This is a genomic window from Enterobacter sp. KBR-315C3_2022 (genome assembly GCF_041399425.1).
GTDB lineage: Bacteria > Pseudomonadota > Gammaproteobacteria > Enterobacterales > Enterobacteriaceae > Enterobacter.
On sequence record NZ_JBGKEB010000001.1, the window covers coordinates 453454 to 509386 of the forward strand.

55 protein-coding genes (2 of these 55 running past the window's edge) are annotated in these 55933 nt (G+C 57.4%); 30 read left to right on the forward strand and 25 right to left on the reverse strand.

All coding sequences use genetic code 11. From position 1 onward, the window contains the following. From AB8804_RS02295 to tyrR, 3 genes are all read left to right on the forward strand, one after another. Positions 1–42 carry the 3' portion of a YcjX family protein gene (locus AB8804_RS02295; protein WP_371182585.1) on the forward strand. 1356 nt of this gene lie to the left of the window's left edge, so 42 of the gene's 1398 nt are visible here — the last part of the coding sequence; the start codon falls outside the window, past its left edge; it ends in the stop codon at positions 40–42. Continuing rightward, positions 39–1091: a TIGR01620 family protein gene (locus AB8804_RS02300; protein WP_371182586.1), complete on the forward strand. Its 1053-nt coding sequence runs from the start codon at positions 39–41 to the stop codon at positions 1089–1091. Before AB8804_RS02295 ends, AB8804_RS02300 begins: the two co-directional genes overlap by 4 nt. Positions 1092–1204: 113 nt before the next feature. Continuing rightward, on the forward strand, positions 1205–2746 hold the full coding sequence (gene tyrR / locus AB8804_RS02305) for a transcriptional regulator TyrR (protein WP_371182588.1): 1542 nt from the start codon (positions 1205–1207) through the stop codon (positions 2744–2746). A 41-nt stretch (positions 2747–2787) separates the two neighbouring features. On the opposite strand, the gene tpx is transcribed toward tyrR, so the two are convergent. Continuing rightward, positions 2788–3294, reverse strand: coding sequence for a thiol peroxidase (gene tpx / locus AB8804_RS02310; protein WP_371182590.1), 507 nt, complete (start codon positions 3292–3294; stop codon positions 2788–2790). Positions 3295–3401: 107 nt separating this feature from the next. Here tpx and ycjG point away from each other — a divergent pair, with 107 nt between their 5' ends. Beyond that, positions 3402–4367, forward strand: a complete 966-nt coding sequence (ycjG, locus tag AB8804_RS02315; RefSeq protein ID WP_371182592.1) for an L-Ala-D/L-Glu epimerase — start codon at positions 3402–3404, stop codon at positions 4365–4367. Here the strand turns inward: ycjG and mpaA are convergent. Further along, positions 4358–5071, reverse strand: a complete 714-nt coding sequence (mpaA, locus tag AB8804_RS02320) for a murein tripeptide amidase MpaA (protein ID WP_371182595.1) — start codon at positions 5069–5071, stop codon at positions 4358–4360. The genes ycjG and mpaA overlap by 10 nt on opposite strands. Before the next feature lie 183 nt (positions 5072–5254). On the opposite strand from mpaA, the gene AB8804_RS02325 reads away from it, so the two are divergent. Beyond that, complete coding sequence (locus AB8804_RS02325; protein ID WP_371182597.1) at positions 5255–6880, forward strand: ABC transporter substrate-binding protein; 1626 nt, start codon at positions 5255–5257, stop codon at positions 6878–6880. Positions 6881–6945: 65 nt separating this feature from the next. Here AB8804_RS02325 and AB8804_RS02330 read toward each other — a convergent pair whose 3' ends face one another. The 3 genes from AB8804_RS02330 to AB8804_RS02340 are packed head-to-tail and all read right to left on the reverse strand — an operon-like array spanning position 6946 to position 10514. Then, positions 6946–7236 carry an Ecr family regulatory small membrane protein gene (locus AB8804_RS02330; protein WP_371182599.1) on the reverse strand — a complete coding sequence of 97 codons (291 nt, stop codon included), beginning with the start codon at positions 7234–7236 and terminating at the stop codon, positions 6946–6948. After that, entirely contained in the window at positions 7160–8380 is a 1221-nt protein-coding gene (locus AB8804_RS02335) for a diguanylate cyclase domain-containing protein (protein WP_371182601.1), read from the reverse strand. The genes AB8804_RS02330 and AB8804_RS02335 overlap by 77 nt, the downstream gene beginning before the upstream one ends. 16 nt (positions 8381–8396) lie before the next feature. After that, complete coding sequence (locus tag AB8804_RS02340; RefSeq protein ID WP_371182603.1) at positions 8397–10514, reverse strand: putative bifunctional diguanylate cyclase/phosphodiesterase; 2118 nt, start codon at positions 10512–10514, stop codon at positions 8397–8399. A gap of 232 nt (positions 10515–10746) precedes the next feature. On the opposite strand from AB8804_RS02340, the gene AB8804_RS02345 reads away from it, so the two are divergent. From AB8804_RS02345 to dbpA, 6 genes are all read left to right on the forward strand, one after another. Beyond that, positions 10747–10950 (forward strand): hypothetical protein, encoded by a 204-nt coding sequence (locus AB8804_RS02345; protein WP_371182605.1) that lies wholly within the window; start codon positions 10747–10749, stop codon positions 10948–10950. 149 nt (positions 10951–11099) lie between these two features. Continuing rightward, positions 11100–12119 (forward strand): methyl-accepting chemotaxis protein, encoded by a 1020-nt coding sequence (locus tag AB8804_RS02350; protein WP_371182607.1) that lies wholly within the window; start codon positions 11100–11102, stop codon positions 12117–12119. 143 nt (positions 12120–12262) lie between these two features. After that, positions 12263–13246: a zinc transporter ZntB gene (gene zntB, locus AB8804_RS02355; RefSeq protein ID WP_371182610.1), complete on the forward strand. Its 984-nt coding sequence runs from the start codon at positions 12263–12265 to the stop codon at positions 13244–13246. 665 nt (positions 13247–13911) lie between these two features. Continuing rightward, positions 13912–14748, forward strand: coding sequence for an alpha/beta fold hydrolase (locus tag AB8804_RS02360; RefSeq protein ID WP_371182612.1), 837 nt, complete (start codon positions 13912–13914; stop codon positions 14746–14748). Positions 14749–14977: 229 nt separating this feature from the next. Further along, a complete protein-coding gene (locus tag AB8804_RS02365) occupies positions 14978–15112 on the forward strand; it encodes a hypothetical protein (RefSeq protein WP_371182614.1) in 135 nt (44 codons plus the stop codon). A gap of 57 nt (positions 15113–15169) precedes the next feature. Beyond that, the gene (dbpA, locus tag AB8804_RS02370; RefSeq protein WP_371182616.1) at positions 15170–16543 is read left to right on the forward strand and encodes an ATP-dependent RNA helicase DbpA; all 1374 of its coding nucleotides are present in this window, start codon (positions 15170–15172) and stop codon (positions 16541–16543) included. 44 nt (positions 16544–16587) lie between these two features. On the opposite strand, the gene ttcA is transcribed toward dbpA, so the two are convergent. Further along, positions 16588–17523: a tRNA 2-thiocytidine(32) synthetase TtcA gene (ttcA, locus tag AB8804_RS02375; RefSeq protein WP_371182619.1), complete on the reverse strand. Its 936-nt coding sequence runs from the start codon at positions 17521–17523 to the stop codon at positions 16588–16590. 275 nt (positions 17524–17798) lie between these two features. Between ttcA and AB8804_RS02380 the strand changes: the two genes are divergently transcribed. From AB8804_RS02380 to AB8804_RS02390, 3 genes are all read left to right on the forward strand, one after another. Beyond that, entirely contained in the window at positions 17799–19049 is a 1251-nt protein-coding gene (locus AB8804_RS02380; protein ID WP_371182621.1) for a mechanosensitive ion channel family protein, read from the forward strand. Between the two features lie 116 nt (positions 19050–19165). Then, a complete protein-coding gene (locus AB8804_RS02385; protein ID WP_371182623.1) occupies positions 19166–19363 on the forward strand; it encodes a hypothetical protein in 198 nt (65 codons plus the stop codon). A gap of 2 nt (positions 19364–19365) precedes the next feature. Continuing rightward, positions 19366–19785: a GFA family protein gene (locus tag AB8804_RS02390; RefSeq protein WP_371182625.1), complete on the forward strand. Its 420-nt coding sequence runs from the start codon at positions 19366–19368 to the stop codon at positions 19783–19785. 153 nt (positions 19786–19938) lie between these two features. Here the strand turns inward: AB8804_RS02390 and AB8804_RS02395 are convergent, their stop codons facing one another. The 3 genes from AB8804_RS02395 to nifJ form a co-directional block, all read right to left on the reverse strand. Next, positions 19939–20151, reverse strand: coding sequence for a KTSC domain-containing protein (locus AB8804_RS02395; RefSeq protein WP_371182627.1), 213 nt, complete (start codon positions 20149–20151; stop codon positions 19939–19941). 136 nt (positions 20152–20287) lie between these two features. Next, positions 20288–21433, reverse strand: a complete 1146-nt coding sequence (ompC, locus tag AB8804_RS02400; RefSeq protein WP_371182629.1) for a porin OmpC — start codon at positions 21431–21433, stop codon at positions 20288–20290. Between the two features lie 387 nt (positions 21434–21820). After that, positions 21821–25345: a pyruvate:ferredoxin (flavodoxin) oxidoreductase gene (gene nifJ, locus AB8804_RS02405; RefSeq protein WP_371182631.1), complete on the reverse strand. Its 3525-nt coding sequence runs from the start codon at positions 25343–25345 to the stop codon at positions 21821–21823. Positions 25346–25615: 270 nt separating this feature from the next. Between nifJ and AB8804_RS02410 the strand changes: the two genes are divergently transcribed. Next, on the forward strand, positions 25616–25882 hold the full coding sequence (locus tag AB8804_RS02410; protein WP_371182633.1) for a DUF333 domain-containing protein: 267 nt from the start codon (positions 25616–25618) through the stop codon (positions 25880–25882). Here AB8804_RS02410 and hslJ read toward each other — a convergent pair whose 3' ends face one another. The 7 genes from hslJ to AB8804_RS02445 all read right to left on the reverse strand — a co-directional run bounded on the left by hslJ (position 25883) and on the right by AB8804_RS02445 (position 30473). Then, positions 25883–26320, reverse strand: a complete 438-nt coding sequence (gene hslJ, locus AB8804_RS02415; protein ID WP_371182635.1) for a heat shock protein HslJ — start codon at positions 26318–26320, stop codon at positions 25883–25885. Between the two features lie 126 nt (positions 26321–26446). Further along, positions 26447–26575 (reverse strand): DUF2474 domain-containing protein, encoded by a 129-nt coding sequence (locus AB8804_RS02420; protein WP_371182637.1) that lies wholly within the window; start codon positions 26573–26575, stop codon positions 26447–26449. Next, positions 26575–27585: a cytochrome d ubiquinol oxidase subunit II gene (gene cydB / locus AB8804_RS02425; RefSeq protein WP_371182639.1), complete on the reverse strand. Its 1011-nt coding sequence runs from the start codon at positions 27583–27585 to the stop codon at positions 26575–26577. Before cydB ends, AB8804_RS02420 begins: the two co-directional genes overlap by 1 nt. Next, on the reverse strand, positions 27585–28985 hold the full coding sequence (locus AB8804_RS02430; protein WP_371182641.1) for a cytochrome ubiquinol oxidase subunit I: 1401 nt from the start codon (positions 28983–28985) through the stop codon (positions 27585–27587). Before AB8804_RS02430 ends, cydB begins: the two co-directional genes overlap by 1 nt. 204 nt (positions 28986–29189) lie before the next feature. Then, positions 29190–29591 (reverse strand): hypothetical protein, encoded by a 402-nt coding sequence (locus AB8804_RS02435; RefSeq protein ID WP_371182643.1) that lies wholly within the window; start codon positions 29589–29591, stop codon positions 29190–29192. Continuing rightward, complete coding sequence (locus tag AB8804_RS02440) at positions 29569–29985, reverse strand: polymorphic toxin type 44 domain-containing protein (protein WP_371182645.1); 417 nt, start codon at positions 29983–29985, stop codon at positions 29569–29571. The genes AB8804_RS02435 and AB8804_RS02440 overlap by 23 nt, the downstream gene beginning before the upstream one ends. Continuing rightward, entirely contained in the window at positions 29982–30473 is a 492-nt protein-coding gene (locus tag AB8804_RS02445) for an Hcp family type VI secretion system effector (protein ID WP_371182647.1), read from the reverse strand. Before AB8804_RS02445 ends, AB8804_RS02440 begins: the two co-directional genes overlap by 4 nt. Positions 30474–30899: 426 nt before the next feature. On the opposite strand from AB8804_RS02445, the gene AB8804_RS02450 reads away from it, so the two are divergent. The 7 genes from AB8804_RS02450 (at position 30900) to patD (ending at position 38205) form a co-directional block, all read left to right on the forward strand. Further along, positions 30900–31088: a cold-shock protein gene (locus AB8804_RS02450; RefSeq protein WP_371182650.1), complete on the forward strand. Its 189-nt coding sequence runs from the start codon at positions 30900–30902 to the stop codon at positions 31086–31088. Positions 31089–31170: 82 nt separating this feature from the next. Then, the gene (locus AB8804_RS02455; protein ID WP_371182652.1) at positions 31171–32583 is read left to right on the forward strand and encodes a PLP-dependent aminotransferase family protein; all 1413 of its coding nucleotides are present in this window, start codon (positions 31171–31173) and stop codon (positions 32581–32583) included. 255 nt (positions 32584–32838) lie between these two features. Continuing rightward, complete coding sequence (gene ydcS / locus AB8804_RS02460) at positions 32839–33984, forward strand: putative ABC transporter substrate-binding protein YdcS (RefSeq protein ID WP_371182654.1); 1146 nt, start codon at positions 32839–32841, stop codon at positions 33982–33984. 16 nt (positions 33985–34000) lie between these two features. After that, positions 34001–35014: an ABC transporter ATP-binding protein gene (locus AB8804_RS02465; RefSeq protein ID WP_371182656.1), complete on the forward strand. Its 1014-nt coding sequence runs from the start codon at positions 34001–34003 to the stop codon at positions 35012–35014. Between the two features lie 7 nt (positions 35015–35021). After that, on the forward strand, positions 35022–35960 hold the full coding sequence (locus AB8804_RS02470) for an ABC transporter permease (RefSeq protein WP_371182813.1): 939 nt from the start codon (positions 35022–35024) through the stop codon (positions 35958–35960). Further along, positions 35950–36756, forward strand: a complete 807-nt coding sequence (locus AB8804_RS02475) for an ABC transporter permease (protein ID WP_371182658.1) — start codon at positions 35950–35952, stop codon at positions 36754–36756. The genes AB8804_RS02470 and AB8804_RS02475 overlap by 11 nt, the downstream gene beginning before the upstream one ends. Positions 36757–36780: 24 nt before the next feature. Beyond that, entirely contained in the window at positions 36781–38205 is a 1425-nt protein-coding gene (gene patD / locus AB8804_RS02480; RefSeq protein WP_371182660.1) for an aminobutyraldehyde dehydrogenase, read from the forward strand. 37 nt (positions 38206–38242) lie between these two features. On the opposite strand, the gene AB8804_RS02485 is transcribed toward patD, so the two are convergent. Genes AB8804_RS02485 through AB8804_RS02495 form a run of 3 tightly spaced genes read right to left on the reverse strand, consistent with a single transcriptional unit; the run spans position 38243 to position 39134 of the window. After that, positions 38243–38425 carry a DUF1869 domain-containing protein gene (locus AB8804_RS02485; protein WP_063449914.1) on the reverse strand — a complete coding sequence of 61 codons (183 nt, stop codon included), beginning with the start codon at positions 38423–38425 and terminating at the stop codon, positions 38243–38245. 3 nt (positions 38426–38428) lie between these two features. Then, entirely contained in the window at positions 38429–38782 is a 354-nt protein-coding gene (locus AB8804_RS02490; protein WP_371182662.1) for a DUF1971 domain-containing protein, read from the reverse strand. Between the two features lie 19 nt (positions 38783–38801). Then, on the reverse strand, positions 38802–39134 hold the full coding sequence (locus AB8804_RS02495) for a DUF1971 domain-containing protein (RefSeq protein WP_112010115.1): 333 nt from the start codon (positions 39132–39134) through the stop codon (positions 38802–38804). A gap of 245 nt (positions 39135–39379) precedes the next feature. On the opposite strand from AB8804_RS02495, the gene AB8804_RS02500 reads away from it, so the two are divergent. Beyond that, on the forward strand, positions 39380–39553 hold the full coding sequence (locus AB8804_RS02500) for a GhoT/OrtT family toxin (RefSeq protein ID WP_112010169.1): 174 nt from the start codon (positions 39380–39382) through the stop codon (positions 39551–39553). Positions 39554–39639: 86 nt separating this feature from the next. Further along, positions 39640–40404 carry an alpha/beta fold hydrolase gene (locus tag AB8804_RS02505; protein WP_371182665.1) on the forward strand — a complete coding sequence of 255 codons (765 nt, stop codon included), beginning with the start codon at positions 39640–39642 and terminating at the stop codon, positions 40402–40404. A gap of 105 nt (positions 40405–40509) precedes the next feature. Here the strand turns inward: AB8804_RS02505 and AB8804_RS02510 are convergent, their stop codons facing one another. Genes AB8804_RS02510 through AB8804_RS02520 form a run of 3 tightly spaced genes read right to left on the reverse strand, consistent with a single transcriptional unit; the run spans position 40510 to position 47022 of the window. Beyond that, positions 40510–42678, reverse strand: a complete 2169-nt coding sequence (locus AB8804_RS02510) for a virulence factor SrfC family protein (RefSeq protein WP_371182667.1) — start codon at positions 42676–42678, stop codon at positions 40510–40512. After that, a complete protein-coding gene (locus tag AB8804_RS02515) occupies positions 42675–45656 on the reverse strand; it encodes a virulence factor SrfB (protein WP_371182670.1) in 2982 nt (993 codons plus the stop codon). Before AB8804_RS02515 ends, AB8804_RS02510 begins: the two co-directional genes overlap by 4 nt. Before the next feature lie 4 nt (positions 45657–45660). Continuing rightward, positions 45661–47022, reverse strand: coding sequence for an SrfA family protein (locus AB8804_RS02520; protein WP_371182672.1), 1362 nt, complete (start codon positions 47020–47022; stop codon positions 45661–45663). A 282-nt stretch (positions 47023–47304) separates the two neighbouring features. On the opposite strand from AB8804_RS02520, the gene AB8804_RS02525 reads away from it, so the two are divergent. Together AB8804_RS02525 and AB8804_RS02530 are read left to right on the forward strand one after the other, a co-directional pair. After that, a complete protein-coding gene (locus tag AB8804_RS02525) occupies positions 47305–48903 on the forward strand; it encodes an ABC transporter substrate-binding protein (protein ID WP_371182674.1) in 1599 nt (532 codons plus the stop codon). Between the two features lie 101 nt (positions 48904–49004). After that, the gene (locus tag AB8804_RS02530; RefSeq protein ID WP_371182677.1) at positions 49005–49238 is read left to right on the forward strand and encodes a DUF2526 family protein; all 234 of its coding nucleotides are present in this window, start codon (positions 49005–49007) and stop codon (positions 49236–49238) included. Here the strand turns inward: AB8804_RS02530 and AB8804_RS02535 are convergent. Both AB8804_RS02535 and AB8804_RS02540 read right to left on the reverse strand, forming a co-directional pair. Then, a complete protein-coding gene (locus AB8804_RS02535) occupies positions 49235–49684 on the reverse strand; it encodes a DMT family transporter (RefSeq protein WP_371182679.1) in 450 nt (149 codons plus the stop codon). The two genes, AB8804_RS02530 and AB8804_RS02535, sit on opposite strands and share 4 nt — an antisense overlap. Next, complete coding sequence (locus AB8804_RS02540) at positions 49681–50199, reverse strand: N-acetyltransferase family protein (protein WP_371182681.1); 519 nt, start codon at positions 50197–50199, stop codon at positions 49681–49683. The genes AB8804_RS02535 and AB8804_RS02540 overlap by 4 nt, the downstream gene beginning before the upstream one ends. A 72-nt stretch (positions 50200–50271) precedes the next feature. Between AB8804_RS02540 and AB8804_RS02545 the strand changes: the two genes are divergently transcribed. The 3 genes from AB8804_RS02545 (at position 50272) to AB8804_RS02555 (ending at position 52876) form a co-directional block, all read left to right on the forward strand. Further along, positions 50272–50847 carry a helix-turn-helix domain-containing protein gene (locus tag AB8804_RS02545; RefSeq protein WP_371182684.1) on the forward strand — a complete coding sequence of 192 codons (576 nt, stop codon included), beginning with the start codon at positions 50272–50274 and terminating at the stop codon, positions 50845–50847. A gap of 65 nt (positions 50848–50912) precedes the next feature. Continuing rightward, positions 50913–51941 (forward strand): NADP-dependent oxidoreductase, encoded by a 1029-nt coding sequence (locus AB8804_RS02550; protein WP_371182686.1) that lies wholly within the window; start codon positions 50913–50915, stop codon positions 51939–51941. A gap of 266 nt (positions 51942–52207) precedes the next feature. After that, the gene (locus tag AB8804_RS02555) at positions 52208–52876 is read left to right on the forward strand and encodes a GntR family transcriptional regulator (protein WP_371182688.1); all 669 of its coding nucleotides are present in this window, start codon (positions 52208–52210) and stop codon (positions 52874–52876) included. Positions 52877–52978: 102 nt separating this feature from the next. Here the strand turns inward: AB8804_RS02555 and pqqU are convergent, their stop codons facing one another. Continuing rightward, complete coding sequence (pqqU, locus tag AB8804_RS02560) at positions 52979–55093, reverse strand: TonB-dependent receptor PqqU (protein WP_371182690.1); 2115 nt, start codon at positions 55091–55093, stop codon at positions 52979–52981. A 246-nt stretch (positions 55094–55339) separates the two neighbouring features. On the opposite strand from pqqU, the gene AB8804_RS02565 reads away from it, so the two are divergent. Further along, positions 55340–55933: the 5' portion of a YncE family protein gene (locus tag AB8804_RS02565; protein WP_371182692.1), read on the forward strand. Its footprint extends 468 nt past the window's final position; the window shows 594 of its 1062 coding nt (coding positions 1–594); the start codon lies at positions 55340–55342; its stop codon lies beyond the right edge, outside the window.

Consider the following 55933-nt stretch of genomic DNA (forward strand, 5'->3'; position numbering starts at 1 on the left):
GACGCGGCGCTGGAGTTTTTGATTGGAGATAAACTGCGATGACGGAACCGTTAAAACCGCGCATTGATTTCACCGGGCCGCTCGAGCAGGAGCAGCAGACGGTATTTAAAACGTCCCAGACGTTCAGTGGCACGCAGGCGGAGAATTTTTCTCCCGCGCTGGCGGAAGATCCGCTGGTTGAAGAGGGGCAGGCCGAAGCGGTGGTTGAAGCCGCGCTGCGGCCAAAGCGCAGCCTGTGGCGCAAAATGGTAACGGCCGGGCTGGTGCTGTTCGGCGCGAGCGTGGTTGGGCAGGGCGTGCAGTGGGCCATCAACGCGTGGCAAACGCAGGACTGGGTTGCGCTGGGCGGCTGCGCGGCAGGGGCGCTTATCGTCGGAGCCGGTGTCGGGTCGGTTGCCACCGAGTGGCGCAGGCTGTGGCGGCTGCGCCAGCGCGCGCACGAGCGTGATGAAGCGCGCGATTTGCTGCACAGCCACGGCACCGGAAAAGGGCGCGCGTTCTGCGAAGCGCTGGCGAGGCAGGCCGGAATCGATCAGTCCCATCCGGCGCTCCAGCGCTGGTATGCGGCGATCCACGAAACGCAAAACGATCGGGAAGTGGTCACGCTCTACGCGCATATGGTCCAGCCGGTGCTGGACGCGCAGGCGCGTCGCGAGATAAGCCGCTCTGCTGCAGAGTCAACGCTGATGATCGCCGTCAGCCCGCTGGCGCTGGTCGACATGGCGTTTATTGCCTGGCGCAACCTGCGCCTGATTAACCGCATTGCTAACCTCTACGGCATCGAGCTTGGCTACTATAGCCGCCTGCGCCTGTTCAAGCTGGTGCTGCTGAACATTGCGTTTGCCGGTGCCAGCGAGCTGGTGCGGGAAGTCGGAATGGACTGGGTGTCGCAGGATCTGGCCGCCCGGCTGTCGGCCCGCGCGGCGCAGGGGATTGGTGCCGGTCTGCTGACCGCCCGTCTCGGCATCAAAGCGATGGAGGTCTGCCGCCCGCTGCCGTGGATCGACGGCGACAAACCGCGGCTGGGGGATTTTCGCCGCGAGCTGATCGGCCAGCTTAAGGAAACCCTGAATAAAAAGCCGACGTCGTAAGCCCGTTTGTTCACTAATCGTGCTGGCTGTCAATAATTCTTGACAGCCACCTTCCCGATCGCCGCGTTCTGACATATCATTTTAGTGTTAATGGCTTAAACGGTGAATTTCCCATGCGTCTGGAAGTCTTTTGTGAAGACCGTCTCGGTCTGACCCGCGAGTTACTCGATCTGCTTGTTTTACGTAGCATTGATTTACGTGGCATTGAGATCGACCCCGTCGGGAGAATTTACCTCAATTTTGCCGAAATTGAATTTAACACCTTCAGCAGCCTGATGGCGGAAATCCGCCGTATCGCTGGCGTTACGGACGTGCGCACCATTCCCTGGATGCCGTCAGAGCGCGAGCATCTGGCGCTGAGCGCGCTGCTGGAAGCGATGCCGGAGCCTTTCCTGTCGCTGGATCTGAAAAGCAAAGTTGAGCGCGTTAACCTCGCCAGCTGCCAGCTCTTCGCGCAAAATCAGGACAAGCTCAGCCATCACCACGCCACCCAGCTGATTCCCGGCTTTAACTTCCAGCGCTGGCTGGACAGCAACCCGCAGAATACGCACAGCGAGCACGTGGTGATTAACGGGCAGAACTTCCTGATGGAAATTACCCCGGTCTACCTGAAGGGCGAGAATGACGACCGCGTGCTGACGGGTGCCGTGATCATGCTGCGATCCACGGTGCGCATGGGCCGCCAGCTGCAAAACCTTTCCAGCCAGGACGTGGGCGCATTTAGCCAGATTATTGCGGTCAGCCCTAAAATGCGGCACGTGGTCGATCAGGCGCGGAAGCTGGCGAACCTGACGGCACCGCTGCTGATTACCGGGGACACCGGCACCGGCAAAGACCTGCTGGCCCACGCGGTGCATCTTGCCAGCCCGCGGGCGGCAAAGCCTTACCTGGCGCTGAACTGCGCGTCGATTCCGGAAGATGCCGTTGAAAGCGAGCTGTTCGGCCACGCGCCGGAGGGGAAAAAAGGCTTCTTCGAGCAGGCGAGCGGCGGCTCGGTGCTGCTGGACGAAATCGGTGAAATGTCCCCGCGCATGCAGGCTAAGCTGCTGCGCTTCCTGAACGACGGCACCTTCCGCCGCGTGGGTGAAGATCATGAAGTGCACGTTGACGTGCGCGTGATTTGCGCCACCCAGAAAAATCTGGTCGAGCTGGTGCAAAAAGGGGCCTTCCGCGAGGACCTCTATTATCGCCTTAACGTGCTGACGCTGAATATTCCGCCGCTGCGCGACTGCCCGCAGGACATCATGCCTTTGACCGAACTTTTCGTGGCGCGCTTTGCCGACGAACAGGGCGTGCCGCGGCCTAAGCTCTCCGCCGACCTGGGCACGGTGCTCACGCGCTACGGCTGGCCGGGCAACATTCGCCAGCTCAAAAACGCGGTCTATCGGGCGCTCACCCAGCTCGAAGGCTACGAGCTGCGGCCGCAGGATATTTTGCTGCCGGATTACGATGCGGGAACGGTGTCGGTAGGCGAGGAGGCGATGGAAGGGTCTTTAGACGACATTACCAGCCGCTTCGAGCGTTCGGTGCTGACGCAGCTTTACCGCAGCTATCCGAGCACGCGCAAACTGGCCAAGCGTCTTGGCGTGTCGCACACCGCGATTGCGAACAAGCTGCGCGAGTATGGCCTGAACCAGAAAAAAAGTGACGAATAAAAAAAAAGCCTCTGTGAAAGAGGCTTTTTTTACGCGCGATATTACGCTTTCAGCACGGCCAGGGCGGCAGCGTAATCCGGCTCGGTGGTGATTTCATTCACCAGCTCGCTGAAGAGAACGGTGTCGTTTTCGTCCAGCACCAGAACCGCACGGGCAGCCAGGCCTTTCAGCGCGCCTTCAGAAATGCCAACGCCGTAGTTCTCCAGGAAATCCGGGCTGCGCAGGGTGGACAGGGTAACAACGTTGCTCAGACCTTCCGCACCGCAGAAGCGAGACTGGGCGAACGGCAGATCGGCGGAAATGCACAGCACAACGGTGTTGTCCATTTCGGTCGCCAGCTGGTTGAATTTACGCACGGATGCGGCGCACACGCCGGTATCAATGCTTGGGAAAATGTTCAGAACTTTGCGTTTGCCAGCAAACTGAGACAGCGTGACGTCAGACAGATCTTTAGCCACCAGAGTAAATGCCTGCGCTTTGCTGCCGGCCTGCGGAATGGAACCTGCAACAGCAACCGGGTTGCCCTGGAAATGAACGAGTTGTGACATAGATATCTTCCTGTTTACATATAGTTAACGTCGTGGCTAGTGTATGCCAACAGCGGATAACACGGCAAACCAATTTTTTCGCCTTACCGGGCCGCAAGGAGTCAGTGATGAGAAGCGTTAAGGTCTATGAAGAAGCCTGGCCGTTACATTCCCCGTTTGTGATCTCCCGCGGCAGCCGCAGCGAGGCCTGCGTCGTGGTGGTCGAGATAGAAGAAGACGGCGTAAAGGGCGTAGGGGAGTGTACGCCGTACCCGCGCTACGGTGAGAGCCTTGCCTCAGTCATGGCTCAGATTATGACGCTGGTGCCCGCGCTGCAAACGGGGCTGTCGCGAGAGGCGCTGCAGTCTGAACTGCCGGGGGGCGCTGCGCGAAACGCCATCGACTGTGCGCTGTGGAGCCTCGAGGCGGCAAAGCAGCAAAAGTCCCTGGCTACGCTGCTGAACGCGACGCTGCCGGAATCCATCGTGACTGCGCAAACGGTGGTGATTGGCGAGCCCGAGCAGATGGCGGCAAGCGCGCGGGCGCTGGTTGAGACCGGGGCAACGTTACTGAAGGTTAAGCTCGACGACCGCCTGATCAGCGAGCGCATGGTCGCGATTCGCTCGGCGGTGCCATCGGCCACGCTGATTGTGGATGCCAACGAGTCGTGGCATGCCGAAGGGCTGGCCGCGCGCTGCCAGCTGCTGGCCGATCTCGGCGTCGCGATGCTGGAGCAGCCGCTGCCCGCCGGGGACGACGCGGCGCTGGAGAATTTTATTCACCCGCTGCCGATATGCGCCGACGAAAGCTGCCACACCCGCGACAGCCTTGCAAAGCTCAAGGGCCGCTATGAGATGGTGAACATTAAGCTTGATAAAACCGGCGGCCTGACGGAAGCGCTTGCTCTGGCCGCGGCGGCGCAGGCGCAGGGCTTTGCCCTGATGCTGGGCTGTATGCTGTGTACATCACGCGCGATCGGCGCGGCGCTGCCGCTGGTGAATAAGGTGCGATTTGCCGATCTCGATGGGCCAACCTGGCTGGCGGTGGACGTCTCGCCAGCCCTCAATTTCACCACCGGCGAGCTTCATCCCTGAGGCTGCCAGCGCAGCAGCTCGACCATCGCCTTAAGGTACTTTTCGCTCGCCTCGTCGGACGAAATGGGCGGGAACTCGGCGGTGATGCAGTGCAGGCTCAAATCGGCGCACCAGCTGCCAAACGACCCCGGCGTTTCATACCCTACGCTGGTGACGAGCGGCAGGGCGAAGGCGTCGGCAAGCCACTGGCCGAGAGCGGTGTGGCGAGGATCTTCAATGCAGGCCAGCGGATCGTGAAAAGAGACCACCCAGGCCGGGTGGATCTTATGGATAAGCTGACACAGCGCCTGCGTTTCGGGCTCCGAGCCGGGCGTATCCCCCGTCAGCAGCACGACGTCCCGCGCTTCAGCCGAGCTGTTCCAGCGGTAGACGGTCTCCCCGGCGCGCCAGTTGGCCGCGGGGAAATTGCGGTTCAGGTCAACGCCGCGCGCGTTCGCACGCAGGCCAAGCTGACAGCCGTCCGGATTGACGGTCAGAATGACGTGGTGGCGACGCAGGTTCGGGGCCAGCGTGCGGAGCGCACAGGAGAGGGTGACGATGGAGGAGTTTTCATCGCCGTGCGTGCCCGCAATGATTAAGCCGCTGCTGCGATCGGCATCCGGAGCGGGGAACCAGATCAGCGGAGCGCCCAGATATGAACGGCCATAATGTTCAGTGCCCGGCGGGAACGCGCCGCGTTCCGTTCGTGGTCGGGTGAGTGTCATAGCAAATCCTAATAGAGAGTCACTTCTGGCAGTGTTGTGCAAAACTGGCGGTTAATCAAATGGTTTCAGCGCCCGCAGAAGCTGTCAGATATCAACTTTCCGGCTCAAGTCATTTGCATTTCTTCGTGTCGAAACAAATAATTACGCATCCGTTCGTTTGCTGACTTTTTAAAAGGGGATCTCATGAAGCATCCTGTTTCGCTACTCTGTTCTGCGCTGTGGCTGTGCGGACTCTCTTCACTCTCTTACGCTGCCGATGTGCCAAAGGGAACGGTGCTGGCGCAAAAGCAGGAGCTGGTTCGCCATATTAAAGATGAACCGGCTTCGCTGGACCCGGCGAAAGCCGTTGGCCTGCCGGAAATTCAGGTGATCCGCGATCTCTATGAAGGACTGGTCAACCAGAACGAAAAAGGGGAAATCACGCCCGGCGTGGCGACGCGCTGGCAAAGCAACGATAACCGCATCTGGACGTTCACGCTGCGCGATAACGCTAAATGGTCCGATGGCACGCCGGTGACGGCGCAAGATTTCGTTTACAGCTGGCAGCGCCTGGTTGACCCGAAAACAACCTCGCCGTTTGCCTGGTTTGCCGCCCTGGCGGGCATTAACAACGCGCAGGCGATTATCGACGGTAAGGCTGCGCCGAACACGCTCGGGGTAACGGCCGTGGACGCCAAAACCCTGCGCGTCGAGCTGAATAAACCGCTCCCTTGGTTCAGCAACCTGACGGCAAACTTCGCTTTTTATCCGGTGCAAAAGGCCAATGTGGAAAGCGGCAAAGAGTGGACACGCCCGGGGGCGCTGGTCGGGAACGGCGCGTATGTGCTTAAGGATCGCGTGGTCAATGAGAAGCTGGTGGTTGAGCCGAACGCGCATTATTGGGATAACGCGAAGACGGTGATTAAAAAGGTCACATTTATCCCGATCAATCAGGAATCATCGGCCACCAAGCGCTATCTGGCGGGTGATATTGATATCACCGAATCGTTCCCGAAAAACATGTACCAAAAGCTGCTGAAGGACATTCCGGGGCAGGTCTATACTCCGCCGCAGCTTGGAACCTACTACTACGCCTTTAACACCCAGAAAGGCCCAACGGCGGACGCCCGCGTGCGCCTCGCGCTGAGCATGACTATCGATCGCCGAATTATGGCGGACAAGGTTCTAGGCACGGGTGAGAAGCCGGCATGGCACTTCACGCCTGACGTGACGGCGGGCTTCACGCCGGAAACCTCGCCGTTTGAGCAGATGTCGCAGCAGGAGCTGAACGCGCAGGCCAAAACGCTGCTGCAGGCGGCGGGCTATGGTCCGCAGCGCCCGCTGAAGCTGACCCTGCTGTACAACACGTCGGAAAACCACCAGAAGATTGCTATCGCCGTGGCGTCGATGTGGAAGAAAAACCTGGGCGTAGACGTTAAGCTGCAAAATCAGGAGTGGAAAACCTACATCGATAGCCGCAACACCGGCAACTTCGACGTGATCCGCGCCTCCTGGGTAGGGGACTACAACGAGCCGTCGACGTTCCTGTCGCTGCTTACCTCGACCCACAGCGGCAACATTTCCCGCTTTAACGATCCGGCCTACGACAAGGTGATCAATCAGGCGTCGCTTGAAACCACGGCGAAAGCGCGCAACGCGGATTACAACATGGCTGAGAAAATCCTGTTGGAGAAAGCGCCCATTGCGCCTATCTATCAGTACACCAACGGGCGGCTGATCAAACCGTGGGTGAAGGGCTATCCGATCAACAACCCGGAAGACGTGGCGTATAGCCGCACGATGTATATTGAGAAGCACGATCGCCCGTGACAAAATAAAAAAGCCCGTCTGCGAACGGGCTTTTTTGTTAATAAATAAACGGTTAATACCTGCTATTAAGGCGTCTCAATGCTCGGATACAGTGAGTTTTCCAGGTAACCTACCCATAGCCATATCTCACCGCTGAAAATAAACCACAGGCCGAAAATAATCAGGCAGGCAATAATTACGATGAGTATTATTTCTGTTTTCCCCATTGAATAATCTAGCCACCTGAACGCATTATTTTTGAGTGGGCATTGTAGCGGGGGTTTAATCAATACTCCAGCTTCATGCGGCAAGGACTTTATTACGACCCTCGTTCTTGGCGCGATACAGCGCATCGTCCACGCGTTTGAAAAGTTCATCAATGCTTTCGCTCTGCTCGCGTCGCGCGACGCCAATGCTGACGGTAAAACGCGGCAGGCCAGGGATTGCGATGCGTGATACGGCAACGCGAATGGTTTCGGCGATCTGCATCGCCGTTTCAAGAGGGGTTCGCGGAAGCAGGATCGCGAACTCCTCGCCGCCCCAGCGGAACACGTAGTCTTCTGTCCGGATACATGCCTCCAGCGTGCGGGCAAGGGAAACAAGGACCTCATCCCCCTTCAAATGGCCAAACACATCGTTGATGCTCTTGAAACGATCGGTATCGACCAGCAGCAGGCTGAACTGCTGCTGGGTGGGGAGCTGCGACTCGGTAATGGTGTAAAACTGTCGGCGGTTAAGCAGCCCGGTCATCGCATCGTGCTGCGCGGCCTGTTCAAGCTCAAGCTCGAGCCGCTTTTGCTCGGTAATATCGTGGACGATGCACAGCATCAGCTTGTCGCCGTAGATTTCAATCGGCCCGGCGTAGGTTTGCACGTGTCGCGTCGTGCCGTCAGCCAGACGGTGGACAAAGTTGAGCGGTTTATGCCCGCCGGGCAGGCGGGCTATCTCCGTCATGATGGGCAGGATATCGCGCCCCAGCGCGTTGATTTCCCAGGTATGCTTGCTGCACATCTCGTCATGGGAGTAGCCGTAAAAATTTAGCGCGGCAAGATTCGCATCAACAATCTGACCTTCCCGGGCCGGGTCAATCAACAGCATCGGGGCCGTATTGGTGAAAAAAAATCGGGCGTAAAATCCCTGCTTTTTACGCTGATAGCTTGCCGAACGGCTGGCTTTGAGCCCGGTCGGCGCGCCCGGTGCAATGCCTTCGAAAACGATAACCTCGCCGTGAGAAGCAAAATCGGCAAGCGTTACGCGACAGCTAAAGGGGGCGAGATTTGCGTCGCGGCACACCGTCCAGATCTCAACTATTTCGCGGGAGTTTTTTAAATCGGGCACATACAGCGAAAGCGACGTTTGCGCGCTGGCGGAATAATTTCCGCTGCGCATTTCATCAAGCGTACTCTTTCCCATTACCTCTATGGCGGTCGCATTCGCAAAAATAATGCGTTCGGAAGCGGGTGAAATCACCCATACTGGCGTCTGAATAAGGTTAAGCGCATCGAACTCATGTTGCGGCATAGGTCATTCCTTTTTATCAGCCATGATGTTTTTGCGAAACGGCAGGCGATTCGTTATGCACTTTACCAATAGGTATAATTTGTTTATCGGAATTTTTCTGCAGCAATAGCCAGGGAATTTGCTCAGCAGGCAGGGGCGGGGAGAAAAGATAACCCTGAAGATAATCACAGCCCAGCGCCGTAAGAATGTTTTGCTGCTCCTCCGTCTCAATACCTTCCGCGACGACGTTCATTTCCATCGTTTTAGCAATATTGACGATGGTTTCCACCAGCTTGCGATTTTTATTGTTTTCAAGCATCGAACTGATAAACGATTTATCAATTTTGAGCTCTTTGGCGGGTAAAACGCTCAACATCAGCAGGTTAGAATATCCGGTGCCGAAGTCATCAATCGAGACGGCAATGCCAGTCTGATTAAATGCATTAAGCAATTCAATACTGCGGTCGAGATTTTTAAGCGCGGTACTTTCTGTGACTTCCAGAATGAGCCGGGATGGCGCAAGGTTATATTTTTGCAGCGCCGCGGAGACGATCTGGAAGATATCCTGCTGCTCAAACTGCGCCGGGGACAGGTTAAATGACAATGTCCACTGGCTAAATCCCTGTTCCGTCCAGAAGTTCAGCTGTCGGCACGCCGCCTCAATGGCCCAGTTCCCGACGGGGATAATTAAACCGGTTTGCTCCAGGGTGGGTAAAAACAGGTTCGGCAGCAAAATGCCTTGCTCCGGATGCCGCCAGCGAAGCAGGGCCTCGAAGCCGTGAATGGCGTTTTCCTCGGCGTGCCAGATGGGCTGGTACCATAGCTCAAACCGATCGCGCGCAAGCGCCTGCGACAGTTCCTGTAAAAACGCCGGCTCGGTGGGTAAGTCGGTTGACATATCCGGGCGATAAAGCGCCCAGCCGTTGCGTCCTTCACGCTTAACGTGCTGCATGGCAACATCCGCCTTAAGCTTCAGCTCGTGCAGCGTTTCGCCGTGCTCCGGATAGAGGCTCACGCCCGCGCTAAGCGTGCAGCTTAGCGCATGGCCGCACAGAGAGAGCGGCCTGCGCGCATCCTCAAGAAGGGAAGGAAGCAACGCGCTCAGCTTTTCGCCGTCGGTATCTGGCAGGAGTAAGATAAACGCATCGCCGCCCAGCCGCGCCAGCGTCATGTCACGGCTTAGCCTGGCGGTAATGCGCTGCGCGACATTGACCAGCAGCTCATCGCCCACCTGGTGCCCCCACGCGTCATTCACGCGCCTGAAGCGGTCGACGTCGAGGAAGACCAGGCCAAACGGCTTCTTATTCAGCAGCGTATTGTGCAGCAGCGTATCCATTTGCTGGCGATTAACCAGGCCCGTAAGGGCATCAAAATTCGGCTGTAGCTCGAGCTGCTGGTTTAGCTGTCGTAGATTGTCCGTCAGCCGGCTGGTGCGCCAGTGCGAATCCGCCAGGGAGATAATCAGCATGATCCCCAGAAGGCACAGGGTTGTGACGGACACCCAAATTGAAAGGCCCAGCTCGCTAATTCCACCCGGCAGCGTGCGGGACATATCGTGGAAATGCGCGGCGCTCATGCCGGTATAGTGCATCGCACAAACGGCGGCAGCCATAACTATCGCGGCCGCGATGCGATTAATCACTACGCCTTTATATTTATCCCGCAGGTGAAACGCCAGCCACAGCGCGGCGCCAGAGGCGGCGACGGCAATCGCTATCGAGAGCAGAACGATGCGCCTGTCCCACATAATTCCCTTATCAAGCATCAGCGCCGCCATGCCGACATAATGCATGGCCACCACGCCCGAGCTGAGTATCAGCGTAGAGAGGAAAAGGCGAAAGCGTGAAAGGGACTTCCCCGGCACGACGATATTGATCGCCAGGGTCGATGCGAGCACCGCAACGCCCAGCGAGGCCAGGGTGAGCCAAAGATGATAGCTCACGATCGTCGGCATTTTCATCGACAGCATGCCGATGAAATGCATCGACCAAATTCCGATGCCCAACGTGACGCCGCCCGCCAGCCGCCAGAACAGCGCCGCTTTACGGCTGGCCTGGCGAATTTTACCCGCGCTGTCTAAGGCAACGAACGAGGCGATAAACGCCACCAGAAAAGAGATGGCTACTAAAATAGGGTCCCACGATACGTTAAGCATTATGCAATCCCGCGCCAAAGGAGTCTGAGTAGGTTTGCGGGCATGTTGGGGCCTTGTGATGACATGCTCGCTTAACAAGGTTAGTTATTCATTGTGAAAAATGACCAGCAGAATAAAAGATATTATACGGCGTAAGTTATACGATATATTTTAAGCTTTAGATATTTAGCCGCGCTAAACTCGCGCCACAGAAAGTAGCAATGCTCCTTAAATAAACCTGCAGTAGTATTGTATGGCTAAAGTTAATGGTATCGCCTCTACACTATCTCAGCCAGCAGGTCGGGAGAAGCGGTGGGGTATTTTCAATTATGCGATGCTTTATCGCGCCCTAAGTAAAACCACGGCAATCAAACTGCGAAACGAAAAACGCGAGTATCTCGTGAGGACAAATATCTGGCGCGATGCTATAAAACCTAATGCCGATCAAAATATATAGTCGTGGGAACGATCATGCTTAGAAATATGAGCGTCAGAACCTTTATTATCTATTTTCTGCTGTGCGGTTTTTTGATAAACGCAGGCGTAACAGCTTTATTTTCAAACAGCGCCGTGCTTTCAGTTACCATCAACGTTATAAATTTCACCATGTTATTCCTGCTGTGGGCCTACATGACGAAATATCTTGTGACGCCGATCAATACTGTGAAAAAAAGTATTGAAGAAGTCACGGCCGGTAATCTTGCGGTTTCGATTCCCGAGTTTGGCAATAACTGCGCCGGGCGTTTGATTCCGGGAATTAATAGCTTATCCAGCAATATCGCTACGCTGGTGAGTGAGATAAGGTCATCTTCGCAAACTGCCATGACGCTCTCAGAGCAGCTCTCTTCGCGCAGCGCCCAGCTTTCTGTCAAGACGGAGCAGCAGTCAGCTTCACTGGTGCAAACGGCAGCCAGCATGGAGCAGATGGCGGCGAGCACGAAAAACAATGCGGATAATACCCGCCTCGCCAGTGAGCAGGCGAGTGCGGCGACGCTTCAGGCGCGCAAAGGCGGCGAGCTAATGGGGCAGGTGGCTAATAACATGCAGTCCATTACCGAATGCGCGCAGCAAATGACGGAGATCATCACGCTTATTGATGGCATCGCTTTCCAGACCAATATTCTTGCTCTTAACGCGGCCGTTGAGGCTGCCAGGGCAGGCGATCACGGAAAAGGATTCTCCGTTGTTGCCGGTGAGGTGAGAAGCCTTGCGCACCGTAGCGCTGAGGCGGCCAAAAATATCAAAACGCTTATCGACGTCACCAGCAGCAACGTGACGCAGGGCGTAACCGTGGTGTCGCAGGCAGAAAAAAATATGCAGGAGATTGTGGCGGGGTCGAGCAACGTCAGCAAGCTGATGGACGACATTTCGGCCTCAACGTCAGAGCAGGAGAAGGGCATTTCGCAAATCACACTTGCACTTTCTGAACTCGAGCGCGTTACGCAGAGCAATGTGGCCATGGCGGAAGAACTAAACGGTTCGTCCGACGTTCTGCGCAATCAGGTGATTGAGCTGCAGAGCCGGACGCGTAACTTCCACCTTGAGGGTGATGCCGCGCAGGGCGCGCGCATGCCGCGGTTCAAGCCGCAACCGCTGCTGTCCACGCACTCCACCTCCTCATTCTGACAAACACTAGCCGGGTCGAACCCGGCTTTTGCTTTTCGCCCCGGTCGATTTCTGAGCCTATTCAGCGTGATGGGCACATAAATATTGCTTAACGATGAGCGAAAGCTAGACTGACACCGAAAGAGATCATAGGTGGAGGCGGTGTGGAGAGCATTAAAGGATCTGAAGTTAACGTTCCTGACGCGGTTTTTGCGTGGGTGTTTGACGGGCGCGGCGGCGCGAGGCCGCTGGAAAACAGTGATGACATTGACGGTCAACATCCCTGCTGGTTGCACCTGAACTATACCCATCCCGACAGCGCGCAGTGGTTAGAAACGACGCCGCTGCTGCCGAATAACGTTCGCGACGCCCTGGCAGGAGAAAGCCTGCGGCCGCGCGTCAGCCGCATGGGCGAGGGGACGCTGATCACGCTGCGCTGTATCAATGGCAGCACCGACGAACGCCCCGATCAGCTCGTTGCGATGCGGCTCTATATGGATGAAAGGCTGATTGTCTCTACCCGCCAGCGCAAGGTACTTGCGCTTGATGACGTGGTCAACGATCTGAAAGAGGGAACGGGCCCGACCGACTGCGGCAGCTGGCTGGTGGACGTGTGTGACGCGCTGACCGATCACGCCAGCGAGTTCATTGAGGAGCTGCACGATAAGATCATCGATCTTGAGGATAATCTGCTCGATCAGCAAATTCCGCCGCGCGGCTTTCTGGCGCTGCTGCGTAAACAGCTGATCGTGATGCGCCGCTACATGACGCCGCAGCGTGACGTTTACGCCCGCCTTGCGAGCGAGCGCCTGAGCTGGATGAATGACGATCACCGCCGCAGAATGCAGGATATTGCCGACCGTCTCGGGCGCGGCCTGGACGAGATCGACTCCTGTATCGCCAGAACCGCCGTGATGGCGGATGAAATTGCGCAGGTGATGCAGGAATCGCTCGCGCGACGAACGTATACCATGTCGCTTATGGCGATGGTGTTTTTACCGAGCACCTTCTTGACCGGGCTATTCGGCGTCAACCTGGGCGGGATACCGGGCGGGGCTTACCGGTACGGTTTTTCCGCGTTTTGCATCATGTTAGTTGTTTTGATTGGGGGTGTAACATGGTGGTTGCATCGCAGTAAATGGTTGTAAAATTGTGCTTTTTCGCCGCTTTACGCGCCTCAAAACGACATTTTAATTGAGCGAGGTCAATAAACATCGACCTCGTAAGGTGCACTATTAGTCCCGCAGGTGAATGCAACGTCAAGCGATGGGCGTTGCGCTCCATATTGTCTTACTTCCTTTTTTTGAATTACTGCATAGCACAATTGATTCGTACGACGCCGACTAAATTAGTCGGCTTTTTTTTGTCTTTACGTTTTACCTGCGAACCGAGAGGGCGTTACGCGCTGGCCTCAACCTACATTCATCCCCTTTGAGTTCACATCCCATCAGCCGCTGAGCGTCCGGCAGTCATTATGGCAAGTTGGCATCCTGTGCGTCAGCCTGGTTTATTCAAAATTAAATTAAGATTTTGAGAACGTTATCCGTATTATTCGGTTAATTCCGGAATATATATTCTATAGTTTCCAAAAAATAAGAGCTGACAAAAGCGCCATTTCTATAAAATCACCTCTTTTAAATCTGAATTCTATGATTATTATGAGCTTAAGATAAATCTTAGTATTAATTTCTGTTTTTTCTTGTACATCTACCGTGTTGCTCTACCCTTAAGGGGGCAATATAACGTTAACATCTGTTGATTGCCAAAATGCGTGAAGATCTCTCTTCATCAATACATTGTCAGGAGTGCTGATATGACGTATGCCAAGACGCAAGATGGTGTAAATATTTTCTATAAAGATTGGGGTTCTCATGATGCTCAGCCTATCGTTTTTCATCATGGATGGCCGTTAAGCGCGGATGACTGGGATAACCAAATGATGTTCTTCCTGGCGCAAGGATACCGAGTGGTAGCCATCGACCGGCGCGGTCACGGCCGTTCCGATCAGGTCAGCGATGGACACGACATGGATCATTATGCCGCTGATGTCGATGCCGTTGTAAAATCTCTTGATTTACAGAACGCCATTCACATTGGCCACTCGACGGGCGGTGGGCAGGTTGCGAGATATGTTGCTAAATACGGCCAGCCGCAGGGGCGCGTTGCCAAAGCTGTTCTGATAAGTTCAGTTCCTCCACTGATGGTCAAAACTGAGAACAATCCTGAAGGTACGCCAGTCAGCGTGTTTGATGAGTTCAGAAAGTCGCTGGCAGCAAATCGCTCACAATTTTATTTTGATGTCGCCAGCGGGCCTTTTTACGGGTTCAATCGATCCGGGGCAGACGTTTCTCAGGGAACCATCACGAACTGGTGGCGTCAGGGAATGATGGGCAGTGCTAAGGCACATTATGAAGGCATTAAGGCTTTCTCAGAAACAGACCAAACTGAAGATCTCAAAGCGTTAACCGTCCCGGTACTGGTAATGCAAGGTGATGACGACCAGGTTGTGCCTTATAAAAACGCTGCATTACTGCAAAATAAGCTCATTAAGAATAATGAACTTAAGATTTACGAAGGCTTCCCGCACGGCATGCACACGTCACACGCAGATGTTATTAACAAAGACATTTTAGCGTTTATAAAAAAATAAGAGCGTTATAGTTAATGACATCCCTATTACAGGCTTTCTCGGATTTAAAGAGAAAGTCTGTAATGCCTGTTTATCCTGTCTTTCTTCCATATTGACCAAAGCAAGTCCTGAAAGCCGCGTCTACTGCCGCTTGCCATCGATTCACCTACCTGCTGTGCGTCTTTTATTTGCCTCTGGCTACTCAGCGTCTACCCTAAAAGAGCACCCCACAACGCTGGAGCAAATGATTATGTTACAACTGAACGTACGCCAGTCCGATCCGGTCCCCACCGACCCGACGCCGATGCCCGATCCCATTCCGCGCCCGCAGCCGATGCCGGACCCGCCGCCAGACGAAGAGCCGATTAAAATGTCGCATCGTTAGCGGAGATCTGCGAGGATACGCGTCATCCGTCTGCGATAATGACCACGAGAGACTATTGTGACCGCTTTTTCTACGCTTAATGTTCTGCCTGCCGCCCAGCTTGAGAATCTCAACGAGTTGGGCTATCTCACCATGACCCCCGTGCAGGCTGCCGCACTGCCTGCCATTCTTGAAGGACGCGATGTCCGCGTGCAGGCTAAAACGGGCAGCGGGAAAACGGCCGCGTTTGGCCTGGGCGTGTTGCAGCATATTGATGCCGGTTTGTTTAAAACCCAGTCGCTGATCCTGTGCCCGACCCGCGAGCTGGCCGACCAGGTGGCGGGGGAGCTGCGTCGACTGGCGCGCTTTCTGCCCAACACCAAAATTCTGACGCTCTGCGGCGGGCAGCCGTTTGGCGCACAGCGTGATTCTCTCCAGCACGCGCCGCACATCATCGTGGCAACGCCGGGCCGCCTGCTCGATCACCTGCAGAAGGGCACCATCTCGCTCGACGCGCTGCAAACGCTGGTGATGGACGAAGCGGACCGCATGCTGGATATGGGCTTTAGCGACGACATCGATGAAGTGATTCGCTTCGCTCCGGCAGGCCGTCAGACGCTGCTGTTCTCTGCCACCTGGCCTGAGGCCATTGCCGCCATCAGCGGGCGCGTGCAGCAGAACCCGCTGACCATCGAGATCGACAGCGTTGATGCGCTGCCTTCCATCGAGCAGCAGTTTTTTGAAACGTCCCAGCACGGTAAAATTCCGCTGCTGCAAAAGCTGCTCAGCCAGCACCAGCCCGCCTCCTGCGTCGTTTTTTGCAACACTAAAAAGGACTGCCAGGCGGTATGCGATGCCCTGAATGCGGCCGGACAGAGCGCCTTATCCCTGCACGGCGATCTGGAGCAGCGCGATCGCGATCAGACCCTGGTGCGCTTCGCCAACGGCAGCGCGCGCATTCTGGTTGCTACGGACGTCGCGGCGCGCGGGCTGGACATTAAATCCCTCGAGATGGTGGTCAACTTCGAGCTGGCCTGGGATCCGGAAGTGCACGTTCACCGCATCGGCCGTACCGCTCGTGCCGGTAACAGCGGCCTGGCGATCAGCTTCTGCGCCCCGGATGAAGCGCAGCGCGCCAACATTCTTTCTGAAATGCTGCAGCTCAAGCTGAACTGGGTCAGCGCGCCAGCCGGGGTTAGCCTTGTTCCGCTGGAAGCCGAAATGGCGACGCTTTGCATCGACGGCGGCAAAAAAGCCAAGATGCGCCCGGGCGACGTGCTGGGTGCGTTAACGGGAGATATTGGTCTGGACGGGGCTGATATCGGAAAGATTGCGGTACATCCGGCTCACGTTTACGTGGCGGTCCGCCAGCCTGTTGCGCACAAGGCCTGGAAGCAGCTGCAGGGCGGGAAAATCAAAGGGAAGACCTGCCGGGTTCGCCTGCTGAAGTAAGCGTTAAAAGCGTCTCAGAAACGGTTTCTGAGACGCCTGATTTTTTACTTCACTTCGACAACGTTCAAACGCAGTTCGTCGAACTGCGCGTCATCTTCTTCCGGCTGCCAGCCCGCAGGCTGCATCGGGATCTCTTCGCGGTCGAACGCTAAATCACCGCCGTTCACCACGTCTGAATCGTGATTAATGCCTTTGAAGTCAAACAGCTCGATATCCGCGAGGTGCGAAGGGACCACGTTCTGCATCGCGCTGAACATGGTTTCAATGCGGCCCGGATAGCGCTTGTCCCAGTCGCGCAGCATATCGCCGATCACCTGACGCTGCAGGTTTGGCTGCGAGCCGCACAGGTTACATGGAATGATCGGGAAGCCTTTCGCCTGAGAGAAGCGCTCAATGTCTTTCTCGCGGCAGTAGGCAAGAGGGCGAATAACGATGTGCTTTCCGTCGTCGCTCATCAGCTTCGGCGGCATACCCTTCATTTTTCCGCCGTAGAACATATTCAGGAACAGCGTTTGCAGAATATCGTCGCGGTGGTGGCCGAGGGCAATTTTGGTTGCGCCCAGCTCGGTCGCGGTGCGGTACAAAATGCCGCGGCGCAGGCGAGAGCAGAGAGAGCAGGTCGTTTTCCCTTCGGGGATCTTCTCTTTAACGATGCCATAGGTATTTTCTTCGACGATTTTATACTCAACGCCCAGCGTCTCGAGATACTCCGGCAGAATATGCTCCGGGAAGCCCGGCTGTTTCTGGTCAAGGTTGACCGCCACCAGGGAAAATTTCACCGGTGCGCTTTGCTGAAGATTGCGCAGGATCTCCAGCATCGTATAGCTGTCCTTACCCCCTGAAAGGCAAACCATGATGCGGTCGCCTTCTTCAATCATGTTGAAGTCTGCAATGGCTTCGCCAACGTTACGGCGCAGTCGCTTTTGCAGCTTGTTCAGGTTGTACTGATCTTTCTTTGTAATCTCTTGATTTTGCGACATTTATAATTTACTCAAATCTCAAATGGGGCACCCGCAGGGCGCAAACGGCCACCAGGGCGCCAACTTCGCATTATGGTACGGATTGCAGCGACGAATACCAGCACGTTTTTAGCTTAATCCCACATACCGTTGTTGCGCGATGCGGGCCGTGGCGGATGCCTGCGGCGTAGACGTGCTTAACCGCGTCATGCCATGATGCGAATGAGTTAAATTTTTGTATAATAAATGTCTGATTATCGATTATTCAAATCGACAGGCAACGCAGGTGAGGGACGATGGCGTATCTGGACTATTTATTAACCTTTATTGAAGGCAACCCCGCGCTGGCGATTGGTTTCAACATTATACTGCTGATTATCTCCGGATTCTTTGCCCATATTATGTGCAAATTTCTGCTGATTAAAGTCGTGAGAAGAGTGTTCTTTGCGAGCCATAAGCAGGATGTGCCGCTGGAGAAGGATCGCCGGATAGCTGAAAAGCTCTCCAACTTCGTTCCCGTTATTATTGTTTATTACGTTCTGCAGTTCATGCCGAATATGCCAGCCTCGCTGGTGACGGCGATAAATACCATCTGCGGGATATTGTTCTTTGTTTTTCTGTCCGTCTTCTTTAATGAAATGCTGGACATCGTAAATAGCTCCTATTTACGCAAAACCAAAAGAAAAAATCACTCGATTAAAGGGTATATCCAGATAGGGAAAATTCTGGTGCATATCATCGCGGCTATCATGATTATCGCCGTGATGTCGAATAAATCACCCGCCATCATTATCTCCAGCCTCGGCGCGGTGGCGGCGGTGCTGATGCTGGTTTTCCAGCACACCCTGCTTTCCCTGGTCGCCAACGTGCAGCTTTCATCGAACGACGTGCTTCAACTGGGGGACTGGATTGAGATGCCGGACAGAGGCCTGAGCGGAGAAGTGACCGACATTGCGTTGCACACGATTACGATACGCAACTGGGATAATACGATCTCGCGCATTCCAACCAAAAACTTCCTTACTGAAACCTATACCAACTGGCAGGCGATGTTTTCGTCCGGCGCGCGCCGGATTATGCGCAGCACAACCATCGATCAGCACTCCGTTACGTTTCTCACACAGGAGATTCTGGTGCCCATGCTCGCCATCCGCGGCGTGAGCGAACCGCTGGCAAAGCTGGTCGATGGGCGCGATCCGCTGGGGATCCCGGACAGCTGGTTTATTGATAACGGGCTTACAAACCTAACGCTGTTTCGCCACTATATGATGGCTTACCTGGCCGAGAGGCCGGACGTCATTAAGGATATGTATATTGTGGTGCGGACGCTGAAGCCATCGGCGTCCGGCATTCCGCTGGAAATTTACTGCTTCACCTCGTCAACGCTGTGGATGGACTATGAAAATACCCAGTCGGCTATTTTTGAGTATATAACCGCTATCGCTGAAAAATTCTCCCTGCGTTTATATCAATATCCAGCCGGTCACGATTTCTGGCGTCTCTCGCGGGAAAGTGTTGCCCATAAAAGCGTGCAGCCGAATGAGTAAAGGAACGCGGCGATCGGCTGAAAGAATTCCTCATTGAATGCAGGGTATAGCGGAGATGACACAGGCATTTTACGTTACTCCTGCTACTCTTTTGTTGGATATCAGGGAGCTTTCGCATGAAGAACAAAGATGAACAAACGGGATTAGTTGGGCTGGCAATCGGTGCCGCGGTCATTGGACTCGTTTCGGCGCAAAGGCCCATCAGCTGTGAGAGTATCGTGGCGGAGCTGGTCAGGCTCGGCAGGCAAAAGGGCGATGGCGTCGAAGACGAGGTGTTTCTCAAGGCCGCTGAACTGGTAAGAAAAGGGGTGTAACGATGGCAGAAAAGCGCAATGCGCAGTGCCACTGTGGGGCGGTAACCTTCACGGTGGAACTGACCGACGGGTTTAATACCGCGCGTCGATGTAACTGTTCTTATTGTCGGATGCGAGGGGCGATTGCCGTTTCGGCGCCCTTAACGGGAATTACGGTCACTCGGGGTGAAGATAAACTCACGGAGTATCGTTTTAACACCAAAACCGCGCGTCATTTCTTCTGCTCGGTCTGCGGAATATATACGTTTCACCAGCGGCGATCGAATCCCGATCAGTACGGCGTGAACGTCGCGTGCTTTGAAAACGTTTCACCGTTTGATTTTGCAGAAGTGACGGTCACCGACGGCGTTAATCATCCTTTGGACGGTGCGAGCAGTGGCGTTCTGGGCTATATCTCATTCCGGAAAAAGGACGTGAATTAGTCAGCATCCAGAGCGTTTAGCAGGTCGCCGAGATGTTGCACTATGCCGCCGAAATCAAAGATTAGCGCAATCCAGACGCAGCTTAACAGTGCCAGCAGGACCAGTGATAAACGGATAAACACACGGACATCCTTATCAAATGAGGGACTGCTGTCACTGTAATATGTTTTCCTTAAACTTTCCCTTAACAACCCCATCGTAAAAGCGACCTTTTGACACCACGCGCAAAAAATCAGAAAAAATTCGCGCCGGGACGTGCTGATATTGAATGAGCGTACGGTCGCGGAAGCGGATTTCCAGTGTAGCGCTGGGTTCATCGTAGCCGATCGAGGCAATTCGTGAAGATTTTACGGGATGATGCACCATGACGTGAGCCTCATACAGCGATGGCGGAAGGCCTATCATCTTACAGAAGCGTTAAACCAGGCAAGCTGTAACAAAGCGGATTTATACTGTTCCCGCTAACTAAAGAGATAGCCCGCACGGAGGCGGGCTATTTGCATCAGAACTGATAAACCAGTCCCAGCGCTACAACGTCATCGGTGCTGATACCGTTGTCTTTGTAGAACTGCTTGTCTTCGTCCAGCAGGTTGATTTTATAATCCACGTAGGTGGACATGTTTTTATTGAAATAGTAGGTTGCGCCAACGTCGGCATATTTAACCAGATCCTGGTCGCCCTGGCCGTTTGCCAAATCTTTGCCTTTAGACTGCAGGTAGGAAATAGCAGGGCGCAGGCCGAAATCGAACTGGTACTGCGCGGTCACTTCGAAGTTTTGCGTTTTATTCGCTACACCGTCACCGTCGCCGTATGGCGTCATATTGCGGGTTTCAGAATACATGGTCGCCAGATAGATATTATTGGCGTCATATTTCAGGCCGGCAGTCCAGGCATCGGCCTTATCGCCGCCCGCCGTGCTGTGGATGATCTGATCGTTGGTACGGTCAGAGGAGGTGTAGGCCGCGCCCGCGCTGAAGCCCATGCCGAAATCGTAGGTGGAGGAAATGCCCCAGCCGTCGCCATTGTCATAGCGATAGTCGTTGCCCGTGCTTACGCCATACTGGTCGTAGGTGTTTGCACTGCGGCTTGCAGACCCTTCTTCGTTATTGCTGCCGCCTTCGTTAGTGCCCTGATACTGAACGGCAAAGTTCAGGCCCTGCACCAGACCGTAGAAGTCGGTGTTGCGGTAGGTCGCCACGCCGTTCGCGCGGTTGGTCATGAAGTTATCGGCTTTGCTGTAGGAGTCGCCGCCGAACTCTGGCAGCATATCGGTCCAGCCTTCCACGTCGTACAGCACGCCGTAGTTACGACCATAATCGAATGAGCCATAGTCGCCCACCTTCACGCCTGCGAAGGCAAGACGGGTCCAGGACTGGTTATCAGAACCTTCGGTGTTGTTGGCCTGAATGTTGTATTCCCACTGGGCGTAGCCCGTCATCATGTCGTTAATCTGGGTTTCGCCTTTGAAGCCCATACGCATGTAGGTTTGATCGCCGTCGGCAGAGGAGTTGTCAGAGAAGTAGTGCAGCCCGTCTACTTTTCCATACAGATCCAGCTTATTGCCATCTTTGTTATAAATTTCCGCTGCGTGTGCTGCGCCAGCCATTAAAATAGCCGGGATCATCAGTGCCAGTACTTTTCTTTGCATTTTGTTATTCCTTGCAGTTTTATTATTTAATTGCGTAGTGAACTTTCCTGGCTGGAAAGTTGTCCCATGCTAAATCACTCACGCGGAAGAACAATAAAATATAATTGTTACCGATTGAGTAAAACCTCAAGGAATTGCGTATTAAGAAATGGTGATAATTTCTGTGAATGATTTAAGCTTAATTATACGAAATTAAAATTATTCAACAATTACGTAAAGGAGTAATATCTTTCCCGTTATATGCCTTTAAGATTTCTTCATCCATAACAAAAATGAATATTGTTCTTATAATTAAACAGTATTCATGATTAATTTGGATTAGCCCGAAGTTGAGACTTCGGGCTTTTTTTTGGCGAAAAAATGCCCGGACTGGCCGGGCATAGACGATTATTCGCTTGGGGATTTTTCCGCTTTCCCGGCCATCTGCGCCAGGAAGTCATAGCGTTTTTGCAGATCGGCTGCCGCGTCCTTCCAGAGCTGTTCCGCCACGTCCGGCTGCTGCGCGTTAAGGCGGCGGAAGCGCTGCTCCTGCATTAGCGTCTCTGCCAGCGCGTCCGACGGCGGACGTGAATCCAGCGCCAGCGGCAGCTTGCCTTCATCCGCGCGGCGAGGGTCGAAGCGATACAGCGGCCAGAAGCCGGTTGCGGTGAGCTGGCGCATCTGATCGTGGCTGAGCGCCAGATCGTAGCCATGCTCCTCGCACGGGCTGTAGGCGATGATCAGCGACGGCCCCGGATAGGCTTCCGCCTCCTGAATTGCCTTCACCGTCTGGTTCAGCTGCGCGCCCAGCGAGATCTGCGCAACATAAACATGCCCGTACATCATCATGCTGACGCCGAGATCTTTACGTGCCTTGCGCTTACCGTGCTCGCCAAATTTGGTCACCGCACCGAGCGGGGTCGCTTTTGACGCCTGGCCGCCGGTGTTGGAGTAGCACTGCGTGTCCAGCACCAGGATGTTGACGTTTTCGGTCAGGCTCATCACGTGGTCCAGCCCGCCAAAGCCGATATCGTATGCCCAGCCGTCGCCGCCAATCAGCCAGATGGATTTCTCCACCAGCGCGTCGGCGTCGGTCAGCAGCTGTTCCGCGCCGTCCACGCCCTGAAGGGCAGCGCGCAGCTCGGTGACCTGTGCACGGCGAACCTCCGGCGTGGCGTCCGCGTGCAGCGCGTCATTCAATTCTGCCGGGATCTTATCTGCAAACTGTTCCAGCAGGCGCATCACGCGCGCGCGGTGCTGGTCTACGGTCAGGCGGAAGCCCAGGCCAAATTCCGCGTTATCTTCGAACAGCGAGTTCGCCCACGCCGGGCCGCGGCCGTTTTCGTCGGTCGTGTACGGCGTGGAGGGCAGATTACCGCCGTAAATCGATGAACAGCCCGTGGCGTTAGCGATGAGCATGCGGTCGCCGTAAAGCTGCGTCAGCAGCTTGATGTACGGCGTTTCGCCGCAGCCGGAGCAGGCGCCGGAGTACTCGAACAGCGGGGTGATCAGCTGCGAGGTGCGAATATCGATGCGCTCGAGCTTGCTGCGGTCGATTTCCGGCAGGCCGAGGAAGAAATCGTAATTCACCTTTTCCTCTTCAACGTGCTCCAGGCGCGACATCATATTGATGGCTTTGATTTCCGGGTTCTGACGATCTTTCGCCGGGCATACCTCGACGCACAGGTTACAGCCGGTGCAATCTTCCGGTGCCACCTGCAGAACGTATTTCTGGCCGCGCATATCGCGGGACTTCACGTCCAGCGAGTGCAGGCTGGCCGGTGCGGTTTCCATCTCGTCAGGAGAGACCACCTTGGCGCGGATCGCCGAGTGCGGGCAGGCCGCCACGCAGTGGTTGCACTGGGTGCACAGCTCCTCTTTCCAGATCGGGATCTCTTCGGCGATATTGCGTTTTTCCCAGCGCGTGGTGCCCACGGGCCAGGTGCCGTCCGGCGGCAGCGCGGAGACGGGAAGGGCATCGCCCAGCCCGGCCAGCATCGCGGCGGTCACGGTTTTCACGAAGTCCGGCGCCGCGTCGGAGACCACCGGCGGGCGGTTAGGGCTCGCGGCATTGACCTGCTGGAGCGGCACTTCGAACAGCGATTCGCGGGCCAGCGCCAGCGCCTGCCAGTTGCGCTCAACCAGCTCCTGGCCTTTACTGCTGTAGCTTTTAGCGATCGCGCCCTGAAGCTCCACCAGCGCGCTGTCGCCCGGCAGAATATTGGTCAGATGGAAGAAGGCCATCTGCATGACGGTGTTAATGCGCGCGCCCAGGCCGCACTCGCGCGCAATCTTCGCGGCGTTAACCACGAACAGGCGCGCTTTTTTCTGGTTCAGCACGGCCTGCACCTCCTGGGGCAGACGGCTCCAGACCTCATCCGCCCCGTACGGCGTGTTAATCAGGAAAATCCCGCCCGGCTTGAGGCGCTCCGCCATCTGGTATTTATCGATAAACTGCAGCTGGTGGCAGCCGACAAAATCGGCCTGCGAAATTAAATACGCCGAGCGGATAGGCTGCTCGCTCACGCGCAGGTGGGAAACGGTCAATCCGCCCGCTTTTTTGGAGTCATAGACGAAGTAGCCCTGGGCATACCACGGCGTTGAATTACCGATGATCTTGATGTTGTTCTTGGTCGCCGAGACGCTGCCGTCGCTGCCCAGGCCGTAGAACAGCGCCTCCAGCTTTGCCGTTGCGGGCAGGGTGTTTTCCGGCAGGGGCAGGGAGAGATTGGTCACATCATCGTAAATACCGACCGTGAAGCGCGGCTTCGGCTTCGCTTCGCTCAGCTCGTTGAACACCGCGAGCACGCAGTCCGGGCCAAACTCTTTGGAGGACAAACCGTAGCGGCCGCCGATGACGCGCGGCAGCGTTTCGCGCTCGCCGCTGTTGAAGGCTTCCGCCAGCGCGGTCATCACGTCAAGATAGAGCGGCTCGGCGTGCGCCCCCGGCTCTTTGGTGCGGTCCAGAACCGCAACGGTACGCGCGGTTTCCGGCAGCGCGGAGAGCAAATGCTTCGCCGAGAACGGGCGATAGAGGCGTACCTTCAGCACGCCCACCTTTTCACCGCGGGTCAGCAGTTCGTCCACCACCTCTTCGCAGGTGCCAATCGCCGAGCCCATCAGCACGATCACGCGTTCCGCCTGCGGATGGCCGTAATATTCAAACGGCTTATATTCGCGCCCAGTGGCGGCGGCAAAGTCGTCCATCGCCTGCTCAACGTGGGCGTAAACCGCGTCGTACCACGGGTTGGTGGCCTCGCGGGACTGGAAATAGGTGTCCGGGTTGGCGGAAGTGCCGCGAATAACAGGATGTTCGGGGTTCAACGCCCGCGCGCGGTGCGCGTCGATTTCCGCCTGCGGGAGCAAATTCAGGATCGTGTCGTCCGCCAGGGGGACGATTTTGTTGATCTCGTGAGAGGTGCGGAAACCATCAAAGAAATGAATAAACGGCACGCGGCTTTTGAGGGTCGCCACATGCGAAATCAGCGCGAAATCCTGCGCTTCCTGCACGCTGCTGGCGCAGAGCATCGCGCAGCCGGTCTGGCGTACGGCCATCACGTCGGAGTGATCGCCAAAAATGGAGAGCGCGTGCGTTGCCACGGTGCGCGCGGCGACGTGGAGAACAAACGGCGTCAGCTGCCCGGCCAGCTTGTATAAGGTTGGGATCATCAGCAGCAATCCCTGCGAGGAGGTAAACGACGTTGACAGCGCGCCGGTCTGCAGCGCGCCGTGAACGGTGGCGATTGCCCCCGCCTCAGACTGCATTTCCACGACGCGTGGGACATCGCCCCAGACGTTTTTTAGCCCATTCCCGGCCCAGGCGTCCGCCTGTTCCGCCATGGTTGAACTTGGCGTAATTGGGTAGATGGCGATAACTTCGCTGGTACGAAACGCGACTGACGCGACTGCACCATTACCGTCGATAGTTTGCATAGAACGACACCCTTACATTGCGCAAAAAGAGGGGCCTGATTTTGTCCTCAGACCCTGAATATTATCTCTCTATTCTAGCAAAGCTCGGTTTTTCCGATTTTCGCTTTTGTGTCCTGGGTATTCTCGTCATCAATGTGTAGATCAAACTTTTGGCAGAAAAATTGCGAGAAATTGTTTCAGGAGCGCATAAATACGCACTTGCGCTCTCGACGGCACGGCGGGTGATGCCTATGATGCTTAGGTTTCGCACTTTTTTATGGGGGAGAGGTCATGCGTTCAGCGTTTTGGGTAGGATGTGCCGCGTTATTATTGTCAGCATGCAGCAGTGAGCCCGTTCAGCAGGCTACCGCGGCGCACGTGTCGCCGGGCATGAAGGCGGCAATGTCCAGTTCAGGCCAGGCCAACTGCGCAATGATTGGCGGTTCGCTGTCCGTTGCGCGCCAGCTCGACGGCACGTCAACCGGCATGTGCGCGCTGCCCAACGGCAAGCGCTGCAGTGAACAGTCGCTCGCCGTGGGCAGCTGCGGAAATTACTGATTAGTCCGCGCGCTTAAAGACCAGCGACCGATCGGCGGTTGCCAGCGTGAGCTGATCTTCAGTCAGATCGACCTGTGCGCCCTTACTCAACATCTCGCTAAGGGTGTTATCGAGTTCGTTCAGCTGCGGTTCCGTGCAGAGCCTGCGGGTCATGGCAAGGTCTTTGACCTTTAGCTCGCCCTCGGACAATTTGCCCTGTCCGGTGAATCGGTTACACATTGCGCCTGAGACGGCGATATTCTTAATCAGGCTCAAATCGTGCTCTGCACTAAAGCTGATTTCAGGCTGCGCTGACGCGGCCTTTACGGCTTTGCCGTTTACGTTTTCCAGAACAAAACGGTGGTTCTGAAGCTGGTCGGGCTGAACGGAGGCTTTGCCCGGATTAACGCAGCCCGCAACGATCAGGCTGAATAAAGAGACTGCAACAAGCTTTTTCATTTTTCTTCTCAAACTATTTATATCGTGAATCTTTTACCAGTGTAACGATACTCTCCCGGCTGTTAATGGGGTTTATCCGAATGTGCGAGAAGAGGCCGGGCAGCGCGTGGCCACCCGGCATCCGGATCAGTGGGACTTAAACCCCGCCGCAGCCATCAGTATACGGAAGAACATACTTACGCCAGCCAGCGCCAGCACGCTGCCGCCCCATATGATCGCCAGCCACATTAGCCGTTTCCAGACAGGCTGTTTCATCAGTGATACCCCTCCCCATGCCGTACTTTTCCGCGAAAAACATAATAGCTCCAGTAGGTATAGACCAGGATAACGGGAATAATCAGCAGCGCGCCGACCAGCATAAAGGCCTGGCTTTGCGCGGGGGCGGCCGCCTGCCAGAGCGTTATGGCCGGAGGAATAATGTGCGGCCAGATGCTGATCCCAAGGCCGCTGAAGCCGAGGAAAATCAGGCCGAGCGTCAGTACAAACGGCAAATTATGGCGATTCGGGTTATCCAGGCTGCGCCACTGGCACAGGCTCAGAATGACGACCAGCGCCGGGACGGGCAGCAGGAAGAAGAGGTTGGGCAGCGTAAACCAGCGGGCGGCGATGGCCGGATGCGCCAGCGGCGTCCAGACGCTGACTATCGCCATTACCGCCAGCAGGACGACCAGCAGCGCTTTAGACAGCTGGCGCATTCGCTGCTGCAGGCTGTTCTCGCTTTTCATCACCAGCCAGGTCGCTCCTAACAGCGCATACGCAGCCACCAGGCCCGCGCCGCAGAACAGCGTGAACGGCGTCAGCCAGTCAAACGGTCCGCCGCTGTAGGCGCGCCCGGTGACGGAAAAGCCGTTGATCACCGCGCCGACGGTCACGCCCTGGGTGAAGGTGGCGAGAATCGAGCCGCCGATAAAGGCCTTGTCCCAGAAGGGGCGGTGCGCCGGCGTTGCCTTGAAGCGAAACTCAAAGGCCACGCCGCGAAAAATAAGCCCGATCAGCATCAGGGTCAGGGGAACGGTGAGTGCATCGATTATCACCGCATAGGCGAGGGGGAATGCGCCAAACAGCGCCGCGCCGCCCAGCACCAGCCAAGTCTCGTTCCCGTCCCAGACCGGCGCGACGCTGTTGACCATCACGTCGCGATCGTCCGCGTCCTGAATCGCGGGAAACAGTATGCCAATGCCCAGGTCAAAGCCGTCCATGACGATATACATCAGCGTGGCAAAGACAATAATCACGAACCAGATAATGGAAAGATCGATACCCATTACGGCTTCTCCTCAACGTGCGTGGTAACGGCGGAAAGCGGGCGAGCGGGGCGTCCGTCGGCTTCGGTGGCGAAGGTTTCATGTGGCTGCGGGCCTTTTTTGATCAGCCGCACCATATAGCTATACCCCACGCCAAAGACGGCGCTATACACCACGAAGAAGGTCAGCAGGCTAACGCTCATATGCAGATCCCCGTGCGCGGACACCGCGTCTTTGGTGCGCTGAAGCCCGTAAACGACCCAGGGCTGACGGCCAACCTCGGTAGTGATCCATCCGGCCAGAATCGCAATCAAGCCCGACGGCCCCATCAGCAGCGCAAACCACAGGAAGGGGCGAGAAGAGTACAGGCGCTTTCTGTAGCGCAGCCACACGGCGACGACGCCCAGCGCGAGCATCAGCATGCCCAGCCCCGCCATAATGCGAAACGACCAGAAAACGATGGTGGCGTTGGGGCGATCCTCTTTCGGGAACTCCTTAAGTGCAGGAACCTGTTTGTCCAGGCTGTGGGTCAGGATCAGGCTGCCGAGCGCGGGAATTTCCAGCCCGTAGCGCGTGCGCTCCTGTTCCATATCCGGCCAGCCGAACAGCAGCAGCGGAGTCGGTTCGCCCGGCGGATTTTCCCAGTGCCCCTCAATGGCCGCAATTTTGGCCGGCTGATGCTTTAGGGTATTCAGCCCGTGCATGTCTCCGACAAGCGCCTGCAGCGGCGCAACGATAAGCGTCATCCACAGCGCCATGGAGAACATGGCGCGGATCGCCGGAGTGTTGTTCCCGCGCAGCAGATGCCACGCCGCCGACGCGCCGACAAACAGCGCGCTGCTGAGAAACGCGGCGATGGACATATGCAGCAGGCGGTAAGGGAAAGAGGGGTTAAAGACCACGGCAAACCAGTCCACCGGGACGACCTGCCCGTTAACGATTTCATATCCCTGCGGGGTCTGCATCCAGCTGTTTGAGGAGAGGATCCAGAAGGTGGAGATAATAGTGCCCAGCGCCACCATGCAGGTCGCAAAGAAGTGCAGCCCCGGCCCAACCTTATTCCAGCCGAACAGCATCACGCCGAGGAACCCGGCTTCAAGGAAGAAGGCGGTGAGCACTTCGTAGGTCAGCAGCGGGCCGGTAATACTGCCCGCAAACTGGGAAAAACCGCTCCAGTTGGTGCCAAACTGATAGGCCATCACCAGGCCGGACACCACGCCCATGCCGAAGTTAACGGCAAAGATTTTGGACCAGAAGTGATAAAGCGAACGCCAGACGGGGTTCTTAGTTTTGAGCCACAGCCCCTCCAGCACCGCGAGATAGCTCGCCAGGCCGATCGTAATCGCCGGGAAAATAATGTGAAAGGATACGGTAAACGCAAACTGTATCCGCGCAAGGTGAAAAGCATCTAAACCAAACATGCACTGCCTCAATGTCAAACGGTGTGCTGTTATGGTATAGGGCCACCCGCAAGAGTATCAGAAGCAGAAATGGGTAATTTAGGTATAACAGTTTGTGAGGGTGGGGATTTTTTGATAACTGATATAGACAGCTTTAATCCCCACTCAGTGTGCAGAGAATCAATGTCTGATGATAAAAGTGGGGCAGAAAGCCCCACCATGAAGTCAATAGCGCGCGGCGTCGAGATGAACCTGAACAGGAGCTGCGGTATTGCGGAAGGAAAACACATCGCCACGCACGCGTAAATACACCTCATCGTCTTTTACATTAATCATCGCCTTATCATCATTGGTGACCATAAATGCATTTAAATCATTAACGTGTGTTAAAAAGTCTGCGTCGCTTTTCGTCGCGTCATAGAAATAGTAATGATAAGAAAACGATGTCATCGCTCCGGCGCTGGCCTGTGTGACATATAGCACGGTCCCATTATTGACCTTTACTCGCTTGTACATTTCATGCTCTATCGGAAAGCTCATAAAACTAACAATCCAGCCGATCATAGCAAGGACAATAAAGAGGGGCACCAGAATATAACGCTTCTTAAAAACCCGTTCTTTTTGCATAATCAATCCCGCATTTTATCCAGAACTGATCGTTGGGATCGTCCCCATAAGGAGACGCCCCATACCAACATCCATCGATAGAGCGTCCATTCCCCGATTTTGATTGCGCCCAGCCTGACGCGCGAAGCAAAACGAACTCAGTCATTCCTGCTGCCGTGCCAACTGCGCCATAATTGAAATTACCGAAGTTCTCATACTGACGACCTATTCTGGTTTTATAATCCCAAGGACCATGTAATCTAACCTGTTGGTAAAACCACTTATAGGTAAGTAATGATGGGCCTCGGTGCAATCTTGCTAACATCATATTATTTATGATGCTCACCCCGGGCGGAGAAAATGAGGTTATATCGTAAGGTGGGTGAGGTGATGCCGCTAACGTTGGCCGCCTCATGCTTGCTGTCTCTCATTCCAGCTATCGGAAAACATGATATTTCCTTCGCAATGTTTCCAGGTGATTTTTTCATAGCGAAGTTCTACACATTCCAGATGGTTGTGTTTTTCTTTCGTCGGATCTTTTGTGTCGTGCATTAATGGCGAAACGCCGACTATTTTCACGCCCTCGAGTAACATGTTGAAGTATTCTATTTCCTGACCAGCATCGTTAATTCTGTACCACTTAAATTCTGCTGACTTAAGGGTTTGACCCTTTGCGACAGCTTTATAGAGATAGGGTGAAGATGAATCGAATTCTTTCTGGATGATAATCGCGGAATGATTACGTGTGCCTGTAATTTTCCCCGTCATGCCGTCAGTAGGTAGGCTCAAACTGTGGGAGAAGCCATTGACTTCGATGCTGCCTTCGCGGCCCCAGACATCCACCGAGCCTTTTATATCCGCACCGCCGTCGTCCTTGAGCCACAGGTAAGCGGGAATTGCCATTTCAAATCTCCTTTTTGCTTAACGGTTTATGTTTTAAACAACGTTAAATAAACGCCAAATCGCGGTGGTCATTAGGCAAAAAATGTCATACAAATTTAATATATTTCATTGAGTTATGAGTGATTTCTCAAAGATTGCTTTTTTCAATCGTTGTATAAGACACGTCTGAATGCGAATAAAAAATTCTTTTTATGAATTTTACGCATTAAACCGCTTGCTTTGTCATCACCCCCGTGCGTTAATGGCTCTCTGGTTTTGATTTCAAAAGAATATCTGACGTAGTTTTTTAAAAGCAGTTCTCATCACGTTGTGCCTCTCCGCAGCCTCTTGGGTCTTTTTCTACACTCCGATTCATTTTTGTTTCAGACCACTATCGCCTGATAGGCCCATTAGTAATTTACGTTTTTACGTTTACAGGAGAATCTTATGACTTCTTATATCCATTTCCGCTGCCCATGCTGTCATGGCTCGCAGTACCGTACCTCAGCCTTCGATGTGTCTGAGAAGAACCCTTTCGGTGCGAAATGCATTTTTTGCAAATCGTCCATGATTACGCTCGACCATTTGGCCGCCGCGCGTTTTGCCGCCAACGCGGTGACGGAGTTCCGAAAGTAATTCGCACCATCGGCCATAACAGTTAGCAAAATCTTCTCTTTTTCTCCTGCTGATATAGACTATCGTGCATAAGGAGAATCTGATGAAAAAATACCAGCGTCTGGCGCAACAAATCATTTCACAAATTGAGCTTGGCGTGTGGTTGCCGGGTGATAAGCTGCCCTCGCTGCGAGAGCAGGTGGCAAGCAGCGGCATGAGCTTTATGACCGTTGGCCATGCGTATCAGATGCTGGAAAGCCAGGGACACATCGTCGCCAGGCCGCAGTCGGGCTATTACGTTGCCTCGCGCCCGACCCTGCAACAGCCTTCTCCTCCCGCGCAGGTCATTCGCGACGACGTGGTCGATATCAATACCTATATCTTTGATGTCCTCCAGGCCAGCCGCGACGCCTCCGTGGTGCCGTTTGCCTCCGCGTTTCCCGATCCCCGTCTTTTCCCGCTCCAGCAGCTCAACCGCTCGCTCGCCAACGTGAGTAAAACCGCCACGGCAATGAGCGTGATTGAAAACCTGCCGCCGGGAAACGTCGATCTCCGCCACGCCATCGCCCGCCGCTACGCGCAGCAGGGGATGAACATCTCCCCCGATGAAATCGTGATCACCGCCGGCGCGCTGGAGGCGCTCAACCTCAGCCTGCAGGCCGTCACGGAGCCGGGCGACTGGGTGATTGTCGAAAATCCCTGCTTTTACGGCGCGCTGCAGGCGCTCGAGCGCCTCAAGCTGAAGGCGCTGTCGGTGGCCACCGACGTGCGGGATGGGATTGACCTTAACGCGCTCGAACAGGCGCTGAACGACTATCCGGTGAAAGCCTGCTGGCTGATGACCAACAGCCAAAATCCGCTGGGCTTCTCGCTGAGCGCTGAGAAAAAAGCGCGGCTGATTGCGCTGCTAACGAAGCACGGCGTCACGCTGATTGAAGATGACGTCTATAGCGAGCTCTACTTTGGCCGCGAAAAGCCGCTCCCGGCAAAAGCGTGGGACACACAGGACATGACGCTTCACTGCTCGTCATTTTCCAAATGCCTGGTGGCGGGCTTTCGCATCGGCTGGGTGGCGGCGGGGAAACATGCGCGGCGCATTCAGCAATTACAGCTGATGAGCACGCTTTCAACCAGCTCGCCGATGCAGCTGGCGCTGGTGGACTATCTGGCGACCAAACGCTATGACGCCCACCTGCGCCGACTGCGGCGCACGCTCGCCGAGCGCAAACAGCAGGCGTGGCAGTCGCTTTTGCGCCACATGCCCGCGGGCGTCAACATTCACCACAGCGACAGCGGCTATTTTTTGTGGCTGGAGCTGCCCGCGCTGCTTGATGCGGGAGCGTTAAGCGAAAAGGCGTTGGCCCACCATATCAGCATCGCGCCAGGCAAGATGTTCTCCACCTCAAACGTCTGGGCGCCTTTTTTCCGCTTTAATACGTCATGGTCCTGGGGAGAGCGCGAGGAGCAGGCGGTGAAGCAGCTGGGAAAATTAATACGCGAGATGCTCGACGATTAGATCCGGCCCGTTCTCCGCGTTTTAAATAGCGCAAAAAGGGGGCTTCGCGGCCCCGTCATACGAAATCACAATGTCCACTCTCCTGGCTAACCCCTTGTCTATAATCCAGTTAACGGGGAATGCGCCCTCGGTCACACCTTGATGAAATTTCCTTGAGCCGCCCATCGCGGCGCATTGGCGCGGGCTACGTTTAATTCAGGAGATATTTTTACGGCACGGCTGCCGCCAAATTTCATTGCGACAGGAGTAAACCTAATGAGCAAAAAATTTGCCCGCAGCAGCCTGTGCGCGCTCGCCATGACGATCGTCACCGCGCACGCCGCAGAGCCCCCAAAAGCGATTGGCGACGGCGAGGGGCGGCTGGATATTATCGCCTGGCCCGGATACATCGAGCGCGGCCAGACCGACAAAAGCTACGACTGGGTCACGCAGTTTGAAAAGGAGACCGGCTGTGCGGTCAACGTTAAAACCGCCGCTACTTCGGACGAGATGGTCAGCCTGATGGCGAAGGGAGGCTACGATCTGGTCACCGCCTCGGGCGACGCCTCTCTGCGCCTGATCATGGGCAAGCGCGTTCAGCCGATTAACCCCGATCTGATCCCCAACTGGAAAACCCTCGACCCGCGCCTCGTGAAGGGCGAGTGGTTCAACGTGGGCGGTAAAGTCTACGGCACGCCGTACCAGTGGGGGCCGAACCTGCTGATGTACAACACCAAAACCTTCCCGACGCCGCCGGACAGCTGGAGCGTGGTGTTCGTTAAGCAGAACCTGCCGGACGGCAAAACCAATCAGGGGAGCGTTCAGGCCTACGACGGTCCGATTTACATTGCCGACGCCGCGCTGTTCGTTAAGGCTACCCAGCCCGCGCTCGGCATTACCGACCCGTATCAGCTCACGGAAGAACAGTACGCCGCCGTGCTGAAGGTGCTGCGCGACCAGCACGCGCTGATCCACCGCTACTGGCACGACACCACCGTTCAGATGAGCGATTTCAAAAATGAAGGCGTGGTGGCCTCCAGCGCCTGGCCGTACCAGGCGAACGCCCTGAAAGCGGAAAATCAGCCGATCGCCACCGTGTTCCCGAAAGAGGGCGTGACCGGCTGGGCGGACACCACCATGCTGCACGCCCAGGCTAAACATCCGATGTGCGCCTACAGGTGGATGAACTGGTCGCTGACGCCAAAAGTGCAGGGCGATCTGGCGGCGTGGTTCGGCTCCCTGCCGGTGGTGGCGGAAGGATGCAAGGCCAGCACCCTGCTGGGCGAGAAGGGTTGTGAAACCAACGGCTACACCTATTTCGACAAAATCATGTTCTGGAAAACGCCGATTGCGGAAGGCGGCAAGTTTGTGCCCTACAGCCGCTGGACGCAGGATTACATCGCCATCATGGGCGGGCGCTGATTGCCGGGAGCAGAGCATGACCTACGCGGTGGAGTTTTGTGACGTTTCCCGCCTGTACGGCGACGTGCGGGCGGTGGATGGGGTCACCATTGGCATTCGTGACGGGGAATTTTTCTCCATGCTGGGGCCTTCGGGCTCCGGCAAAACCACCTGCCTGCGCCTGATTGCCGGTTTCGAACGGCTTAGCTGCGGCACCATCAAGATTTTCGGCCAGGAGGCCAGCGCGCTTCCTCCGTGGGAGCGCGACGTCAACACGGTGTTCCAGGACTATGCGCTGTTTCCGCATATGTCGGTCCTCGACAATGTTGCCTACGGCCTGATGGTTAAAGGCATTGACAAGAAAACGCGCCGCGCCCGGGCGGGTGAGGCGCTGGAGAAGGTCGGCCTTGGCTTTGCCGCCGCGCGCAGGCCGTCGCAGCTGTCGGGCGGCCAGCGCCAGCGCGTGGCGATCGCCCGGGCGCTGGTCAACGAGCCGCGCGTGCTTCTGCTCGACGAGCCGCTGGGGGCGCTCGATCTCAAGCTGCGCGAGCAGATGCAGGTTGAGCTGAAAAAGCTCCAGCAGGATCTCAGCATCACCTTTATCTTCGTCACCCACGACCAGGGCGAAGCGCTCTCCATGTCCGATCGCGTCGCGGTCTTCAACAACGGCCGCATCGAGCAGGTCGATACCCCGCGCGAGCTGTATATGCGCCCGCGCACGCCGTTTGTGGCGAGCTTCGTGGGGACGTCGAACGTGTTTGACGCCGCGGTCTCGCGCAGCGTCTGCGGCATGGAGGGCATGTATTCGCTGCGCCCCGAGCATATCCGGCTTAACGAAGGCGGTGAGATTCAGGTGCAGGGGGTGATCCAGGCGGTGCAGTATCAGGGGGCGGCCACGCGCATAGAGCTCAGGCTGAGTGACGGCGCCAGGCTGCTGGTCAGCCAGGCGAATTTCACGGGCGCTCAGGCTTCGGACGTGCTGAGGCCGGGCCAGCCGGTGCAGGCGGCCTGGTCGCGCGAGGCCATGGTGCCGCTGCACGAGGAGCGCTGAGATGACAATGCGCCTTTCTTATGCGACCGCACCGCGCGGCACGCTTAGCCGCGCCAGCGCGCTGTTCTGGCGCAGGCCGTCGCTAGGGCTATTTCTTCTGCTGATTGCGCCGCTGATGTGGTTCGGCATCGTTTACCTGGGATCGCTGCTCACGCTGCTGTGGCAGGGCTTTTACACCTTCGATGACTTCACGATGTCGGTGACGCCGGACCTGACCTTCGCCAACGTGCAGGCGCTGTTTAACCCGGCCAACTACGACATCATTCTGCGCACGCTGGTGATGGCCATTGCGGTCACGATCGCCAGCGCGGTGCTGGCCTTTCCGATGGCCTGGTATATGGCACGTTACACTACCGGCAAGTGGAAGGCGTTCTTCTATATCGCCGTCATGCTGCCGATGTGGGCGAGCTATATCGTGAAAGCCTACGCGTGGACGCTGCTGCTGGCGAAGGACGGCGTGGCGCAGTGGTTTCTCAGCCATCTGGGGCTGGAGCCGATCCTGCTCTCCGTGCTCACGCTGCCCGCCGTGGGCGGCAACACGCTTTCCACCTCGGGGCTAGGGCGCTTTCTGGTGTTTGTTTACATCTGGCTGCCGTTTATGATCCTGCCCGTTCAGGCGGCGCTGGAGCGGCTGCCCGCGTCGCTGCTGCAGGCCTCTGCCGATCTCGGCGCTCGTCCGCGGCAAACCTTCCGCCATGTTGTCCTGCCGCTTGCCGTGCCGGGCATCGCGGCGGGCTCGATCTTCACCTTTTCGCTGACGCTGGGCGATTTCATCGTGCCGCAGCTGGTCGGGCCGCCAGGCTATTTCATCGGCAATATGGTTTACGCCCAGCAGGGCGCGATCGGCAACATGCCGATGGCCGCCGCGTTCACGCTGGTGCCGATTGTGCTGATCTCTCTCTATCTGGCGTTCGTGAAGCGCCTGGGAGCCTTCGATGCACTCTGATCGCGCGCCGTGGTTCCTCAAAGTCGCCGCGTGGGGCGGCGTAATTTTCCTGCACTTTCCGCTGCTGATCATCGCCATTTACGCCTTTAACACCGAGGATGCCGCCTTTAGCTTCCCGCCGCAGGGCTTCACCCTGAAGTGGTTTAGCGTGGCGGCGGGGCGCGGGGATATTATCGAATCCGTGACGTTGTCACTTAAAATCGCCGCGCTCTCGACCGCTATCGCGCTGGTGCTCGGCACGCTTGCGGCCGCCGCGCTGTGGCGAAGCTCTTTCTTCGGCAAAAACGCGATCTCGCTGCTGCTGCTGTTGCCGATTGCCCTGCCGGGCATCATCACCGGCCTGGCGCTGCTCACGGCGTTTAAAACCGTCAACCTTGAGCCGGGCTTTTTCACCATCGTTGTCGGACACGCCACCTTCTGCGTGGTGGTGGTGTTTAACAACGTCATCGCCCGGTTCAGGCGCACCTCCTGGAGCCTGGTGGAAGCGTCGATGGATCTCGGCGCAGACGGCTGGCAAACCTTCCGCTACGTGGTGCTGCCCAATCTGGGCTCCGCGCTGCTGGCGGGCGGCATGCTGGCGTTTGCGCTGTCGTTTGACGAAATCATCGTCACAACGTTTACGGCAGGTCACGAGCGCACGCTGCCGCTGTGGCTTCTGAACCAGCTGGGCCGCCCGCGCGACGTGCCCGTGACCAACGTGGTTGCCTTGCTCGTCATGCTGGTGACCACGATCCCCATTTTGGGAGCCTGGTGGCTCACCCGCGACGGCGACGCTACCGCCGGAGACGGGAAATAACCTTAATTTCAACAGGATAATGCTATGCAAACTCAACTGCTGATTAATGGTGAACTGATTGCCGGCGAAGGGGAAAAGCAGCCGGTCTATAACCCCGCCACCGGAGAGGTGCTGCTGGAGATCGCCGAGGCCAGTGCGGCGCAGGTTGATGCCGCCGTACTGGCCGCCGATCGCGCGTTCGCCGAATGGGGGCAAACCACGCCGAAAGCCCGCGCCGAATGCCTGCTGAAGCTCGCCGACGCCATAGAAGCGCATGCGGAAGACTTCGCGCGCCTGGAATCCCTTAACTGCGGCAAGCCGCTGCACTGCGCGCTGGGGGATGAAATTCCGGCGGTGGTGGACGTGTTCCGCTTCTTCGCGGGGGCGGCGCGCTGCCTGAACGGACTTGCGGCGGGGGAATATCTGGAGGGACACACGTCGATGATTCGCCGCGATCCTGTGGGCGTGGTGGCCTCTATCGCGCCGTGGAACTATCCGCTGATGATGGCGGCGTGGAAGCTCGCGCCCGCGCTGGCGGCGGGCAACTGCGTGGTGATCAAGCCGTCGGAAATCACGCCGCTGACGGCGCTCAGGCTGGCGGAGCTGGCGAAAGACATCTTCCCGGCGGGCGTGCTGAACGTGCTGTTTGGCCGGGGAAAAACCGTAGGCGATCCGCTGACCGGTCATGAAAAAGTGCGCATGGTCTCCCTGACGGGCTCGATTGCCACCGGGGAGCACATCATCGGTCACACCGCGTCGTCGATTAAGCGCACCCACATGGAGCTGGGCGGCAAAGCGCCGGTGATTGTGTTCGACGACGCGGATCTGGACGCGGTGGTGGAGGGCGTGCGCACCTTCGGCTTTTACAACGCCGGGCAGGACTGCACCGCGGCCTGCCGGATTTACGCCCAGAAGGGGATTTACGCGCAGCTGGTTGAAAAGCTGGGTGCCGCCGTCGCCAGCCTGAAGATGGGCGCGCCGGAGGATGAATCGACCGAGCTTGGCCCGCTCAGCTCCGCGGCGCACCTCTCCCGCGTCTGCAGGGCGGTCGATGACGCTAAAGCGCTGGGCCATATCCGCGTGGTCACCGGCGGCGATAAGCGAGAAGGGAGCGGCTATTACTTCCAGCCGACCCTGCTGGCGGGCGCCCGGCAGGAGGACGCGATCGTGCAGCGGGAAGTGTTTGGCCCGGTGGTGAGCGTCACCGAGTTTGAAGACGAGGCGCAGGTGCTGGCCTGGGCCAACGACTCGCAGTACGGGCTGGCGTCGTCGGTCTGGACGAAGGACGTGGGCCGCGCCCATCGGATGAGCGCGCGTTTACAGTACGGCTGCACCTGGGTGAACACGCACTTTATGCTGGTCAGCGAAATGCCGCACGGCGGAATGAAGCTGTCGGGCTACGGAAAGGATATGTCGGTTTACGGTCTGGAGGATTACACGGTCGTTCGCCACGTGATGTTCAAGCACTGATACAAAAGCCCGGCAGCCTACCTGCCGGGCAGAACGTTTACCAGCCGCAAACGTCGTGTTCATTTTCCGTGTCGTAGGCGCGCACGGTGTTCACCAGATCTTTCACCACGTCGGCGGCAACGTCCGGTATCAACAGCTCCATTGGGGCTTCCGTTTCATAATCCACCGACACGCCGTTGCTGTTATTGGTGACGGTGACGGTATAGGTTGCTTTGCCCATGGTTTACTCCTTATGCGTGTTAACCACTTTTCCAATACCCGCGCCCTGAAGCGTCACGTTCGGATCGGCAAAAAAGTCGATGTTGAAGTAGGTATCGTCGGTTAACAGCTCAATGCGGTGCCACTTCTGCGGCGGGGAAATGCCAAACGAACCGGCTTCAATCACCAGCTCAAGGTCGGGTTCGGTTGCGTCGGCGTCCGGAAAGCCAAAGTAGCGCACGGCGCCCTGCATCACGGAAAGGCGGCCATAAACGCCGGCTTTGGTGTTGTGGTGGGTGAAAAGCGCTTTCGGCGCGCTCTCTTTGTTCCAGAATGGCGTGGCGCGGGTATGAACAAAATTCTCAGGAATACGTAGCATAGGGGGTTCCTTCTTAGCGTCAGAAGCTCATAGACTTCAGCACGTCAGGTTCGACAAAAAAGTCGATATTGAACAGCGTATCGTCGGTCATCACCTCGATATGGTGCCATTTCTCAGGTGGAAAGACGCCGAAGTGACCGGCCTCGATAATCAGCTCGCTGTCGGGCTCGGGCGTAAATTGATCGGCGTAGCCTAAGTAGCGCACGGTGCCCCGCATGACGGAGAGGCGCGGGTAAACGCCGGGGCGCGTGCCCTTGTCGAGATGGCGCTGAAAAATCCCTGCGGGGGCGGTGTCTTTATTCCAGAACGGCGTGGAGCGGGTGTGAATACAGCCTTGCGGAATGCGCAACATGTCTTATCCCTCTTGAAGTCCTGCCTTATTAGACGCCTTTATCGGCGCAGCAATTTATCAAAAAGTGCATTTATTATGCATCTTATCAATAAAGGTGAGGCCGACTCCTCCAGGGATGTAACGTGAATTACCTCGTTGTTATTATCCTTGTTATTTAAGTGTTTATGATGTGACGAAAAAACTTGATCTGTATCAACATATGACGCATATTGCGCGCGGTTATTTTTTCAGCCTGGGTAATAGAAATGACGTTGTATCAAAAGATGCTGGTGTTCTACGCAATCATGGCCTTCATCTGCGCGCTTATTACCTGGTTCCTCTCAAAAGACCGCAAGCGCATCCGCTTTCTGAGCGCTTTTCTGGTCGGATCGACCTGGCCGATGAGCTTCCCCGTCGCGCTTCTGATTTCGCTTTTCTGAAGCACGCTTCCATTTTTAAACATTGAATATGGCATTCCTGACACGATAACTGTATAAATAAACAGTATCTCGTAGATGGAGTGCTTATGAACAGCTTTTATTCACAGCAGGCCGGTTGCAACGTTCGCTGGCATGATTTGCCCGGCTGCGGCGATCCCGTGGTATTCATCCACGGGTTGGGCTGCGCCTCTTCCTATGAATATCCCCGCGTCGTTCGTGACCCGCTGTTTGGCGCGCGCAGAGCGATTCTCATTGATTTACCCGGCAGCGGTTACAGCGATAAGCCCGAGCGTTACAGCTACAAAACGACTGACCAGGCGCGCGTTGTCGCGGAACTGATTCGTCATCTTCATCTGGATGCTTTCTGGTTATACGGCCACAGCATGGGCGGAAGCATTGCTATCGAGACGGCGGGGCTGCTGGCACCGCACGTGAAGGGGCTGATGGTGTCGGAACCCAATTTTCACGCGGGTGGAGGGATGTTCAGCCGGTCTATTGCGGCACAAACTGAGCAACAGTTTCTGTTGCAGGGCTATGACGCCTTGCTCAGCGCAGAAAAAACGGCGTGGGCGGGGTGTTTGCAAAGCAATGCCCCGTATGCCGTCTGGCGCGCTGCAACGAGCCTCGTGAAGGGCATTGATCCTGACTGGGAGGCGCAATTCCTCTCGCTGACTTGCCCCGTGACGTTGATTTTCGGCGAGCTTTCACTGCCTGATGGCGATGCCGAACGTCTGAAGCAAAAGGGCGTAGAGTTGAAAATTATCCCAGCCGCAGGGCATTCAATGTCGTGGGAAAATCCCGCCGCACTGGCGCAGACCTTAGCCGGGTGCATAGCGGAAAGTGGATGTTAAGCGTATCGCCCGGCGGCGCTACGCTTGCACGGGTCTTCAATGCAGTGGAATAACGGAACGTAGGCCGGGTAAGCGCAGCGCCACCCGGCAAGAAAAACAGCGACTTCAGCGTAATATCGCGCTTAGAGCCTTTCGCGCGGCGGGCTGCACGTCGTGCGGGTGCTGATAATCGATATTCTCAATAGCACGGGTGTAGAGCGCGACCAGCCAGTCGTAAACATAGCTCGTCGCCGCGTGTACCGGCTGCTCGCCCAGGCGCGTCAGGCGCGGTGACAGGCTGCTGACAATCGGCGTGACGAAGATCGCCTGGCCTTTACGCACGCGGCTGGCGGGGCGTTGCTCCACCGGCGTCTGCTCGTAGCCCAGCCAGCCAATGAAGTTCCCCATCACCGCGTGCAGCTGCGCCGCGCTGCTTTTGTCTGCCTCAACGATGCGTTGCAGCTGCTGGACCAGATCCAGCCGGTAGCTCGCCGTTACCAGAACGTCGGCAATCTGCTGGAGCGTTGCGGCGTCCAGCCCTAAACGCGCGGCGGCGGCGTCGCTGCGGCTCCACTGGCGCAGATGGTTGATCCACACGCCGTGCGCCAGCCGGGCCTTATCTTTGGTCTGCGGCGCGCCGGGCGCGTCCGCTGCGCTATCGGCAAACAGGTCAATCACGTCGGTAAACAGCCCGCTAACGTGCTCCTCGCGCGGCTGCTGGAAGGCCAGCAGCGTCTCAAACGCCTTCATCGGCGGCAGAAGCCCTTCGAGTATTTCGCCGTGGCGCGACGCGCAGCCCTGCAGGGCGCGCACCATGCTCTTGGCCTGCGCGCGTCGCGCTTCCGGCGTCTGCGTCAGGGGCGCAATCCACGGCTGCATCAGCGTGGAAAGCTCCAGACGCAGATTCGATTTCAGCGTCTGGAGCCGCTTCTGGCGCAGCGCGGGCAGCGTGGCCTGGGAAAGCCACTCGATAACGCGCTGCATGCTGTGGCTGTCCAACGCCTGCAGGGTGCCCCAGCGCGCGCCGGGATGGCCTAACAGCTGCTGTACCGCCTCATCGAGATTGCGTTTTGTGGAGAACCGCGCGTCCTGCGGGGTAATCGCCCACACCAGGCCCGGCAGGGCCGCGTCTTCCGCGGGCTGCGTTTCTCTTGCCCAGTTGAGCAGCGCTTTTGCCGTTTTGGTCGTTTGCTCCGGCCTGGCGGTGGCGTTGCAGATCACCAGCACGTCCGGCTGGAGCTGCTGGCGATAGTGCTCAAGCAGCCACTGGCTTTTGGCCTGCGCCAGCAGCGGTGCGCTGTCGTCGGTTAACGCCGGAATATCAATGATATCAACCGTGTCGAGCGCGCAGCTTTCAACGGGCAGAACCAGCTCGCGCGTCAGAAACGCCAGCACGTCCACCGGGATGCTGATGGCGTTAAGCATTTCGCCGTTGCTCAGCGGATGGAGCAGGAACGCCTGCGCGGGCGCCAGGTCTCCCTGCGTCAGGAAGCCTTCTCCCGGCAGGCCAAAATTATCGACCAGCAGGCTGAGCGGGGCGGCAAGCTCGCGCGCGTGGCTGGTCTGATGCAGCACGTGGGCCAGCTTCAGCCACTGCTGGGTCAGTTCCTGCTGCTCGCCCCACAGCAGCGACCAGACGCTGGCGCGGGTGCTGAGATCCAATGACGGCACCAGCAGCGCCAGCTGGTGCCACAGCGCGTCGTCAATCTGCTGACGTGCGGTGGGCACCGCGCTCTGCCAGAAGCGGGCAATGGTGCCAACCTCCTGCGCCGCGATCCCCGGCACGCCCTGCGGCTGGCGCAGCGCGCGCCATTTTTCCAGGCGGCTTTCTACCACCGATTTCTCAACCGGGCGGATCTGCGGGTGAAGCGCGGTGCGGGCGATAAACAGCTGCACCAGCTCGGCCTCGGTCACCAGGCTCAGTCGAAGGGGGAACGCCTCGTCGGTCACGTCGGGCTGCGCGGTGCTGAAGCGAATCGCCATGCTGGTGGCGGCGTGCCCGGGGTTGACGTGCGAGAAATAGTCGAAGGTTCGCTGCCCCAGCGCGACGTTTAGGCGTCCGCCGCCGCTCCCGCAAAGCGTCGAGAGCAGATGGGCCTTCGCCGCCTGAGCGTGTCCGTACAGGCCGATTGCGCTGCGCCCGGCAAGCGCGCGTTCGATTGCTTCCTCGCGCGCCTGTAAGGACGTCATCCGCGCCAGCAGGGCATCGGCGTCGTTATCCAGCATCGGAGCGTGCTGTCGCGTCTCGTTAATCCACCCGATCAGGGCCTGGGTGGTGGTCATCGTCGCACTCATTTCAGGTATACGCTCCCGCTGTCGATCCAGTAGTGGCTGCCGCTGTGTCGGCGATCGGCCAGAGTATTCAGTTTAAAGGTCAGGGCGTCCGGCGGCACTGGCGTGCCGTCCTGCAGCCAGGCATCGCTCAGTTCGAACGCTTCCGGACCTTCCTGCCTGCTGCCGCCGCAGAGCTTAAGCCGGACGTTCAGCACGCCGTCACCGGCGATCGCCTTCGCCAGCTCGGCGGAGTTGATGCTGAGGGTATAAAGCGGCGTGGCGGGCCAGCGGGCGTTCTCCAGCTGGCGGAAGCCGAGCGTGACGTTGCCGCGCAGCGGGAAGTGCAGGCGCGCGTCCAGCTTCGCGCCGGGCTTGTCGAGGTCGATATCCTGATACCAGACGTTTTCATCGCGCAGGGTGTTAACCGTGTTGTCGAGCACGCCCAGATAGCGAACGGTGGAGTAAGCGCCGATATCGGCCGCCTTAAAGTTGAAGCGCGGCAGGCGCAGATCCAGCGCCAGGCTGCACAGCATCGCGCCCACGGCGGCGGTGGATTTCGGATTACCGATGCGCCCCTGCTGGCTGAACGGATACCATTCATGAACCTGATATTTATCCAGCCAGACGATGCGGTTGACGGGCACCGGCTGGAGGTGGCGAATCAGGGCCTGTACGCCCGGCAGGCAGCCGGGGCGGCCGGTAATCAGCAGGATATCGCAGCCGTAGTGTGAAATGGCTTCGCACACCGCGTGCAGCGGCGCGGTCAGCGTAAACTGCCCGGCCAGCATCGCGTCCTGCATCTCGCGGAAGCTCACCTGAATAGGCACGGCGAAGAGGTCGAACGCGTCGGACCCGGCGGGCAGCGCGTGATCGATCGCCTGCTGGAGGTAGTTCATCACGTTGCGGGTCGGCCTGCCTGTCAGCAAATCGCCGAAGGTGGCGTGCAGCCCGGCAAGCGGATCGTCCACGTCGCTGGCTTCCCAGGCCGACAGGATCGCATGGCCGATCGGCATAAAGAGCTGCAGCGCGGTTTGCTGACGCAGCACCGCCTGGGTATCAATCCTTCCCGAATCGCCAAACAGCGACGCCATCAGCAGAGACGCGTCGGCAATGCCGGATTTTTGCAGCTGGGTTTGCAGCGCGGGGAGCACGTAGCGCTGGATCACGTCGAGCAGCGTGTCGTCGCCTGCCACCTTAAACCCTTCGCGGAACAGCAGCTGCGGGGTGATTTTGACGTTGTTGCCGGAGCCGTCGTCCAGCTGGTAGTGGGTGATCGCCATGTCCGTCGTGCCGCCGCCGATGTCGATAGAGGCGACGCGCAGCGCGCGGCCGGGCTGTACGCCGGGCTCGGGCTCGCGGTCCGGGCGGGCGAGGGAGGCAAAGAACGCTTCCGTCTGGCCGCCGAAGTGGGAAATGGCTTCGTTATAAAGCCAGACCAGCTGGCCGCAGCTGGCTTCGTCCCACTCCATCTGGATCTCAGGCACCGGCACCACGCTTTTTTCCTGCTGCTTGCGGGTGGCAAAATCCTCGTCCTGCGGATGCCAGCCCATCGCTTTCCAGACGATGGCAATCGCCTCGAACATGCGGCGGCGGAAGATCTCGCGCTCCTGTTTTGGCATGGCTGACGGGAGCGTCAGGATCAGCGTGCGCAGCTGGCGCGGCGAGGCCGGGAAGCCAAGACGCAGGCGGGTGGCGACGCTGTTGATCTGCCCCAGCGCCTGCGCCAGCAGCTCGCACAGCATGTGCGTCATCAGCGTGCTGCGGCTGTACTGCGGTGAGAAGACCGGCAGGCGCTCGTCCTGCGGCAGGGTAAAGAGCGGCTCGCCGTCGTCGTTCATCAGGTTCATCAGCGGGAACGCGGTCGCCAGCGGCTCGCGCTGGGTTTTGCCGTTCATCTGGCTAAAGCGCCAGTCCTGGACCACCGGCGTTTCATCCCACAGGTAGCGGCGCGGGCTGGAAATGCCGCTGTTGCCTTCGGTGCCCAGACGCTGCGTGGCCAGCTTGCGCGCCTCGTCGCCGACGCGAACGATTGAAGGCCAGACGAAGGCATCCTCGCGGCCGCTCTCCACGGAAAAGTGCTGCTTGCCGAAGCGGGCTTCCGAGAACTCGAGGCGGCTGGTAAACAGCGGTTCGTTGAGGAACTGCGGCTCGCTCAGGGAACGCACCTGAAGCTCGGCGGTCTGGCGCAGGCCGTCGTTCGCATCGCCGTGATCTTCAATAATCACGCCGCAGGTGTGGGTGTTGCCCACGTCGAGGATCAGATCGACCGGAATCGCCGGGGTGCTAAGCGTATGGGTGACAAATTTCACTTCCGGCACGGTGAGCTGCTCGCCGAGCATCGAGAGAATGTTCAGCCAGTGGGCCTGATACTCAAAGCCGCGCATCGCCTGGTGCAGCTCGCGCTCGGAGCGATGCTCAACGTCGGCGGCGTAGTGGGTGAAGGCCTCACGCAGCCAGCCGTCGATCCACGTCTGGTCGAGGAAGTTTTCCACTTCGCCGTCGCGCCAGGCGAGCGCAAAGCGGGTGCCGTTGAGAATATCGTTGGCAACCGGGGAGAGATCGCCGGCGGCATGGTCGGCAATCTGGCTATCGAGCGCCAGCGTCACGCGGTGCGTGTTGCCTGCGCCGTCCGGCGTCTCCAGCCTGCGCACCTGCACGCGGGCCCAATTGTCCGGGCCGTCGACAAAGGTGCGCGGCGGGTTAAAGCGCAGGAAGGGAACGGGAAGCCAGACGCCGTCCAGCACCGTCAGCGACTGGTGCAGCGGGATGGTGCTTTCGGGCTTCACCACTTCCGCCTGGCTACCCTCCGAGGCCGGAAGGGTGTAGCGGTTGTTAACCAGATCGTAATCCAGGCGCAGCAGCGGGCCATTGGCAGTTTTACGCACGAAGCGGCCGTTGCTGGCGGTGTCCTGAGGCGTGAGGCCAAAATCAAGAAACTGTACGCCGCTGTTGGCAATGAGCGTCACGCTCTGTTTGTAGTCGCAAAGATTTACCAGCATAGGATCAGGCACCTGCTTTCTTGAACGTCAGGGGAACGACGGTGTTGGCATCATAACGGGCGGTGCATTGCGCGATATCGCTGGTCCCGGCCCTACACGACACTTCCGGCATCGGGTAGCGCGAACCGTCCACGCAGCGCGCGTTGCCGCGGCTTTTAATCAACAGCTCGCCGCTGCTGTGCAGGCCCGAGAAGACCTCCGCGCGGCAGACAACGTTGTCGCCATGCACCACGCGGGCGGTGCCTTTGTTGTTCTGAATCTGGTAGCGCACCGACGGCGGCTTGCCGGTAATCGGATCTTTGACGTCCAGCACGGCGCGCCAGGTGCCGTTCAGGAAGCGGGTTGAGCCCGCCTTAACCTGGCCCGCGTCCATCACCATCGCATCTTTGGGGATCGCGGCAATCACCACCGGTTCCGCCGAAGGCTCCGGCGCTTTCGCTTTCGGCTCAACCACCTCGGCCTTGTGCAGCGGCAGCGTCATCGCCAACTGCTCGACCGCCTTAACGGGCTGGGGCGCAATCGCCACCGGCGCGGCGACGGCGACGGGCGCGGATTCAGCAGAAGGGGCGTCCTTAGGCCACAGCAGCGGGGCGGCTACCGCGGCGACGATGACGGCAGCAGCGGGCAGCGCCCACAGCGCCACGCGGCGTTTTTTAGCGGCCACCGCGGGCGCTGGCGCGTCTGCCGGTTCGGCTATCGTCGGGGCCGGTGCGGGCAGCGGCTCGGGCGTATAAAGGTCGTCCACGGTAATGCGTACCGAGGCCGCAGGCGTCGCGGGGGCGATGAGCGGCTCATCGCTTTTTTCGAAGGTAACGGTGGGTTCCGGCTCGGGCGCAGGCTCCGGTTCAGGCGCTTCGATAACCACGAGCGCAGGCTCGGGGATCAGCGATTCGCGCAGGCAGTTCAGGACGTCGTCGCGCGCGCTCTCGTTGAGATTCACAAAGCCCCAGAAGCAGAGAACGGGCTTGCCATCCACCAGGTACAGGAAGTTTTCGCCGGGGAACTGGAATGCTTTTGAGAGCAGCGAGCCAAACAGCTGCTGCGAGGTTTTCGGGGACTGAAGACACTTTTTACTAAGCGATTCAACGCTGGCGAGGGTATTTTCCAGATAGCTCAGGGCGCGATAGCGCGCGTCTTCGTCAGCGGCTTTCCAGGTGCTGACCTGACCGTCCACGGGAGAGTACCAGTCAACGCGATCGGCGCCGTCGTTCACCTGTGGAATGGCCAGGCAATCGACGATTGCCTGCTGTTTGCGCAGCCGGAGAGCCTCGCGGATTTGCAGTGCTGATTCAAAAACGGCCTGTCCGCCGCCGCCAACGGCCTGAAAATCATCCAGATTACCGCTTCGTAAAAGTGTTTTTGCCACGATCTGTTCCCATAGACTTCTTCACGACGTTACTTTAACGAAACCGGGAGGCAAACAAATGGATGAAGAGACGTACAAATCGCCGATTTCTTAGGGCATAGATCCTGACGGTTGTGCTTGACGCATAACGGCACTTAAGGCAAATCGACGTTTGCGCGCGGGTGGAAAAATCAGCGGAAAATGCGTCTTTAGAATAACCTGATAGTGTTTCGTTATTTGCCAGGGCAAAACGGCTGTGCTGTTATTACCTTGCTGAATAATAAAACCGAAAGGGTTATAACCATGTCTACAGGGAAAACGCTGCTCGCGCTTGCGCTGAGCACACTTCTACCGGCAAGCGCTGCGATGGCAGCAAACAACGACACTCTCATTTACTGCTCTGAAGCCTCGCCTGAATCCTTCAACCCACAAATCGCCAGCTCCGGCCCGTCGTTCGTGGCCAGCTCGCAGGTGCTCTATAACCGGCTGATCAACTTTGAACCGGTGAAAAATACGCCGGTTCCGTCGCTGGCTGAATCCTGGACCATTTCGCCGGACGGCAAAACCTATACCTTTGCGCTGCGCAAAGGGGTGAAATTCAACAGCAATAAATTCTTCAAGCCGACGCGTGATTTTAACGCCGACGACGTTATTTTCTCCGTGATGCGTCAGAAAGACCCTAAGCATCCGTACCACGCCGTTTCGCAGGGCAATTACGAGTATTTTAACGACGTAGGTCTCGACAAGCTGATTCAGGACGTGAAGAAGATCGACGATTATCACGTCCAGTTCACGCTCAGCGAACCGAACGCTGCGTTCCTGGCGGACTGGGGGATGGATTTTGCCTCCATTCTGTCGGCGGAATACGGCGACGCGATGCTGAAAAAGGGCACGCCTGAGAACGTCGATACCTGGCCAATCGGCACCGGCCCGTACGTGCTTCAGCAGTACAAGGTGGACTCGCTGATTCGCTACGTGGCCAACCCGAACTACTGGGACGGCGAGGTGCCGACGAAGCACCTGATCTTCTCCATCACGCCAAACGTGGAGACGCGGCTGGCGAAGCTGCAAACCAACGAATGCCAGATTATCCCCGCACCGTCGCCAATCCAGTTTGACGTTATCAAGAAAAACAAGGATCTGACGCTGCACTCCGTCGACGCGCTTAACGTTGGCTATCTGGCGTTCAACACCGAGAAAAAGCCGTTTGATAACGTGCTGGTGCGCCAGGCGCTGAACTATGCCACCGACAAAAAGGCCATCGTGAACGCGGTGTTTATGGGCTCCGGCACGGTGGCGAAATCCCCGATCCCGCCGAACATGCTGGGCTTTAACAAAGAGCTTAAAGACTACGAATACGATCCGGAAAAAGCGAAAGCGCTGCTGAAGCAGGCGGGGCTGGAGAAGGGCGCGGAAGTGACCCTGTGGTCGATGCCGGTCCAGCGGCCGTATAACCCTAACTCGCGCCGCATCGCGGAGATGATCCAGAGCGACTGGGCGAAGGTGGGCGTGAAGGCGAAAATCGTGTCGTACGAGTGGGGCGAATATCTCTCCGGCATGCGCAAGGGCGAGCACGACTCCGCGCTGTTTGGCTGGATGTCCGACAACGGCGACCCGGATAACTTTGCCGACGTGCTGCTGGGCTGCGACAGCATTAAAACCGGCTCGAACGCCGCGCGCTGGTGCGATAAAGGGTATGATGAGCGGGTGAAAAAAGCGAAGCTGACCAGCACGCCAGCGGATCGCGCGAAGCTGTACGGGCAGGCGCAGGAGATTTTCTACCAGCAGGCCCCGTGGATCGCCCTGGCGAACGGCAAAACGTTCTATGCCACGCGCAGCAACGTGTCGGGCTATAGCGTAAGCCTGATGGGCAGCGATTTCTCGAAAGCAAAGCTGAATTAGGTCTTTTATAGCCGGGTGGCGGCTCCGCCTTACCCGGCCTACATTTGGCACCCGTAGGCCCGGTAGGCGCAGCGCCACCGGGCACACAATAAGGAGTGACAATGTCACATTTAAGCGAAGTTATAAGCCGCGTCGATGCCGCCATCGACGAGAGCGTGATTAGCTACATGAATGAACTGCTGATTGAGTTAAGCGACGACGGAGAGCTGAGCCGCGACGAGCGATACGTCCAGCAGCAGCGCCTGCGCAACGCGATTTCCCATCACGGAAAGCATCACAGGGAAGAAGAGGAGGCGCGCCACGAGCAGCTGACGAAGGGCGGCACGATCCTCTAAAACTGCCTGCGCGCCACCAGCCAGGCACCTACCACCAGCATCACCGCGCCGCAAACGGGGCCAACCAGCGCGCGCAGGGGAATGCCGTGGCTTCTGAGAATATCCAGCGCCAGCCCGCCGATCAGCTGGCTGGCGACCAGCACGGCGATCGTGGTGGCCGCGCCCACGTTTTGATATCCGCTGATGCTGGCAAACACGAAAAACGAGCCCAGCAGCCCCGGGATCAGCGTCCACCAGCGCACCGTGGACGCCAGCTCGTGGAAGCCGCTAACCCCCTGCTTGATGAACAGAATGCTGACGAACAGCACGATGCCCACCAGCGAATTGAGCAGCATCGCGATCAGGATCGTCGACGAGGACTGGGTAATGCGCACCATCAGCGTGTTTTGCACCACCAGGCCAACGCCCGCGGCGACGAGAAACGCCAGGGTTAACGACTGATTCATGGCCGGGCGTCCGGCTCGCTGCGATCGTCAAGCTGCAGCTGCATGAAGGTTAAATCCAGCCAGCGGCCGAACTTGGTGCCGACCTGCGGCATCTGCCCGGTGGTGACAAAGCCGAGCGTTTCATGCAGGTGAATAGAGGCGCGGTTTTGCGTTTCGATCCCGGCGACCATGACGTGCTTGCCCGCCCGGCGCGCCTCAACAATCAGCGCGTTCATCAGCTGCCTGCCGATGCCTTTGCCCTGATGGTCTGGGTGAACATAGACCGAGTGCTCAACCGTATGGCGAAAGCCGTCAAACGCGCGCCAGTCGCCAAAGGAGGCGTATCCGGTTATCGCGCCAGCTTCCTCGCACACCAGCACCGGGAAGCCGACGTGCGTCCGCGCTTCAAACCAGGCGATGCGGTTATCGGTATCGACGGTTTTATCGTTCCAGATAGCCGCGGTGTGGAGCACCGCGTGGTTGTATATTTCACCGATGGCGGCGCAATCTTCTTTACTGGCATGACGGATAATCATCGCTAACCTCTGGCTGTGTTGTTCACTATAGTATTACGCATCTGTCACGATATTGCACTATAGTGTAGCGCTATGAATACGATAATCGACACCATGAACCAGCGGATCAGCGCCCGCATCCGCATTGAGCGCGAGTCGCGCGGCTGGTCCTTAAGCGAGCTGGCCGAGCGGGCGGGCGTCTCGCGCGCCATGATCCACAAGATTGAGCGCGGGGACAGCAGCCCGACGGCGACGCTGCTCGCCAGGCTATCCGGCGCGTTTGGCATTAGCATGTCGACGCTGATCGCCCGCGCGGAAATGCAGGAGGGAAAACTGCTGCGGCGGGAGAACCAGCCCGTCTGGCGCGATCCGCAGTCGCACTACCTGCGTCGCCACGTTTCCCCGCGCACCGATCTGCCTATCGACCTCGTACAAATCGAGCTTCCGCCCGGCAGCGACGTGCCGATGCCGGCTTCGTCCTATGCGCTGGCGCGCCAGCTGATCTGGCTGCAGTCCGGCGAGCTGGTATTTCAGGAGGGCGAAACCCGCCACGAGATGCAGGCCGGGGATTGCCTTGAGCTGGGGCCGCCCAACGACTGCCGGTTTATCAATCAAACGGATGCCCCGTGCGTCTATCTGGTGGTGAGGCTTAACCAGTCCGGCTCGTAATGCTAAAGCACTTTGCGTGATAAATGACTAGGCTCTAAGGACATTTGCACGTAAAGGAGCGAACTATGAGTCAATCTTCCACGCAAAACCGCCGCTGGGTCCTGGCCTCGCGTCCGCACGGCGCCCCGGTGGCGGATAACTTTCGTCTTGAAGAGCAGCTGATCCCCACGCCCGCAGAGGGGCAGGTGCTGCTGCGCACGATGTGGCTGTCGCTCGACCCGTACATGCGCGGCCGGATGAGCGATGAGCCATCCTACTCGCCGCCAGTTGAGCTGGGCGCGGTGATGGTGGGCGGAACGGTCAGCCGGGTCGAAACGTCTCATCATCCCGATTTTAAGGAAGGCGAGTGGGTGCTGGGCTACAGCGGCTGGCAGGATTACGATCTCTCTGACGGCAGCGGGCTGGTCAAACTGGGCGACAACCCCGCGCATCCGTCCTGGGCGCTGGGCATTCTCGGGATGCCGGGCTTTACCGCCTACATGGGGCTGCTGGATATCGGCCAGCCGAAAGCGGGCGAGACGCTGGTCGTGGCGGCCGCGACCGGCCCGGTTGGCGCCACGGTTGGGCAGATCGGTAAGATTAAGGGCTGCCGGGTTGTCGGCGTCGCGGGAGGCGAAGAGAAGTGCCGCCATGCCGTCGAGGTGCTGGGCTTTGATGCCTGCATCGATCATCGCGCTGAGGATTTTGCTGCGCAGCTGGCCGACGCCTGCCCGCACGGTATTGATGTCTACTATGAGAACGTCGGCGGCAAGGTCTTTGACGCCGTGCTGCCGCTGCTGAACACCTCCGCGCGCGTTCCGGTATGCGGGCTGGTTAGCGGATATAATGCGACGGGCCTGCCGGACGGCCCGGACCGCCTGCCGCTCCTGATGGCAACCCTCCTGAAAAAGCGCATTCGCATGCAGGGCTTTATCATTGGCCAGGACTATGGGCACCGCATCGGCGAGTTCCAGAAGGAGATGGGGAGCTGGGTAAACGAAGGCAAAATCCACTATCGTGAACAGGTCACCGATGGGCTTGAGAAGGCCCCGGAGACGCTGATCGGCCTGCTTGAAGGGAAGAACTTCGGCAAGGTCGTGATCCGGGTCGCGTAGTACAGGTATTACATCCGTTAATGACTGGTATTGTTATATATTATGGCGAGAAGCGTCGCCATAATATATTCTATTCTCTGTCGGTAACGTACTTCTGGCGTAAAAAAGACCGAATGCCAAACAGGCAGTTTGGTAGCAGGAATAAAAATAATAGTGTCACTCTGAATTTTGATTCCAGGCATAAGAACAAACTTCATATTTCATGTTTTAGTGTTAATAACACTGAAATAGATAACCGCGTCTTGATTGAGTAACAGGAAATAAACATGCTTGATTTAGAAAATTTAGAAAAAGCACAACGCGTCAGCCTGACTATGCAAGTTGAACTCAGCCTGAAAGGGGCATTAATTACCGGTTCACTCAAGCCAGGCGCACGACTGATTACCAAAGAAATCGCAGATAAATTAGGAACCAGTATTACACCGGTCCGTGAAGCGCTGCTGCGACTGGTTTCCGCAGGGGCGTTGCAGGCAACGCCTGCACAGGCATTCCTGGTACCGGAAATTACCATCGAACGCTACAACGAAATTAACCACATCCGAAAACAGCTTGAGCCGATGGCCGTCGCCGCAGCCTGCCTGCGCATTACGGACAGCAAGCTCGACGCGCTGCGCGAGCTGGCCGCCAGTTTTGCCGATGCCCTGGAAAAGGGAAGCATTCAGAATGCGTTGAACGCTGAACGTATTTTCCGCTTCACCCTGTATCAATATGCTGAAATGCCAACCCTTAGCGCGCTGATTGAGCAGCTTTGGATCCGCGTTGGGCCTTGCACCAATTATTTGCACAGAGAGCGGCAGGATATTGCATGTCTTATTTCTCATTATGAGAAATTACTTTCTGCCCTGAAGGAACGCGATGTAGAGGCCAGCCAAAAGGCCATCGATACCTTAATCGATCAATCTGGCGCCATTTTGCAGCGCCAATATTTGAACTAATAACGCGTTGCGTCGGTAATTATTTTTTTAGACCCTGCTGTTGAATATTATGTTACCCGCCATTGGGAAGCTCCCGGCAGCGTAATGCCGCCGGGAGACGTCTTATTCGAAGCGATAAGACACCGACATCCCTACGCCATAGTTGCGGCCCGGCGCAGGCTCGTAATACCGTCCGTTTGATTCATTGACGATAACCGAACCGGCATAATCTTTGTCGAACAGGTTATCCACCCGTCCAAACACGTCCATTCCCCAGTTACCGTAATTGAATTTATAGCCCGTATTGAGGCCCACTACGGTATACGACGGCGCTTTTGCCGTGTTTTCGTCGTTTGCCATAATGTCGCTCATGTAGCGCACGTCCGTTCCGGCGTACCAGCCTTCATCCGGCTGCCAGCCGAATGATGCAAAGCCCATGTTGCGCGCGATGCCCGGCATGCGGTTGCCGTCGCAGTCTGACGTGCGGCAAACGTTCGAACGGTAGGTCGCGTCCAGATAGGTCCACGCCATCTTCAGCTTCCAGCTTTCGGCAAACTGCTGGTCAAGCGAGACTTCCACGCCCTGACGACGCGTTTTACCGGCGTTTTTATAGCTGGTTCGGCCACCCGAGCTGGCGTCCACCACGATCTCGTCGTCGGTATCGGTGCGGAATAGCGCAGCCGTGAACAGGCCGTTGCCAATGCGGGTTTTACTGCCCACCTCGTAGGTATTATTCGTCGAGGGCTTAAGGCCAATGTTCAGCCCGCCGCGATCGTCAGCGCGGTAGGAGAGCTCGTTAATGGTTGGCGTTTCAAACCCGCGCCCGGCGGCCGCATAAAGATTCCACGCGTCCGTCACCGCGTACTTTACGGCACCGGCCGGGAGCCATTTGTGGTAGCTCGCGTCGCCGCTGTCGTCGCCGTTGCCCGGCGTCACATAGTGGTCGTTCGAGTCGAACCAGACGGAGCTGTAGCGAACGCCCGCATCCACGGACAGCTTCTGCGTCAGCTGCCAGCGGGTTTGCAGGTAGGGATCGACGTTCCACATCAGGTTGCGCTCGTTGCGGCGCTTGTCGCCCTTCACGCCATACTCCGGCACGCCGCCGTTCATAACGAAGTTTTCATACCCGCGGCGGTCTTCGCTCATGGTTTCGTAGTTCAGGCCGGTGGTAAACGTTACCGGCACCAGCAGCTCGCCGCGGTGGGTCCAGCGGGTATCGATGCCCTGGTAGTGGCGCTGCATGTCGATCACGCCGCCGGAGTGGGTAGGCTTGAGCTGCGGCTGATACGGAATCGACTGGTACTGGGTCATTTCGCGCTCGCCGGCGTACATCATGACGCTCATGTCGTCCTGCTCGCTAAGCTGGCGATCGTAGCGCAGCCCGGCCTGCGTCTGCTTAATGGTCTTGCGGGTGTTGTACTGCTCCGCGCGCGGCGACTGGCGCGGGTTGTCCTGCCACTCCTGATAGGTCAGCCCGCCGGGATCGTTGGCCTTCATGTCCACGCTGTTGAAGATCAGCGTCAGCTTGCTGGCGTCATCGATGCGCACGCCCAGCTTCGCGTTGGCGAGGTTTTTCCGCGCGCCGCTGTGGTCGCGGTAGCCTTTGGTGGTGAAGCGGGTGGTAGAGACGGTGTAATCCACGTCGCCCGCGTGGGTGCCGTCACCCATTGCGCCCGTCGCCTTCATGCCGTAGCGCCAGGTGCCGTAGCTGCCGTAATAGCTGCTGGCCTCAACGGTGGGCGGCTGTTTGCCGGTCTCGGTAGCAATGTTGATCACGCCGCCGGAGGCGTTCCCGTAAAGGGCAGAGAAGGGGCCGCGCAGGACTTCCACGCTCTCCACGCTGGAGAGATCGATGTTGGAGGTCTGGCCCTGGCCGTCCGGCATGGTGGCGGGGATCCCGTCCACGTACATGCGAATACCGCGCACGCCAAAGGTTGAGCGTGCGCCAAATCCGCGCATCGACAGCTGGAGATCCTGGGCGTAGTTCTGTCGATTTTGAACCTGCAGCCCCGGAACGCTGCCCAGCGATTCGGACAGGTTAATGCGCGGCTCGGCCTGGCGCATATCGTCGCCCTGCACGACGCTGACGGCCGCGGGCGTATCAAGCTCGGAAACCGTCTGCGGCGCGGCGCTTACGATCATCGTTTGTTCTTCAGCACCCACCGCAGCGAGCGGGGCCATGATGCAGGGAACCAGCAGCAGGGGAAGCGTGGCCCTACGGGCAGATATGATTTTCATGAAGAGATCCAGCCATGGAATGAAACGAACCAAATGGAACATGTGCATACATGTTAAAGGTTTTGTAAAAGTTTTGAAAACTATAACCGCACATTGCGTTAATGCCAGAAGCGGTTGAAAAAGAAAACTCCACTTTCACGGCATTAATGATTACTATTCTCATCAAAAGAGAAACGGCAAAGCCACGACTTTGCCTGCTGGAAGCGATGTCGGCAGCACTCACCCTGATTAAAAAAAGGAATTGGTATGTCTTTACGTCAACGGTACACGCCGCGCCTGCGGGGCTCCCTGCTGTTAGGTTCATTGCTCTTTGCGGGGGCATTCCATGCCCACGCGGCGGAAGAGGTCCTGCGCAAGGCGGTGGGGAAAGGGGCTTATGAATTGGCCGTTAGCCAGCAGGAAAACGCGCTTTGGGTGGCTACGTCTCAAAGCCGCAAGCTCGACAAGGGCGGCGTTGTCTACCGTCTCGATCCGGTCTCGCTGGAAGTGACCCAGGCAATTCATAACGATCTGAAGCCGTTTGGCGTCACCTTTGATAAAGCCAGCCAGACGCTGTGGCTCGGCAACACCACCAGCAGCGCGGTAACCGCAATGGATGCGAAAACCGGCGACGTGAAGGGCCGCCTGGTGCTGGACGATCGCAAGCGTAGCGAAACCGTTAAGCCGCTGCAGCCGCGCCAGCTGGTGGCCGATGACGCCACCAACACCGTCTACATCACAGGGGTCGGCAATGAAAGCGTGATTTGGGTGGTGGACGGCGCGACGGTAAAACTCAAGAACACCATCAGCAAGACCGGGAAGTACAGCACCGGGCTGGCGCTGGATCCGCAGGCTAAACGC

What these genes read in the sequence shown, in the direction of transcription:
- AB8804_RS02300 (WP_371182586.1), top strand. Translation starts at nt 39, where the DNA reads ATGACGGAACCGTTAAAACCGCGCATTGATTTCACCGGGCCGCTCGAG.
- tyrR (WP_371182588.1), top strand. Translation starts at nt 1,205, where the DNA reads ATGCGTCTGGAAGTCTTTTGTGAAGACCGTCTCGGTCTGACCCGCGAG.
- tpx (WP_371182590.1), bottom strand. Translation starts at nt 3,294, where the DNA reads ATGTCACAACTCGTTCATTTCCAGGGCAACCCGGTTGCTGTTGCAGGT.
- ycjG (WP_371182592.1), top strand. Translation starts at nt 3,402, where the DNA reads ATGAGAAGCGTTAAGGTCTATGAAGAAGCCTGGCCGTTACATTCCCCG.
- mpaA (WP_371182595.1), bottom strand. Translation starts at nt 5,071, where the DNA reads ATGACACTCACCCGACCACGAACGGAACGCGGCGCGTTCCCGCCGGGC.
- AB8804_RS02325 (WP_371182597.1), top strand. Translation starts at nt 5,255, where the DNA reads ATGAAGCATCCTGTTTCGCTACTCTGTTCTGCGCTGTGGCTGTGCGGA.
- AB8804_RS02330 (WP_371182599.1), bottom strand. Translation starts at nt 7,236, where the DNA reads ATGAACTTTTCAAACGCGTGGACGATGCGCTGTATCGCGCCAAGAACG.
- AB8804_RS02335 (WP_371182601.1), bottom strand. Translation starts at nt 8,380, where the DNA reads ATGCCGCAACATGAGTTCGATGCGCTTAACCTTATTCAGACGCCAGTA.
- AB8804_RS02340 (WP_371182603.1), bottom strand. Translation starts at nt 10,514, where the DNA reads ATGCTTAACGTATCGTGGGACCCTATTTTAGTAGCCATCTCTTTTCTG.
- AB8804_RS02345 (WP_371182605.1), top strand. Translation starts at nt 10,747, where the DNA reads ATGGCTAAAGTTAATGGTATCGCCTCTACACTATCTCAGCCAGCAGGT.
- AB8804_RS02350 (WP_371182607.1), top strand. Translation starts at nt 11,100, where the DNA reads ATGTTATTCCTGCTGTGGGCCTACATGACGAAATATCTTGTGACGCCG.
- AB8804_RS02360 (WP_371182612.1), top strand. Translation starts at nt 13,912, where the DNA reads ATGACGTATGCCAAGACGCAAGATGGTGTAAATATTTTCTATAAAGAT.
- AB8804_RS02365 (WP_371182614.1), top strand. Translation starts at nt 14,978, where the DNA reads ATGTTACAACTGAACGTACGCCAGTCCGATCCGGTCCCCACCGACCCG.
- ttcA (WP_371182619.1), bottom strand. Translation starts at nt 17,523, where the DNA reads ATGTCGCAAAATCAAGAGATTACAAAGAAAGATCAGTACAACCTGAAC.
- AB8804_RS02380 (WP_371182621.1), top strand. Translation starts at nt 17,799, where the DNA reads ATGGCGTATCTGGACTATTTATTAACCTTTATTGAAGGCAACCCCGCG.
- AB8804_RS02385 (WP_371182623.1), top strand. Translation starts at nt 19,166, where the DNA reads ATGAAGAACAAAGATGAACAAACGGGATTAGTTGGGCTGGCAATCGGT.
- AB8804_RS02390 (WP_371182625.1), top strand. Translation starts at nt 19,366, where the DNA reads ATGGCAGAAAAGCGCAATGCGCAGTGCCACTGTGGGGCGGTAACCTTC.
- AB8804_RS02395 (WP_371182627.1), bottom strand. Translation starts at nt 20,151, where the DNA reads ATGGTGCATCATCCCGTAAAATCTTCACGAATTGCCTCGATCGGCTAC.
- ompC (WP_371182629.1), bottom strand. Translation starts at nt 21,433, where the DNA reads ATGCAAAGAAAAGTACTGGCACTGATGATCCCGGCTATTTTAATGGCT.
- nifJ (WP_371182631.1), bottom strand. Translation starts at nt 25,345, where the DNA reads ATGCAAACTATCGACGGTAATGGTGCAGTCGCGTCAGTCGCGTTTCGT.
- AB8804_RS02410 (WP_371182633.1), top strand. Translation starts at nt 25,616, where the DNA reads ATGCGTTCAGCGTTTTGGGTAGGATGTGCCGCGTTATTATTGTCAGCA.
- hslJ (WP_371182635.1), bottom strand. Translation starts at nt 26,320, where the DNA reads ATGAAAAAGCTTGTTGCAGTCTCTTTATTCAGCCTGATCGTTGCGGGC.
- AB8804_RS02420 (WP_371182637.1), bottom strand. Translation starts at nt 26,575, where the DNA reads ATGAAACAGCCTGTCTGGAAACGGCTAATGTGGCTGGCGATCATATGG.
- cydB (WP_371182639.1), bottom strand. Translation starts at nt 27,585, where the DNA reads ATGGGTATCGATCTTTCCATTATCTGGTTCGTGATTATTGTCTTTGCC.
- AB8804_RS02430 (WP_371182641.1), bottom strand. Translation starts at nt 28,985, where the DNA reads ATGTTTGGTTTAGATGCTTTTCACCTTGCGCGGATACAGTTTGCGTTT.
- AB8804_RS02435 (WP_371182643.1), bottom strand. Translation starts at nt 29,591, where the DNA reads ATGCAAAAAGAACGGGTTTTTAAGAAGCGTTATATTCTGGTGCCCCTC.
- AB8804_RS02440 (WP_371182645.1), bottom strand. Translation starts at nt 29,985, where the DNA reads ATGAGGCGGCCAACGTTAGCGGCATCACCTCACCCACCTTACGATATA.
- AB8804_RS02445 (WP_371182647.1), bottom strand. Translation starts at nt 30,473, where the DNA reads ATGGCAATTCCCGCTTACCTGTGGCTCAAGGACGACGGCGGTGCGGAT.
- AB8804_RS02450 (WP_371182650.1), top strand. Translation starts at nt 30,900, where the DNA reads ATGACTTCTTATATCCATTTCCGCTGCCCATGCTGTCATGGCTCGCAG.
- AB8804_RS02455 (WP_371182652.1), top strand. Translation starts at nt 31,171, where the DNA reads ATGAAAAAATACCAGCGTCTGGCGCAACAAATCATTTCACAAATTGAG.
- ydcS (WP_371182654.1), top strand. Translation starts at nt 32,839, where the DNA reads ATGAGCAAAAAATTTGCCCGCAGCAGCCTGTGCGCGCTCGCCATGACG.
- AB8804_RS02465 (WP_371182656.1), top strand. Translation starts at nt 34,001, where the DNA reads ATGACCTACGCGGTGGAGTTTTGTGACGTTTCCCGCCTGTACGGCGAC.
- AB8804_RS02470 (WP_371182813.1), top strand. Translation starts at nt 35,022, where the DNA reads ATGCGCCTTTCTTATGCGACCGCACCGCGCGGCACGCTTAGCCGCGCC.
- AB8804_RS02475 (WP_371182658.1), top strand. Translation starts at nt 35,950, where the DNA reads ATGCACTCTGATCGCGCGCCGTGGTTCCTCAAAGTCGCCGCGTGGGGC.
- patD (WP_371182660.1), top strand. Translation starts at nt 36,781, where the DNA reads ATGCAAACTCAACTGCTGATTAATGGTGAACTGATTGCCGGCGAAGGG.
- AB8804_RS02485 (WP_063449914.1), bottom strand. Translation starts at nt 38,425, where the DNA reads ATGGGCAAAGCAACCTATACCGTCACCGTCACCAATAACAGCAACGGC.
- AB8804_RS02490 (WP_371182662.1), bottom strand. Translation starts at nt 38,782, where the DNA reads ATGCTACGTATTCCTGAGAATTTTGTTCATACCCGCGCCACGCCATTC.
- AB8804_RS02495 (WP_112010115.1), bottom strand. Translation starts at nt 39,134, where the DNA reads ATGTTGCGCATTCCGCAAGGCTGTATTCACACCCGCTCCACGCCGTTC.
- AB8804_RS02500 (WP_112010169.1), top strand. Translation starts at nt 39,380, where the DNA reads ATGACGTTGTATCAAAAGATGCTGGTGTTCTACGCAATCATGGCCTTC.
- AB8804_RS02505 (WP_371182665.1), top strand. Translation starts at nt 39,640, where the DNA reads ATGAACAGCTTTTATTCACAGCAGGCCGGTTGCAACGTTCGCTGGCAT.
- AB8804_RS02510 (WP_371182667.1), bottom strand. Translation starts at nt 42,678, where the DNA reads ATGAGTGCGACGATGACCACCACCCAGGCCCTGATCGGGTGGATTAAC.
- AB8804_RS02515 (WP_371182670.1), bottom strand. Translation starts at nt 45,656, where the DNA reads ATGCTGGTAAATCTTTGCGACTACAAACAGAGCGTGACGCTCATTGCC.
- AB8804_RS02525 (WP_371182674.1), top strand. Translation starts at nt 47,305, where the DNA reads ATGTCTACAGGGAAAACGCTGCTCGCGCTTGCGCTGAGCACACTTCTA.
- AB8804_RS02530 (WP_371182677.1), top strand. Translation starts at nt 49,005, where the DNA reads ATGTCACATTTAAGCGAAGTTATAAGCCGCGTCGATGCCGCCATCGAC.
- AB8804_RS02535 (WP_371182679.1), bottom strand. Translation starts at nt 49,684, where the DNA reads ATGAATCAGTCGTTAACCCTGGCGTTTCTCGTCGCCGCGGGCGTTGGC.
- AB8804_RS02540 (WP_371182681.1), bottom strand. Translation starts at nt 50,199, where the DNA reads ATGATTATCCGTCATGCCAGTAAAGAAGATTGCGCCGCCATCGGTGAA.
- AB8804_RS02545 (WP_371182684.1), top strand. Translation starts at nt 50,272, where the DNA reads ATGAATACGATAATCGACACCATGAACCAGCGGATCAGCGCCCGCATC.
- AB8804_RS02550 (WP_371182686.1), top strand. Translation starts at nt 50,913, where the DNA reads ATGAGTCAATCTTCCACGCAAAACCGCCGCTGGGTCCTGGCCTCGCGT.
- AB8804_RS02555 (WP_371182688.1), top strand. Translation starts at nt 52,208, where the DNA reads ATGCTTGATTTAGAAAATTTAGAAAAAGCACAACGCGTCAGCCTGACT.
- pqqU (WP_371182690.1), bottom strand. Translation starts at nt 55,093, where the DNA reads ATGAAAATCATATCTGCCCGTAGGGCCACGCTTCCCCTGCTGCTGGTT.